This is a genomic window from Myceligenerans pegani (genome assembly GCF_014892515.1).
In the GTDB taxonomy this organism is placed as follows: domain Bacteria; phylum Actinomycetota; class Actinomycetes; order Actinomycetales; family Cellulomonadaceae; genus Myceligenerans; species Myceligenerans pegani.
In genome coordinates, this window is sequence record NZ_JADBGR010000107.1 from 216,759 (window position 1) to 271,270 (window position 54,512).

General features: G+C 72.4%; 58 protein-coding genes (1 of these 58 only partly in view). 22 read left to right on the top strand and 36 right to left on the bottom strand.

Annotated elements, in window-relative coordinates:
* Positions 1–18: 18 nt before the first annotated feature.
* Complete coding sequence (locus tag IIE03_RS21760) at positions 19–465, bottom strand: Hsp20/alpha crystallin family protein (RefSeq protein WP_192864860.1); 447 nt, start codon at positions 463–465, stop codon at positions 19–21.
* Between the two features lie 134 nt (positions 466–599).
* Entirely contained in the window at positions 600–1,538 is a 939-nt protein-coding gene (locus tag IIE03_RS21765) for a GlxA family transcriptional regulator (RefSeq protein ID WP_192864861.1), read from the bottom strand.
* 190 nt (positions 1,539–1,728) lie between these two features.
* On the opposite strand from IIE03_RS21765, the gene IIE03_RS21770 reads away from it, so the two are divergent.
* The 3 genes from IIE03_RS21770 to IIE03_RS21780 are packed head-to-tail and all read left to right on the top strand — an operon-like array spanning position 1,729 to position 3,429.
* Positions 1,729–2,205: a hypothetical protein gene (locus IIE03_RS21770; protein ID WP_192864862.1), complete on the top strand. Its 477-nt coding sequence runs from the start codon at positions 1,729–1,731 to the stop codon at positions 2,203–2,205.
* Positions 2,202–2,486: a hypothetical protein gene (locus IIE03_RS21775; RefSeq protein WP_192864863.1), complete on the top strand. Its 285-nt coding sequence runs from the start codon at positions 2,202–2,204 to the stop codon at positions 2,484–2,486. The genes IIE03_RS21770 and IIE03_RS21775 overlap by 4 nt, the downstream gene beginning before the upstream one ends.
* 40 nt (positions 2,487–2,526) lie before the next feature.
* Positions 2,527–3,429 carry a LysR family transcriptional regulator gene (locus IIE03_RS21780; protein WP_192864864.1) on the top strand — a complete coding sequence of 301 codons (903 nt, stop codon included), beginning with the start codon at positions 2,527–2,529 and terminating at the stop codon, positions 3,427–3,429.
* Positions 3,430–3,513: 84 nt separating this feature from the next.
* Here IIE03_RS21780 and IIE03_RS21785 read toward each other — a convergent pair whose 3' ends face one another.
* The 7 genes from IIE03_RS21785 to IIE03_RS21810 all read right to left on the bottom strand — a co-directional run bounded on the left by IIE03_RS21785 (position 3,514) and on the right by IIE03_RS21810 (position 9,024).
* Complete coding sequence (locus tag IIE03_RS21785; protein ID WP_192864865.1) at positions 3,514–5,715, bottom strand: xanthine dehydrogenase family protein molybdopterin-binding subunit; 2,202 nt, start codon at positions 5,713–5,715, stop codon at positions 3,514–3,516.
* Positions 5,712–6,008 (bottom strand): FAD binding domain-containing protein, encoded by a 297-nt coding sequence (locus IIE03_RS26155; RefSeq protein ID WP_318843134.1) that lies wholly within the window; start codon positions 6,006–6,008, stop codon positions 5,712–5,714. Before IIE03_RS26155 ends, IIE03_RS21785 begins: the two co-directional genes overlap by 4 nt.
* The gene (locus IIE03_RS26160) at positions 5,975–6,691 is read right to left on the bottom strand and encodes an FAD binding domain-containing protein (RefSeq protein ID WP_332841711.1); all 717 of its coding nucleotides are present in this window, start codon (positions 6,689–6,691) and stop codon (positions 5,975–5,977) included. The genes IIE03_RS26155 and IIE03_RS26160 overlap by 34 nt, the downstream gene beginning before the upstream one ends.
* A gap of 5 nt (positions 6,692–6,696) precedes the next feature.
* Complete coding sequence (locus IIE03_RS21795) at positions 6,697–7,149, bottom strand: (2Fe-2S)-binding protein (RefSeq protein WP_408632863.1); 453 nt, start codon at positions 7,147–7,149, stop codon at positions 6,697–6,699.
* A gap of 309 nt (positions 7,150–7,458) precedes the next feature.
* Entirely contained in the window at positions 7,459–8,217 is a 759-nt protein-coding gene (locus IIE03_RS21800) for a TetR/AcrR family transcriptional regulator (protein WP_192864867.1), read from the bottom strand.
* A complete protein-coding gene (locus tag IIE03_RS21805) occupies positions 8,189–8,791 on the bottom strand; it encodes a hypothetical protein (protein WP_192864868.1) in 603 nt (200 codons plus the stop codon). The genes IIE03_RS21800 and IIE03_RS21805 overlap by 29 nt, the downstream gene beginning before the upstream one ends.
* Positions 8,788–9,024, bottom strand: a complete 237-nt coding sequence (locus tag IIE03_RS21810) for a hypothetical protein (protein WP_192864869.1) — start codon at positions 9,022–9,024, stop codon at positions 8,788–8,790. Before IIE03_RS21810 ends, IIE03_RS21805 begins: the two co-directional genes overlap by 4 nt.
* A gap of 179 nt (positions 9,025–9,203) precedes the next feature.
* On the opposite strand from IIE03_RS21810, the gene IIE03_RS21815 reads away from it, so the two are divergent.
* The gene (locus IIE03_RS21815; RefSeq protein ID WP_192864870.1) at positions 9,204–11,105 is read left to right on the top strand and encodes an acyl-CoA dehydrogenase family protein; all 1,902 of its coding nucleotides are present in this window, start codon (positions 9,204–9,206) and stop codon (positions 11,103–11,105) included.
* A gap of 36 nt (positions 11,106–11,141) precedes the next feature.
* The gene (gene pdxR / locus IIE03_RS21820) at positions 11,142–12,551 is read left to right on the top strand and encodes a MocR-like pyridoxine biosynthesis transcription factor PdxR (protein WP_192864871.1); all 1,410 of its coding nucleotides are present in this window, start codon (positions 11,142–11,144) and stop codon (positions 12,549–12,551) included.
* Here the strand turns inward: pdxR and IIE03_RS21825 are convergent.
* Positions 12,496–13,833, bottom strand: a complete 1,338-nt coding sequence (locus IIE03_RS21825; protein ID WP_192864872.1) for an APC family permease — start codon at positions 13,831–13,833, stop codon at positions 12,496–12,498. The two genes, pdxR and IIE03_RS21825, sit on opposite strands and share 56 nt — an antisense overlap.
* A 163-nt stretch (positions 13,834–13,996) precedes the next feature.
* Between IIE03_RS21825 and IIE03_RS21830 the strand changes: the two genes are divergently transcribed.
* Entirely contained in the window at positions 13,997–14,893 is an 897-nt protein-coding gene (locus IIE03_RS21830) for an NADP-dependent oxidoreductase (protein WP_192864873.1), read from the top strand.
* Positions 14,894–14,950: 57 nt separating this feature from the next.
* Complete coding sequence (locus tag IIE03_RS21835) at positions 14,951–15,565, top strand: histidine phosphatase family protein (protein ID WP_192864874.1); 615 nt, start codon at positions 14,951–14,953, stop codon at positions 15,563–15,565.
* An 84-nt stretch (positions 15,566–15,649) separates the two neighbouring features.
* Here the strand turns inward: IIE03_RS21835 and IIE03_RS21840 are convergent, their stop codons facing one another.
* The 3 genes from IIE03_RS21840 to IIE03_RS21850 all read right to left on the bottom strand — a co-directional run bounded on the left by IIE03_RS21840 (position 15,650) and on the right by IIE03_RS21850 (position 17,963).
* Entirely contained in the window at positions 15,650–16,396 is a 747-nt protein-coding gene (locus IIE03_RS21840; protein WP_192864875.1) for a sulfite exporter TauE/SafE family protein, read from the bottom strand.
* Positions 16,397–16,508: 112 nt separating this feature from the next.
* Entirely contained in the window at positions 16,509–17,135 is a 627-nt protein-coding gene (locus IIE03_RS21845; RefSeq protein ID WP_192864876.1) for a hypothetical protein, read from the bottom strand.
* 210 nt (positions 17,136–17,345) lie between these two features.
* Entirely contained in the window at positions 17,346–17,963 is a 618-nt protein-coding gene (locus tag IIE03_RS21850) for a TetR/AcrR family transcriptional regulator (protein ID WP_192864877.1), read from the bottom strand.
* A gap of 26 nt (positions 17,964–17,989) precedes the next feature.
* On the opposite strand from IIE03_RS21850, the gene IIE03_RS26930 reads away from it, so the two are divergent.
* Positions 17,990–18,790 (top strand): CPBP family glutamic-type intramembrane protease, encoded by an 801-nt coding sequence (locus IIE03_RS26930; protein ID WP_192864878.1) that lies wholly within the window; start codon positions 17,990–17,992, stop codon positions 18,788–18,790.
* Positions 18,791–18,849: 59 nt separating this feature from the next.
* Here IIE03_RS26930 and IIE03_RS21860 read toward each other — a convergent pair whose 3' ends face one another.
* Entirely contained in the window at positions 18,850–19,287 is a 438-nt protein-coding gene (locus IIE03_RS21860) for a MarR family winged helix-turn-helix transcriptional regulator (RefSeq protein WP_192864879.1), read from the bottom strand.
* 96 nt (positions 19,288–19,383) lie between these two features.
* On the opposite strand from IIE03_RS21860, the gene IIE03_RS21865 reads away from it, so the two are divergent.
* The gene (locus IIE03_RS21865; RefSeq protein WP_192864880.1) at positions 19,384–20,214 is read left to right on the top strand and encodes an SDR family NAD(P)-dependent oxidoreductase; all 831 of its coding nucleotides are present in this window, start codon (positions 19,384–19,386) and stop codon (positions 20,212–20,214) included.
* Between the two features lie 36 nt (positions 20,215–20,250).
* Here the strand turns inward: IIE03_RS21865 and IIE03_RS21870 are convergent, their stop codons facing one another.
* Positions 20,251–20,691 (bottom strand): MerR family transcriptional regulator, encoded by a 441-nt coding sequence (locus tag IIE03_RS21870; protein ID WP_192864881.1) that lies wholly within the window; start codon positions 20,689–20,691, stop codon positions 20,251–20,253.
* Entirely contained in the window at positions 20,688–21,053 is a 366-nt protein-coding gene (locus IIE03_RS21875) for a hypothetical protein (RefSeq protein WP_225998140.1), read from the bottom strand. The genes IIE03_RS21870 and IIE03_RS21875 overlap by 4 nt, the downstream gene beginning before the upstream one ends.
* A gap of 232 nt (positions 21,054–21,285) precedes the next feature.
* Here IIE03_RS21875 and IIE03_RS21880 point away from each other — a divergent pair, with 232 nt between their 5' ends.
* Both IIE03_RS21880 and IIE03_RS21885 read left to right on the top strand, forming a co-directional pair.
* Positions 21,286–21,645 carry a hypothetical protein gene (locus IIE03_RS21880; protein WP_192864882.1) on the top strand — a complete coding sequence of 120 codons (360 nt, stop codon included), beginning with the start codon at positions 21,286–21,288 and terminating at the stop codon, positions 21,643–21,645.
* Positions 21,646–21,806: 161 nt separating this feature from the next.
* The gene (locus IIE03_RS21885) at positions 21,807–22,154 is read left to right on the top strand and encodes a hypothetical protein (RefSeq protein ID WP_192864883.1); all 348 of its coding nucleotides are present in this window, start codon (positions 21,807–21,809) and stop codon (positions 22,152–22,154) included.
* Positions 22,155–22,247: 93 nt separating this feature from the next.
* Here the strand turns inward: IIE03_RS21885 and IIE03_RS21890 are convergent, their stop codons facing one another.
* The gene (locus tag IIE03_RS21890; RefSeq protein ID WP_192864884.1) at positions 22,248–22,901 is read right to left on the bottom strand and encodes a TetR/AcrR family transcriptional regulator; all 654 of its coding nucleotides are present in this window, start codon (positions 22,899–22,901) and stop codon (positions 22,248–22,250) included.
* An 82-nt stretch (positions 22,902–22,983) separates the two neighbouring features.
* Between IIE03_RS21890 and IIE03_RS21895 the strand changes: the two genes are divergently transcribed.
* Complete coding sequence (locus IIE03_RS21895) at positions 22,984–23,946, top strand: zinc-binding dehydrogenase (protein WP_192864885.1); 963 nt, start codon at positions 22,984–22,986, stop codon at positions 23,944–23,946.
* A 13-nt stretch (positions 23,947–23,959) separates the two neighbouring features.
* Here IIE03_RS21895 and IIE03_RS21900 read toward each other — a convergent pair whose 3' ends face one another.
* The gene (locus IIE03_RS21900; RefSeq protein ID WP_192864886.1) at positions 23,960–24,100 is read right to left on the bottom strand and encodes a hypothetical protein; all 141 of its coding nucleotides are present in this window, start codon (positions 24,098–24,100) and stop codon (positions 23,960–23,962) included.
* 208 nt (positions 24,101–24,308) lie between these two features.
* On the opposite strand from IIE03_RS21900, the gene arfB reads away from it, so the two are divergent.
* Positions 24,309–24,755: an alternative ribosome rescue aminoacyl-tRNA hydrolase ArfB gene (gene arfB, locus IIE03_RS21905; protein ID WP_192864887.1), complete on the top strand. Its 447-nt coding sequence runs from the start codon at positions 24,309–24,311 to the stop codon at positions 24,753–24,755.
* A gap of 240 nt (positions 24,756–24,995) precedes the next feature.
* Complete coding sequence (locus IIE03_RS21910) at positions 24,996–25,832, top strand: MBL fold metallo-hydrolase (protein WP_319643990.1); 837 nt, start codon at positions 24,996–24,998, stop codon at positions 25,830–25,832.
* A 10-nt stretch (positions 25,833–25,842) separates the two neighbouring features.
* On the opposite strand, the gene IIE03_RS21915 is transcribed toward IIE03_RS21910, so the two are convergent.
* Positions 25,843–26,871 (bottom strand): alpha/beta hydrolase family protein, encoded by a 1,029-nt coding sequence (locus IIE03_RS21915; RefSeq protein ID WP_318843118.1) that lies wholly within the window; start codon positions 26,869–26,871, stop codon positions 25,843–25,845.
* Positions 26,872–27,291: 420 nt separating this feature from the next.
* Here IIE03_RS21915 and IIE03_RS21920 point away from each other — a divergent pair, with 420 nt between their 5' ends.
* Positions 27,292–28,044 carry an SMI1/KNR4 family protein gene (locus IIE03_RS21920; protein WP_192864890.1) on the top strand — a complete coding sequence of 251 codons (753 nt, stop codon included), beginning with the start codon at positions 27,292–27,294 and terminating at the stop codon, positions 28,042–28,044.
* A 63-nt stretch (positions 28,045–28,107) separates the two neighbouring features.
* Here the strand turns inward: IIE03_RS21920 and IIE03_RS21925 are convergent, their stop codons facing one another.
* On the bottom strand, positions 28,108–28,878 hold the full coding sequence (locus tag IIE03_RS21925; RefSeq protein WP_192865089.1) for a hypothetical protein: 771 nt from the start codon (positions 28,876–28,878) through the stop codon (positions 28,108–28,110).
* A 448-nt stretch (positions 28,879–29,326) separates the two neighbouring features.
* Between IIE03_RS21925 and IIE03_RS26170 the strand changes: the two genes are divergently transcribed.
* Positions 29,327–30,208 carry an ADP-ribosylglycohydrolase family protein gene (locus IIE03_RS26170; protein ID WP_225998141.1) on the top strand — a complete coding sequence of 294 codons (882 nt, stop codon included), beginning with the start codon at positions 29,327–29,329 and terminating at the stop codon, positions 30,206–30,208.
* A gap of 170 nt (positions 30,209–30,378) precedes the next feature.
* On the opposite strand, the gene IIE03_RS21935 is transcribed toward IIE03_RS26170, so the two are convergent.
* From IIE03_RS21935 to IIE03_RS21960, 6 genes are read right to left on the bottom strand one after another with little or no spacing between them, the layout of a single operon-like run.
* On the bottom strand, positions 30,379–31,683 hold the full coding sequence (locus IIE03_RS21935) for a cellulase-like family protein (RefSeq protein ID WP_192864892.1): 1,305 nt from the start codon (positions 31,681–31,683) through the stop codon (positions 30,379–30,381).
* Between the two features lie 8 nt (positions 31,684–31,691).
* Positions 31,692–32,582, bottom strand: coding sequence for a carbohydrate ABC transporter permease (locus IIE03_RS21940; protein WP_192864893.1), 891 nt, complete (start codon positions 32,580–32,582; stop codon positions 31,692–31,694).
* Positions 32,579–33,481: a carbohydrate ABC transporter permease gene (locus IIE03_RS21945; RefSeq protein ID WP_318843119.1), complete on the bottom strand. Its 903-nt coding sequence runs from the start codon at positions 33,479–33,481 to the stop codon at positions 32,579–32,581. The genes IIE03_RS21940 and IIE03_RS21945 overlap by 4 nt, the downstream gene beginning before the upstream one ends.
* Entirely contained in the window at positions 33,478–34,806 is a 1,329-nt protein-coding gene (locus IIE03_RS21950) for an ABC transporter substrate-binding protein (protein WP_192864894.1), read from the bottom strand. Before IIE03_RS21950 ends, IIE03_RS21945 begins: the two co-directional genes overlap by 4 nt.
* Positions 34,797–37,196 (bottom strand): beta-galactosidase, encoded by a 2,400-nt coding sequence (locus IIE03_RS21955; protein WP_192864895.1) that lies wholly within the window; start codon positions 37,194–37,196, stop codon positions 34,797–34,799. Before IIE03_RS21955 ends, IIE03_RS21950 begins: the two co-directional genes overlap by 10 nt.
* Before the next feature lie 40 nt (positions 37,197–37,236).
* Positions 37,237–40,599 carry a DUF5107 domain-containing protein gene (locus tag IIE03_RS21960; RefSeq protein WP_192864896.1) on the bottom strand — a complete coding sequence of 1,121 codons (3,363 nt, stop codon included), beginning with the start codon at positions 40,597–40,599 and terminating at the stop codon, positions 37,237–37,239.
* A 56-nt stretch (positions 40,600–40,655) separates the two neighbouring features.
* Here IIE03_RS21960 and IIE03_RS21965 point away from each other — a divergent pair, with 56 nt between their 5' ends.
* On the top strand, positions 40,656–41,546 hold the full coding sequence (locus IIE03_RS21965) for a helix-turn-helix domain-containing protein (protein ID WP_192864897.1): 891 nt from the start codon (positions 40,656–40,658) through the stop codon (positions 41,544–41,546).
* Between the two features lie 87 nt (positions 41,547–41,633).
* On the opposite strand, the gene IIE03_RS21970 is transcribed toward IIE03_RS21965, so the two are convergent.
* The 3 genes from IIE03_RS21970 to IIE03_RS21980 all read right to left on the bottom strand — a co-directional run bounded on the left by IIE03_RS21970 (position 41,634) and on the right by IIE03_RS21980 (position 43,873).
* Positions 41,634–41,861, bottom strand: coding sequence for a helix-turn-helix domain-containing protein (locus IIE03_RS21970; RefSeq protein ID WP_192864898.1), 228 nt, complete (start codon positions 41,859–41,861; stop codon positions 41,634–41,636).
* A 102-nt stretch (positions 41,862–41,963) separates the two neighbouring features.
* The gene (locus IIE03_RS21975; protein WP_192864899.1) at positions 41,964–43,235 is read right to left on the bottom strand and encodes a glycosyltransferase; all 1,272 of its coding nucleotides are present in this window, start codon (positions 43,233–43,235) and stop codon (positions 41,964–41,966) included.
* Positions 43,232–43,873, bottom strand: a complete 642-nt coding sequence (locus IIE03_RS21980) for a TetR/AcrR family transcriptional regulator (RefSeq protein WP_192865076.1) — start codon at positions 43,871–43,873, stop codon at positions 43,232–43,234. Before IIE03_RS21980 ends, IIE03_RS21975 begins: the two co-directional genes overlap by 4 nt.
* Before the next feature lie 131 nt (positions 43,874–44,004).
* On the opposite strand from IIE03_RS21980, the gene IIE03_RS21985 reads away from it, so the two are divergent.
* Positions 44,005–44,550: a putative immunity protein gene (locus tag IIE03_RS21985; protein WP_192864900.1), complete on the top strand. Its 546-nt coding sequence runs from the start codon at positions 44,005–44,007 to the stop codon at positions 44,548–44,550.
* Positions 44,551–44,589: 39 nt separating this feature from the next.
* On the opposite strand, the gene IIE03_RS26935 is transcribed toward IIE03_RS21985, so the two are convergent.
* The 3 genes from IIE03_RS26935 to IIE03_RS22000 form a co-directional block, all read right to left on the bottom strand.
* Positions 44,590–46,791 (bottom strand): cytochrome P450, encoded by a 2,202-nt coding sequence (locus IIE03_RS26935; RefSeq protein ID WP_192864901.1) that lies wholly within the window; start codon positions 46,789–46,791, stop codon positions 44,590–44,592.
* 307 nt (positions 46,792–47,098) lie between these two features.
* Positions 47,099–47,497, bottom strand: a complete 399-nt coding sequence (locus IIE03_RS21995; RefSeq protein WP_318843120.1) for an NYN domain-containing protein — start codon at positions 47,495–47,497, stop codon at positions 47,099–47,101.
* 28 nt (positions 47,498–47,525) lie between these two features.
* Positions 47,526–48,104, bottom strand: a complete 579-nt coding sequence (locus tag IIE03_RS22000) for a glyoxalase superfamily protein (RefSeq protein WP_192864902.1) — start codon at positions 48,102–48,104, stop codon at positions 47,526–47,528.
* Positions 48,105–48,301: 197 nt separating this feature from the next.
* Here IIE03_RS22000 and IIE03_RS22005 point away from each other — a divergent pair, with 197 nt between their 5' ends.
* On the top strand, positions 48,302–49,090 hold the full coding sequence (locus tag IIE03_RS22005) for an MBL fold metallo-hydrolase (RefSeq protein ID WP_192864903.1): 789 nt from the start codon (positions 48,302–48,304) through the stop codon (positions 49,088–49,090).
* Here IIE03_RS22005 and IIE03_RS22010 read toward each other — a convergent pair.
* The gene (locus IIE03_RS22010; RefSeq protein WP_192864904.1) at positions 49,065–49,322 is read right to left on the bottom strand and encodes a DUF4345 family protein; all 258 of its coding nucleotides are present in this window, start codon (positions 49,320–49,322) and stop codon (positions 49,065–49,067) included. The two genes, IIE03_RS22005 and IIE03_RS22010, sit on opposite strands and share 26 nt — an antisense overlap.
* Before the next feature lie 77 nt (positions 49,323–49,399).
* Positions 49,400–50,320, bottom strand: a complete 921-nt coding sequence (locus IIE03_RS22015; RefSeq protein WP_192864905.1) for an NADP-dependent oxidoreductase — start codon at positions 50,318–50,320, stop codon at positions 49,400–49,402.
* Positions 50,321–50,426: 106 nt separating this feature from the next.
* Between IIE03_RS22015 and IIE03_RS22020 the strand changes: the two genes are divergently transcribed.
* The 3 genes from IIE03_RS22020 to IIE03_RS22030 all read left to right on the top strand — a co-directional run bounded on the left by IIE03_RS22020 (position 50,427) and on the right by IIE03_RS22030 (position 52,817).
* Positions 50,427–51,362, top strand: a complete 936-nt coding sequence (locus tag IIE03_RS22020) for an AraC family transcriptional regulator (protein WP_192864906.1) — start codon at positions 50,427–50,429, stop codon at positions 51,360–51,362.
* Positions 51,363–51,566: 204 nt separating this feature from the next.
* Entirely contained in the window at positions 51,567–52,022 is a 456-nt protein-coding gene (locus IIE03_RS22025) for an Hsp20/alpha crystallin family protein (protein ID WP_192864907.1), read from the top strand.
* A gap of 192 nt (positions 52,023–52,214) precedes the next feature.
* Positions 52,215–52,817 (top strand): TetR/AcrR family transcriptional regulator, encoded by a 603-nt coding sequence (locus IIE03_RS22030; protein ID WP_192864908.1) that lies wholly within the window; start codon positions 52,215–52,217, stop codon positions 52,815–52,817.
* A 125-nt stretch (positions 52,818–52,942) separates the two neighbouring features.
* Here the strand turns inward: IIE03_RS22030 and IIE03_RS22035 are convergent, their stop codons facing one another.
* Positions 52,943–54,094 carry a Gfo/Idh/MocA family protein gene (locus tag IIE03_RS22035; RefSeq protein WP_192864909.1) on the bottom strand — a complete coding sequence of 384 codons (1,152 nt, stop codon included), beginning with the start codon at positions 54,092–54,094 and terminating at the stop codon, positions 52,943–52,945.
* A protein-coding gene (locus IIE03_RS22040) for a sugar phosphate isomerase/epimerase family protein (RefSeq protein WP_192864910.1) crosses the window boundary here: on the bottom strand, positions 54,091–54,512 show its 3' portion. 316 nt of this gene lie beyond the right edge of the window; 422 of the gene's 738 nt are visible here — the last part of the coding sequence; its start codon lies off the right edge, out of view; the stop codon is at positions 54,091–54,093. The genes IIE03_RS22035 and IIE03_RS22040 overlap by 4 nt, the downstream gene beginning before the upstream one ends.

A 54,512-nucleotide genomic window follows, 5' to 3' on the forward strand; every position in this document is an offset into this window, starting at 1 on the left:
GCGATGCCGCCGCTGCGGTCAGGCCGCCGTGGTGACCTCGATGCGCTGCGGCGTCGTGCCGGTGAAGACGCCGGCGACCGTCACGGTCAGCACTCCGGCGTCGTAGGACGCGCGGACGGCGTCGCCGTCCACGGCCCGCGGCAGGGTGACGACGCGACGGAACTCGCCGAACCGCACCTCGGAGATCCGCCGGCCCTCGGCGTCCTCCGTGCGCTGGTCCTTGCGCTCCCCGCGGACCACGAGCTTGCGGCCCTCGATCTCGACCGCGACGTCCTCGGCCGGGTCGATGCCCGGCAGGTCGAGGCGGGCCACGAGGTCCTCGCCGTCGCGGTAGACGTCGGCGGCGGGGCGTGCGCGATCGGCCGCGCGCTCGACGGTGGTCAGGACCGGGGTGCGCAGATCACGGAGCCAGGCGTCGACGAACGGCGAGCGGACCAGGGACGAGCGGGTCAGGGTGGTGGTCATGCTGTCCTCCTCGGAAGAGATGTACACCCGGTACAACTTGAGTCGACCCGACTCAATTTCCGGGTTCGCCGACGGCGGACGGACCACCGGGTCGGCCGCCCGGTAGCGCTGCCGCCGCACGGGCGGCCGTCTCGTCAGGAATGGAACGTCCTGCGGTACGCGCCCGGCGTCGTCCCGACGACCTGCTGGAACTGGGTGCGGAAGTTGCTCGTCGTCGGGAATCCGGCCTGGCTCGCGACGCGGTCGATCGTGTAGTCGGTGGTCTCCAGGAGCTCCTGGGCGTGACGGATACGGACGCCGGCGACCCACTGCATGGGGCTCTGGCCGGTCGCCTCGGTAAATCTCCTGGTCAGAGTGCGCGGGCTCGTCCTTGCCGCGGCGGCGAGGTCGGCGAGCGTGAGCTCACGGTGCGCGTTGGCCTCGATCCAGGCGAGCACGGGTTCGAGGGCTCCGGCGCGCGCGGTCGGCCGGTTGCGCAGGATGTACTGCCCCTGCCCTCCGGCGCGGTGCAGGGGGGCGACGGCGAGACGGGAGGCGTCTGCGGCGACGGCGGCGCCGTAGTCGGTGTGCACGACGTGCAGGCAGAGGTCGATTCCCGCCGCGGCGCCGGCGGAGGTCAGGACGTCGTGGTCGTCGACGTAGAGCACATCGGGATACACCCGAACCGACGGGTACCGGCGTGCGAGCTCGTCCGCCGCGAGCCAATGGGTCGTGGCGCGCCTGCCGTCGAGCAGGCCCGCCTCGGCCAGGGTGAACGCTCCGACGCAGATCGACGCGATGCGCGTTCCGCGTCCGGCCGCGACGCGCAGGGCCTCGACGGCCGCGGGAGGGGACGGGCGGAGGGAATCGTTGCGCCCGGGCACGACGACGAGGTCGGCGCGGTCGACGGCGTCCAGCCCGTGATCGACCGCCAGGCGGACCGGTCCGGCGTCGACCACGTCGTCAGGGCCCGCGACGAGCACCTGGTACCCGGGCCGCCCGTCGGGCAGGCGGACACGCCCGAACGTCTCGATCGGCGTGGCCAGATCGAAGGCGATCAGATCCGGCAGAGCCAGCACCACGACCGTTTTCATGCCCGCATCCTAGGCCTCCGGCAGGGATGGCGAGATCCAGGCAAATCTTGTCCTGTCAGCCACTGGCGCGTCACCTCGCACCACACCAGGATCGACGACGACTCCGACAGAAAGCAGGCGCCGTGCCCCAGCCACACCCTCGGTCCGTCCCCGATGTCCCCGTCCCCCTCGCCGCCGGGCCCGTCCAGCCATGAGCGCGTTCCTTCTCTCGGTCCACGTCCTGGCCGCCATTCTCACCATCGGCCCTGTCGCGGTCGCCGCGAGCATGTTCCCGCGCTTCGCCCGCCAGGCGCTCGTGGCCCCGGACGACCCGCGCCGCACCGCCGTCGTGCGCATCCTGCACCGCATCACCCGGGTCTACTCCGTGATCGCGGTCCTCGTCCCCGTCTTCGGACTCGCCACCGGTGCGAGCATCGGGGTGCTCGGCGACGCCTGGCTGATCGTGTCCATGGTGCTCACCGCGGCGGCCGCCGTCGTGCTGGTCGCCGCCGTCCTCCCCGGCCAGCGGGGTGTCGTGCGGGCGCTCGCCGACGACGCCGGCGCCGCCGGACCGGCGCGGACGGTGCGCCGGCTCGGCATGCAGGTGGGCGTCTTCAACCTCCTCTGGGCGATCGTCGTCGTCCTGATGATCTACCGGCCGGGGTCGACGACGGGGGTCGGCCTGTGAGCCCCCGCCGCCTGCTGCACCTGATCGGCTCGGTCGAGCTGGCGACCCTCGCGCTGATGCTCGGGAACATCGCGACCGTGCACGCCCCCGCGATCTCCCGCGTCCTGGGACCGGTCCACGGACTCGCCTACACCGTCACCGTGCTCGCCGCGGTCCTCGTCATGCGGGGGCGGCACCGGGTCTGGCTGCTCGCTCTCGTCCCGGGGATCGGCGGGTTGCTCGCGGGCCGCGCCGCCTCGCCCGCCCCCTTCGCGGGCGACACCGACGACCTCTACGTCTGACGGGCCACGGCCGCGGCCGCCTCGTCGATACCCTGGTGGCGTGAGCGACCTGGAGACGCGCGAGCTGCGGTACTTCATCGCCGTGGCCGAGGAACTCAGCTTCCGGCGCGCGGCGGCCCGGGTCGGCATCGCTCAGCCGCCGCTGTCCCGGGCCATCCGCGCGCTGGAGCACCGGCTGGGCGTGCAGCTCCTCGTGCGCACGACGCGTACGGTGCGGCTGACGTCCGCGGGCGAGGCCCTGCTCGACGACGCCCGGGCCGCGCTCGACCTGATCGACGCGGCTGCCCGACGTGCCCGGCACGCCGGGGCCACCCGCCCGACCCTGCGCGTGGCGCTCAAGGCGGACTTCGACGGCGGTCTCCTGACGCCGATCCTCGAGGCCTACCGCCGTCAGGAGGACCATCTGCCGGCCGACCTCGTGCTCGGGTCGCGCGGGCAGCAGGCGCCCGCTCTGCGGGAGGGACGCGCCGACGTCGCGCTCCTCCCCTCCCCCTACGACCTGGACGGGCTCGACCACGAGCCCCTGGCGTCCGAACCACGGCTGGTCGCCCTTCCGGCGTCGGACCCACTGGCCGCCAGAGCCTCGTTGTGCCTCACCGACCTGGAGGGCAGGTCGCTCCCCGACGGGTCCCCCGCCGCGGACGGAGGCCTGCCCCGGACGCCCGAGGATGCCCCGCACCTCGATCTCTCGCAGGTCTTCAACCTCATCCAGTTCGGAGAGGTGGTGCTGTTCGTGCCGGTCTCGCTCGCCCAGCGGCATCAGCGTCCGGACATCGCCTACCGGCCGGTCGACGATCTGAGCCCGTTCGAGCTCGCCGTGGCCTGGCCTCAGACGTCCCGGTCCCGCGCGGTCGCGGCCTTCGTCCGGGCCGCCACGGAGGTGGCCGCCGGCCACAGCCCGCAGGGAGCCGAGCCGGCGGCGGTCCCCGCCGAAGCCGGGTAGCAGCGCCCTGGGGCGTGGGGTGAAGCGAGATCCGGGCTCCGGTGGAGAGAGCGGCCGCGGTGGATCTCGTGTTCACCGTCGTCCTCACAACAGGTGCTCGGGTGCGATGGGGAGCTCCCGGACGCGGCGTCCGGTCGCGTTGAAGACGGCGTTCGCGATCGCCGGCGCGACGCCGACCTGGACGACCTCGCCGAGGCCCTTGACCCGGATCGGGTTGGCCTCGGCGTCGGATCCGTCCAGGTAGATCGCCCGGATCTCAGGCACGTCAGCGCTGACGGGGACGAGGTAGTCGACGAGGCCGGCGTTGACGATCCGGCCGTCGCGGGTGTCGGTGACGGTGCGTTCCAGCAGCGCCTGGCCGATCCCGCCGGTCATCCCACCGAACGCCTGGCTCTCGGCGAGCATCGGGTTGACGATGCGCCCGGCGTCGAACACCCCGACGAGACGCCGCACGCGCACCATGCCCAGGCGGGAGTCGACCCCGACCTCGGCGAAGATCGCGCTGTACGCGTACATCGAGAACGCGCTCTCCTCCGGGGGCTCGTATCCCCCGGTCACCTCGAGATGCGTCCGGCCGTTGCGGGTGAGGAGCTGCTGGTAGGTCTCGCCGCGGCGCGGATCGTCCCGCGGATGCATCCAGCCACGCCGGACGACGACGGCCGCGGGGTCCTCCCCGTACAGAGGCGACCGCTCGTCGCCGGTCGCCAGCTCGACCGCCGTGCGGCGCAGGTCACCGCAGGCCGACTGGACCGCCGAGCCCACGCTCGCCATGGTCCATGCCAGAGCCTGCACGGGTGCGGGCGGCATCGCCGAGTCGCCGAGCCGGAACTCGACGGCCCACGGGGCCAGTCCCAGCGCGTCGGCGGCGACCTGCGCCATGGACGTCGTCGTGCCCGGCCCGATGTCGCTGGTCGCGGACCGGACGACGGCGGTGCCGCCGGCGTCGAGCCGGACGTGTGCCTGAGCGGGGGCGCGTTCGGTCGGGTAGGCGCCCGCGGCCATGCCCAGGCCGACCAGCCAGTCGCCGTCGCGCGTCCCGTCCGGGCGGCGGCGGTGCCAGCCGATCTCCCGTGCCCCGGCCGCGTAGCACTCGCGGAGCCGCCGGGTGGAGAACGGCTGCCCGGTCGACGGGTCGTCGGCCGGCTCGTTGCGCATCCGCAGCTCGAGCGGGTCCAGGCCCAGCTCGTGCGCGAGCTCGTCCAGCGACATCTCGAGCGCGTTCGCCGCCGTCGACCATCCGGGCCCGCGCATCCAGGTGGGGGTGTTGACGTTCAGGCGCGCGAGCCGGACCTCCTGGCGCACGGCCGGCACGTCGTAGAGCATCCGCGCGAGGGCCAGGTCGTCCTCGTGGCGCTCGTAGGTCGACGTCTCGCCGACGATGTCGTGGACCAGGGCGGTCACCCGCCCGTCACGGTCGCTGCCCATGCCGACCCGGTAGTCGTACGCCGGCCGGAACCCGACGCCGAAGAACAGCTGCCGACGGGTCAGGACGAGCTTGACGGGCCGACCCACCTCGCGCGCCGCGAGCGCCGCCGCCACCGAGTGGACCCAGGTGCGGCCGCCGTTGCCGAACGCTCCCCCGACGAACCGCGAGTAGCACCGCACGGCGCCCTGAGGGATGCCGAACGCCGCCGCGAGCTCGTTGCGCGGGTCGGTCACCCACTGCGTCTTCTCCCACACGGTGAGCCGGTCGCCGTCCCAGCGGGCCACGATCGCGTGGGGCTCCATGGCGTTGTGGTGGTTGCGTGCCATGCGGTAGGTCGCGTCGAGCCGCACGGGGGCGGCGGCGAGGGCGTCCCTGACGTCGCCGCGGGAGTACTCGACGGGCTCGTCGACGGGGGCGGTGGCGAGGTCGAGGGCGGGCGGTTCGGCGTCGTAGGTGACCTCGACGAGGCGTGCGGCGTGCTGTGCCGCCTCGAGCGTGGTCGCGACCACGACGGCGACGGGCTGGCCGAAGAATCGCACGCGGTCGTCCTGGAAGGCGCGCAGGCGTTCCCCGGGCGGGTTGATCGAGTCGGGGAAGGGGTTGTCGCGGTAGGTGAGCCGCGGCGCGTTCCGGTGGTGGATCACGGTCAGGACGTCGGGTACAGCCAGGGCGGCGCGGGTGTCGATGGCGGTGATGCGTCCGCGCCCGACGGTCGCGTCGACGAGGACGGCGTGGGTGAGGTCGTGCACGCCGTCGTCGGGTCCGTGGTCGGCCGCGTAGCGGGCCTGGCCGGTGACCTTCAGGCGCCCGTCGGCGCGCGGCCGCGGCGCGCCGACGGCGGACGGGTACTGCGAGCTCATGGAGTGCCTCCCACGACTCGGAGCTGGCGTTCGACGGTGCGCCGGAGCAGGTCGACCTTGAAACCGTTGCGCGCCAGCGGCCGTGCGCCCTCGGCGGCGGCCTCGGCCGCGTGGGCCCACAGCGGCTCGGCGGCGCGCCGTCCGCGCAGGCGCTCCTCGACCGCGGTGAGCCGCCACGGCACGGTGCCGACGCCGCCCGCGGCGATCCGGGCGTCGGTGACGACTCCGCCTCGCACGTGCAGGGCGACGGCGGCGGAGGTCAGCGCGAACTCGAAGCTCTGCCGGTCGCGCACCTTGAGGTATCCGGAACGCAGGGGCCTGCGAGGTGCGGGGACGACGACGGCGGCGATGAGCTCGCCGGGCCGGAGGTCGTGTTCCCGGTGCGGGTCCTCACCCGGCGGGAGCAGGAAGTCGGCGACGGGGACGACGCGCCGTCCGTCCGGACCGACGAGGTGCACCAGCGCGTCGAGGGCAAAAGCGCCACCGCGAGGTCGGACGGGTGGGTGGCGACGCACCTGTCGGACGCCCCCAGGATCGCGTGGGTCCGGTTCTCACCGCCGATGGCGGCGCAGCCGGATCCGGGATCGCGCCGGTTGCACGGCGCGGAGACGTCCCGGAAGTAGGCGCAGCGCGGGCGCTGCATGAGGTTGCCTCCGATGGTGGCCATGTTGCGCAGCTGCGCCGACGCGCTGCTCTCGAGCGCCTGGGACACCACCGGGTACGCCGTGGTGACGAACGGGCTGGAGGCGACGTCGGCCATCCGGGCCAGCGCGCCGATGCGCAGGCCGCCTCCGCGTACCGGGCGCACGCCGCGCATCCCGAGCCCGCTGAGGTCCACCAGTTCCCCGGGGTGTTCGACGCCCTCGCGCATGAGGTCCACGAGAGTGGTCCCGCCGGCGACGTAGCGACCGCCGCGCCGCCCGGCTCCGATGGCCTCGGCGAGGGTGCCCGGCCGCGTGTAGGTGAAGGGTCGCACGGCCGTCACCTCCCCCGGGCGGCCTGGCCGATCGCCCGCACGATGTTGACGTAGCAGCCGCAGCGACAGATGTTTCCGCTCATCCACTCGCGGATCTCGTCCGGGGACCGGGCATGGCCCTCATGGATGCAGGCGACGCCCGACATGATCTGCCCGGGTGTGCAGAACCCGCACTGGAGCGCGTCCTGCTCCACGAACGCCCTCTGCAGGGGATGGAGGCCTCCGTGCCGCGCGAGCCCTTCGATCGTGGTGACCTCCGCTCCCTCGAGCCGGACCGCCAGTGTCAGGCAGGCGTTGACCCGACGGCCGTCGACGTGGACCGTGCAGGCGCCGCAGGCGCCGGCGTCGCACCCCTTCTTGGTGCCCGTGAGGTCGAGTCGTTCGCGCAGCAGGTCGAGCAGCGAGGTCCGGTTGTCGACGACCAGGGAGGTGCGCCGTCCGTTCAGCGTGAACGTCACCCGGCCGGTGGTGCCGTCGCCACGTGCCGCCGCCGGTCCGGGAGGTCGTGCGGGCTCCTCGCCGGAGGCCGTCGGCCCGGGTGCGCCGGCGACGACGACCGTCCCTGTCGTGCTCGCGGCGGCGATGAAGGTTCGTCTGGTCAGCCTGCTGCGGGGTGGTCTCGTCTCCATGCACACAGCTTTCGCGGGCCACGCGCGCCCGGTCCAATACCGATTCCCGGCGATTGATACCTTGCGGGTCTCACGCCCGTCGGCGCGGCTGCCGGGCCCGGCTACGGGCTGCCGGAGCGCGGCCCTCCGACGGCGCGCTCACGCTCCGGGCTCCCGGGCGATCCCGGTCAGCAACGCCTGCAGCTCGTCGCGGAGGCGGGACGGGGAGTCGTCACGGGTGAAGGTGAGCATGCCGTCGATGCGCAGGACCGCGAGGCCGTGGGCCAGCGCCCAGGTGGTGCGCACCGCCGTCTCGAGCGGAACGCGCAGCTCCACCTGCCCGACGACGTCCCCGAGCGCGGCGAGCGCGGCCGGGCCGGCCTCGGGCTGGGGGTCGCGCAGGTGCGCGCTGAACATGAGACGGAACAGGTGAGGGTGCGCGAGCGCGAAGCCGACGTAGCTCGCCCCGGCGGCCACGAGCCGCTCCCGCGCCGCGTGGTCCGGCGCCGCATGGTCCGGCGCCGCGTGGTCCGGCGCCGCGTGGTCCGGCGCCGCGTGGTCCGGCGCCAGGTCGTGTGCGGCCTCGTCGTCAGCCGCGCCGTCGTCCGCCCCGTCCCCGTCCGTCGCTCCCCCGTCCGTCGCGCCGCGCCGCGTCACGCCGCCGTCCGCCGGGGGGACCTTCCCCCCGACCTCGCGCGCCAGCACGTCGCGCAGCTCCGCGAAGCCCTGCGCCGCGACCGCCCCGAGCAGCGCCTCCTTGTTCGCGAAGTGCCGGTAGGGCGCGGCGACGCTCACGCCGCACTCCCGTGCGATCCGCGCGACGGTGACGGCCCCGGGCCCGTCCCGTTCCACCATCCGCCGCGTCACCTCGACGAGCTGGCGGGGCAGGTCACCGTGGTGGTAGTGCTTGTCCGCCATCCGCCGCCTTCCTGACGCGCCCGGCCCGCCCCGCGAGCGCGACCACCGTCAGCGTAGAGCCCGCCACCGCGGCGAGCACGGACCCGGCGAGTTTGCACCACGACGCCACCACGTGCGCGGTGGCCCACCAGTCGGGGAAGCCGGTGGGGTCGGTGAGCATGGCGAGGGAGAAGCCGTTCTCGACGACGTCGAAGGCGGGCCCGACGGCCGCGAACGGCGCCAGCCGGACCAGCAGGCGCGCGACCGGCGGATCCAGCACGCGCAGGAGTCCGCCGATCAGGCGGTACAGCGACACGAGCGCGCCCGCGAGACACGCGGGCCACAGGAGGTCGACGAGCTCGGCCCGGACGAACTGCAGATACGTGCCCTGCGCCAGGAGCTGCTCGTACCACCCGCGCACGACGGCGGGGTCGGCCTCGAGATTGGCCTGCGCGAGCGGGACGGGGTGGTGCGCGAGGCGGAAGGTCGCCTGCAGCCAGATCTGCACGCCGGCTGCGGCGAGCGCCGTCACGACGAACCACGCGAGGAGGACGGCGTTGCCCGGCAGCGGCCGCGAGGGGACGCCCGCCGTCATTCCGCCGCCGCCCCGGTGCGAGGGCGCCGCGCGAGCGACGACACGAGCCGCCGCAGCCGCGCCTGCTGCCACAGGGTGACCCCGGTGACGACGAGGAGCGGCACGACGACGGCGCCGAGCGCGCCGCGCAACGGGTCGATCCACGTCGCCGGCGCGTAGACGACCGCGCCCACGCACAGTCCGAGGGCGACGTGGATCGCACGGATCGCGGTCCGGGTGGCCCGAGGAGTCATGACCGCAATGCTAATGCTATTAACATTGACTCGGCAAGTCCCCCTCCGACCCGGCGATGCGGCCGGAGGTGGCCAGCGGTCCGGCGCCCGCCTACGATGTTGGGACGTCCGCCGGCGCCAGGTCGCCCGCACCGCGGCGAGCAGCGACCCCCGTCCGCCGGCCCGCCGGGAGGTCCGTCATGAGCGTCGACGCCAGGCAACAGTCCCCGACACCGGGTGAGCGCAAGGCCCGCGAGGTCGCCGAGGAGGCCCGGGAGCGCGAGTGGGCGCGCCCGAGCTTCGCCAAGGGCCTTTACCTCGGCTCCTTCGATCTCGAGCTGATCCATCCGTACCCCGTGCCCGACCCGGAGCTCGCGGCGCGGGGCACCGAGTTCCTGGACGCGCTCACCGAGCTGTGCGGGACGATCGACGGCGCACGGATCGAACGCGAGGACCGCGTGCCCGACGACACGGTCGCGGCTCTGCGCGAGATCGGCGCCTTCGGCATGAAGATCCCCCGCGAGTACGGCGGCCTCGGGTTGTCGCTCGTGGCCTACGGGCGGGCGCTGATGCTGGTCAGCACGGTCCACCCGAGCCTGGGCGCGCTGCTGTCGGCGCACCAGTCGATCGGCGTGCCGGAGCCGGTGCGCATGTTCGGCACGCCGGAGCAGAAGCAGGAGTACCTGCCGCGGTGCGCCGCGGGCGCGATCTCGGCCTTCCTGCTGACGGAGCCCGACGTCGGCTCCGACCCGGCCCGGATGAGCTCGACCGCCACGCCGACCGAGGACGGTTCCGCGTACCTCCTGGACGGCGTCAAGCTCTGGACGACGAACGGGCCGATCGCCGAGGTCCTGGTCGTCATGGCGGCCGTGCCCCCGCACGACGGCGTCCGGGGCGGCATCAGCGCGTTCGTGGTGGAGGCCGACTCCCCCGGGATCACCGTCGAGCACCGCAACCGCTTCATGGGACTGCGCGGGATGGAGAACGGGGTCACCCGGTTCCGGCGGGTGCGGGTGCCGGCCGCGAACCGGCTCGGGCGCGAGGGACAGGGCCTGAGGATCGCGCTCACCACGCTCAACACCGGTCGCCTGTCCATCCCCGCGATCTGCGCGGGGGCCGGCAAGTGGTCGCTGAGCATCGCCCGCCAGTGGTCGACGGAGCGGGTCCAGTGGGGCCGGCCCATCGGCGAGCACGAGGCGGTCGGCGCGAAGCTCGCGTTCATCGCAGCGACGGCGTTCGCCCTCGAGTCCGTGTTCGAGCTGTCCGCGGGGCTCGCCGACGCCGGGCAGCGGGACGTCCGGATCGAGGCCGCGCTGGCGAAGTTGTGGTCGAGCGAGATGGGCTACCGGGTCGCCGACGAGCTGATCCAGATCCGCGGGGGTCGCGGCTTCGAGACGGCGGAGTCCCTCGCCGCCCGTGGTGAGCGTGCCGTACCCGCCGAGCAGCTGCTGCGGGACATGCGGATCAACCGGATCTTCGAGGGGTCGTCGGAGATCATGCGACTGCTGATCGCGCGCGAGGCGGTGGACGTCCACCTGGACGCGGCCGGCGAGCTCGCCTCCCGTGACGCCGACCTGCTGGCCAAGGCCCACGCGGCGGTCGGCGCGAGCGGGTTCTACGCGCGGTGGCTGCCGACGCTCGTGGCCGGCCAGGGGATGCGGCCCGGCGCGTACGGCGAGTTCGGGCGGCTCGCCCGGCACCTGCGCTTCGTGGAACGCTCCTCCCGCGCCCTGGCCCGGCGGACCTTCTCCGCGATGGCCCGCTGGCAGGTGCGCCTCGATCGCAAGCAGGTGCTGCTGGGCCACATCGTCGACATCGGCGCCGAGCTGTTCGCCATGTCCGCCGCCTGCACGCGGGCGGAGGCGATGCGCCGCGAGGACGCGGACGCGGGGGGCGACGCCGTCCGGCTCGCGGACGCCTTCTGCGAGCAGGCGCGCCTGCGGGTGGCCGCGAGCTTCCGCGCGCTGACGTCCTCGACCACCCGGTCCGACACCCGTCTGGCCCGGGCCGTGATGGACGGCCGGGTGCGCTGGCTGGAGGACGGCATCGTCGACCAGTCGGAAGGCACGGGCCCGTGGATCGCCTCGACCACCGATGACTAGGCAGGCCTGCCGCACGCGATGAGTCATGATCGGGGCGTGGACCTCGCCGTCGATCTCAGCAGCCGGACCGGGCGCACCGACGCCATCTACCGCGCCCTGCACGCCGCCCTGACGACCGGGCGCGTGCCGGCCGGCGAGCGGCTGCCGTCCTCCCGCGAGCTCGCGCGAGACCTCGGAGTCTCCCGCGCGAGCGTGGCCACCGCGTACGAGCGGCTCGTCGCCGAGGGCTTTCTGGAGACCCGGACAGGAGCCGGCACCTTCGCCGCCGCCGCTGCCCGCGACGCGCCGCCGCCCCGCCGCGGACCCGGTGCCCTGCGCCCGCGGGCGGGCTGGCGCTGGGCCCCGCACCCCACGAGCGGCGACCAGCCCGCCGCGACCCACGACTTCCACGTCGGCATCCCCGACGCCGCGCTCTTCCCCTTCGACACCTGGCGGCGGCTCCTGGCCGCCGAGTCGCGCGTCGGCGGTCCCGCGGCGGGCACCTACGCCGGGCCGGCGGGCCTGCCGCGGTTCCGCGCGGCCGTCGCCCGGTACGTGGCCGGCTCCCGCGGGGTCCACGCCGGGGCCGACGACGTCATCGCCACCACCGGAACCCAGCAGGCGATCGACCTCGTGGCGCGCGTGCTGCTGGAGCCGGGCGACGTCGTCGCCATGGAGGACCCGGGATACCGCGAGGCCCGGGAGCTCTTCGCCCTGCACGGCGCGCGCGTCGTGCCCGTGCCCGTCGACGCGGAGGGCCTGGTCGTGTCCGACATCCCCGTCGACGCCCGCCTGATCTACACCACCCCGTCGCACCAGTTCCCCGTCGGGATGCCGCTGTCCCTCCCCCGGCGCCGCGCCCTCCTCGCGCACGCCGCGCGGCACGGCGCGGCCGTGCTCGAGGACGACTACGACAGCGAGTTCCGCCGCGCCCGCCGGCCGCTCGAGTCGCTGCAGGCGCTGGACCGGGACGGGCGGGTGATCTACGTCGGCACGTTCTCGAAGTCGCTCCTGCCGGGCCTACGCGCCGGGTATCTGGTGGCGCCGGCGTCCCTCCGCGACGCCCTGCTGGCCGCGCGGCAGCTCACCGACGGCCACGGCGCCGTGCACGTGCAGGCCGCGCTCGCGCGGTTCATCGACGACGGCCTGCTCGCCCGGCACGTCCGCAAGGCGTCCGCCCACTACACCGAGCGGCACGAGATCCTGCTGGACGCCCTCGCGGGGCTGCCCGTCGAGCCGGTGCCGTCGGCCGCAGGGCTGCACGTGGCGGCCTACCTGGGTCCGGACGCGTCGCTGGACTCGTCGAGGCTCGTGGCCCGTGCCCGACGGCGGTCGGTGGCCCTGGAGTCCCTCGGCGCCTACGCGGTGGGTCCGCACCGCGACGGGATCGCGCTCGGATTCGGCGGCGCGGTCACGAGCTCGATCCGGCCGGGCATCCGGGTCCTGGAGACCCTGCTGAGCCCATGACGCCCGACGGTTCCGCCACGAGGACCGGTTGTTCCCGCATCGGCGGCGTCGTCCGCGCCCGGCGGCGCCTCCAGGTCGTCCAGGCGAGGCCGCCCAGGGCGACCAGGACCGGGCCGGTCGCGTGCGCCCCGGTCATGACGAGCAGCCCCAGCGCGGCCAGGAGCGACACGGCCGCGCTCCACCAGCCCAGGCCCCACCGGGGCAGGAGGCGCAGCGCCGCGGCGGCGCCCACCACGTAGAGCAGCGAGAACGTGGCGGTCGCGAGGGGGACGACCGTGTCGGTGGACACGCGCAGGCCGGCGAGCACCGCCGTCGTCCCCAGAGCGATCGCGGTGACGAGGGCCAGGGAGCGGCGCGGCGTGCGACCCGGTGCGGTCGCGAGCCACGCCGGGAGGCCGCCGTCCCGGGCGAGGGCCGCGCCCATGCGGCTGCCGCCCGCGAAGTAGACGTTGATCGCGCCGACGGTCAGCAGCACGGCCACCACCGTGGTCACCGGCCGCGCGGCCTCCCCGAACCCGAGCACGAGCAGGTCCGACAGGGGCGCGGGGCCCGGAGCCGGGCCGAGCACCGCCACGGTGGCGTACGCGACCCCCAGGTACAGGACGCCGACCGTGGCCACCGCGATCGCCGTCGCACGCGGGATGTCGCGGGAGGGCCGGCGGTACTCGGCGGACAGCGACCCCAGGATCTCCCACCCGGCGAACGCCCACACCAGCAGCGCCGCGGCCGGGCCGACGGCGGCCCAGCCGTGCGGCGCGAACGGCGTGAGGTTGCCGGGCTCGGCGTGCGGCAGCGCGACGACGACGGCCACGGCGAGCAGCAGGGCCACCGACCCCGCGATCGCGAGCTGCGCCGTGCCGGACACGCGCAGACCGAACCAGTTCATCACGGCGCACAGCGCGATGATCGCGACCGTGGTGGCGAGCGCGGTCCCGGCGCCGCCGCCGGTCGCGTCGGCGACGTAGGCGCCGGCGAAGCCCGCGGCGGCCGGGGCGCCCACCCCGATCGTCCCGTAGAACGCCCAGCCCACCATCGTGGACGCCCGCTCCCCGAACGCGAGCCGGGCGTACGTGGCGACGCCGCCGCCGTCGGGATGGCGGGCGCCGAGCGCGGCGAACGTCGTCGCGAGCGGGATCGACAGCACGACCAGCGACGCCCAGGCGACGAGTGACGCCGGGCCGGCCACGCCCGCCGCGAGCGCCGGGAGCGAGATGACGCCGGTGCCGAGCATGGCACCGATGGTGAGCGCCGCCCCCTGGGGCACGCTGAGACGTGTCTGCATGGATGTGACGGTAGGCGGCCGGTGGACCGCCGAACGGGCCGATCGCGCCCGGGCCGTTCGGGCCACTCGGACCCGCCCCGCCTGATCCGGCGCCGCCTGAGAGACTGCAGGCGCGGGCGACGGCCCGCGCCGTGCCAGGCCCCGTTCCTGAAGGAGAGAGCGCATGCGAGCAGTGGTATTCGAGCGGTTCGGCGGCCCGGAGGTGCTGCACCTCGGTGAGGTCCCCGAGCCGGACGCGGGTCCCGGCCAGGTCCGCGTGCGGGTGGAGGCCGTGGGCGTCAACCCGTTCGACGGGAAGGTGCGGTCCGGCGCCATGGAGAGCATGTTCCGCACGGAGTTGCCGGGCGTGCCGGGGGCGGAGGTGGCGGGCGTCGTCGACCAGGTGGGGCCCGGTGTCACCGGCGTCGGCCTGGGCGACCGGGTGGCCGGCCACGCCGGCCGCGGCGCGGCCGAGTACGCGGTGCTGCGATCCTGGGCGGCCGTGCCGGACGGCATGGACGCGACCCAGGCGGCGGCGCTGCCTGTCGTGACCGAGACCGCCCGGCGGGCCCTGCGCATCCTGGACCCGAAGCCCGGCGAGACGCTGCTGGTGCACGGCGCCAGCGGTGGTGTGGGCGGGCTCGCGACCCAGCTCGCGGCCGCCGCGGGCGTGACGGTGATCGGGACGGCCTCGCCGTCGAACCACGATCGGGTGGCCTCCTTCGGGGCGACGCCCACCTCGTACGGGCCGGGGCTGGTCGAACGGGTCCGTGCGGTGACGCCCACGGTCGACGCCGTGCTCGACGCCGCGGGGCGTGGCGCGCTGCCGGACAGCATCGAGCTGCGCGGCGGCACGGACCGCGTGCTGACGCTCGCGGACCCGGCCGCGGCCGAGCTGGGCGTCCGGTTCACCGACGGCGGCAAGCCCTCCGCGGCCGACCTCGCCGAGCTGCTCGGCCTCGTCGCCCGCGGCGAGGTGTCGGTCCCGGTCGCGAAGGTGCTCCCGTTCGCTCAGGCGGCCGAGGCGCAGTCCCTGGTCGACGGCGGCCACGCGGGCGGGAAGGTCGTGCTGGTCCCCTGACGGGCGGTCAGGGCGGCTCTCGGCACGGAACTCGTGCCGATCCGCCACACTGGCGGCATGCAGACCAGGTCAGCAGAGCTCGTCGTCCTCCGCCACGGCGAGACCGAGTGGAGCCGCACCGGCCGGCACACCGGACGAACCGATGTACCGCTCACCACCCGCGGCGAGGAACAGGGCAGGGCGCTGGCACCCGCGCTGGCACGCCGTCGGACCAGCTCCCACACCCTCGTCAGCCCGGCGGCCAGGGCGCGGCGGACCGCGCAGCTCGCCGGTCTCGACGCCGCCGAGGTCGACGCCCGGCTCTGGGAGTGGGACTACGGCGGCTACGAGGGCCGCACCACGGAGGAGATCCAGCGGGAGCACCCGGGCTGGTACCTGTGGTCCGACGGCGTGATCCCCGGTGACCGGGACCATCCCGGAGAATCGATCGAGCAGGTCGGTGCCCGCGTGGACACGCTCCTCGCGGACCTTCGGGAGCGGCTCGAGGACGGCGACGTCGCCGTCGTCGCGCACGGGCACGTCCTGCGTGTCCTCACCGCGCGCTGGCTGGGGCTCGAACCGGCGGCGGGCCGGCTGTTCCGGCTGGGCACCGGGACGCTGTCGGTACTGGGCACCGAGCACGGCCGGCCGGTGATCACCGCGTGGAACACGCCGGCCGGGAGCGGGCCCTGAGCGGCGCGTGGCCCGGACCATGCGGTGGTTCGCGCGCCACGAGGTTCTTCCGTTGTGCGGCGGGAAGCGGAAACAACCGCATGCTCAGGGCAGGGCCAGGGAGGCGACCGAGACGACCGCGGCCAGGGTGAGGAGGCCGAGCACGATGTGCTCGTACCTCGTGTGGCCGAACCGGTGGAACGCGCGGGTGCCGAGGTACTGGCCGGCGAGCGCGGCGACGACGAGCACGGGCCAGTACTGGTAGGTCTCCCACACGCCCGCGACCAGGAGCGACACGACGCTCAGGGGCAGCCGGACCAGCGACAGGGCGACGAGGGTGTCGCGCATGGTGTGCGGCCTGAGGCCGCGGTGCACGAGGTAGTAGACCACCGGCGGCCCGGCAAGCGACGTGGAGGTGCCCAGCGCCCCGGACAGCACTCCCGTGGGGACGGCCCACCGCGTGCTGATGACGACCGGGCGTTCGCGCGTCCGCAGCCGGAGCAGGACCGCCGCGACGACGACACCGGCCACGAAGACCTGCAGCCCGGCGGAGGGCAGTGCGGCGAGCAGCCAGGCGCCGGCGAGCATCCCCGGGGCCGACCAGCCGGCGAGCGTCACGGCCTCGCGCACATCGGGGCGGGGCACGCTGCGGCGCATCGCGAGGATCGCGATGTCGCAGGCGGTCCCGGTGATCAGGATCGTCGAGACGGCCTGCGGCCCGCCGATCGTCGCGGTCAGGAGCGGCGCGCTGAACAGCGCGAACCCGAACCCCGACAGCGACTGGACGACGCCGGAGACCAGGATGAGCGCGAACAACATCACGAGAAGAAAGATGCCGTCGGGCTCAGCCACGACGATCAAGTCTCCCCGGACGCGCCGGACCGGTCAATCCGCGACGTCGGCCGGTCTCACCCGTGCGCTGCGGCAGGCCGCGCCGCAAGGACCGGCGTCCCTGGGGGCCTCGTCACGGTAGACCGCTCTTGAGCTCGTCGAGCGCCCGTTCCAGGTCAGCCACGTAGTCCGCGCGAAATCGCAGCGTGTACTCCGGAACGAGCAGGACCTCGGTGTCGCCCTCGCCGAACACCAGATGATCGACGGCCCTCGTGCGACCGTTGGACATCACGGTCTCGACAGCTTCGACACGGAAGCCCTCGTACGGCCTCGTCGACAGCGGCTGCTTCGACTGGGGATGCCACACCTCTACCGCCTGGGGTGTTACCGACACGGCGAAGTGCCCTGGGACGCCCGGTCGATTCATCGTGTACCGGACCGCTCCGGCCCCGACGACGCCCGGCACGACCACGGCATCCGGCCGCCGAGCCCGCACCATCGCCACGAGATCATCAAGGCGACTCCGCCTGGCGAGCATCATGAGCAGGGCGATCACGACGACCAGAAGCACGGCTCCGGCCACCACCGCGGCCAGGACGAGGACGCCGGTGGGCCAGAAGTCGGCGGCGTCGCCGGATGCGACGCCTCGAACCATGAAGGCGATGCCCGCCATGATCGCGACGGCGGCAACGCCCCATCGCGCCCACGCACCGCCCGGCTGCTGCTCCGGCGAACGACCAGGGTTCGGTTGATCGGTCATGGACGAATCATGCCTTCCCCGGCGCGGGACCCCTCCCGCCGGCCGGGAGACGCCGGCCGAGGACCTCCCAGCCCGGCCGGGCGGTCGCCGATAGCCTGCCTCTCAGTGTCCACTGCCGACGAGCCGACGACGCGCCGCGTCGATCTGATCACGCTCCGCGAAGCCCTTGTTCGTACCGGGCGTGACCGAATCGGTGGAAGGACGCCCCACCTACTGGTCGCGCCCGAGCAGGGCATGGACGACGAGGTTCAGGGCGTCCGCGGCCGGTGACTCGCCGAGCATCGCGGCGGTGCGCGGGTAGGCGGTGAGGTCGGTCGCTTCGAGCTCCGCCCGGAAGCGCGGCGTCGGCGTCTCCGACGCGGAGAGGATGGCCGCCCCGTGCACCCATTCGGTGAGGAAGGCGGTGGCCGACCAGCCGCGTTCCTCGCTCAGCCCGGCGTCGTCGAAGAATCCGAGGAGTGCCTCGTTGAGCGCGAGGGAGTGGGGGCCGACGACGCGCTGGGAGGCGAGGATCTCCACCCGCGCCGGCGCCGCCCGGAACCGTTCGAGGACGCCGCGGAGGAACCGCTCGAGCGACGCCGCGTCCGGAGCGTCGCGGAGCGGAGCGAGATCGATCGTGCCGAGGAACCTGTCGCCGATGCGGTTCCGCAGCGCCTCCATGTCGGGGACGTAGGTGTAGATCGCGTTCGGCGTCACGTCCGCCTCGGCGGCGATCCGGCGCAGGGTGAGCGCGGTGAGCCCGCCCCGGTCCAGTACGCGCTCGGCCGCCGTGACGATCCGCTCCGCGGACACGTCCCCGCGCGGCCCCCGTCGCCGTTGCCCTGTCATCCGTGCCAATGCTAGCGTCCCCAATTGTGCAGCGAACAAATATCTCGGCGCAGCGCGCCACGCTCTGGTTCATCGTGGCCGTGCTCACCACCGTCACCGTCGTCTGCGGGGCCTTCCTCGCCCTCGACACGGAGATCCCGGAGTGGTTCCCGACCGTGGGGCGATGGATCCCGGCGATCGTCGCGCTGGTCGTGATCCGCGCCGCGCGGCTGCCCGAGGGGCTCGCGTACTGGTGGAAGCTGCGCCCGGGCGGCTGGAAGCGACTCCTGGCCGGCGCCGCGGTGAGCGTGCTGGTGCTCTTCGCGGTCTACCTCGTGGCGGCGCTGGGGGCGCAGCTCCTCGGGGTCGCGAGCCTGATCGATGCCGCCGATCTCGCGTCCGTCGCGCTCATGGTGCCCGTGTTCGCCGTGGTGTTCGCGGTGAGCACGTTCGGGGAGGAGGTCGCCTGGCGCGGATTCCTCCAGCAGGCGTGGTCCGGCCAGGGCTTCTGGCGCAGCTCGACCCTGATCGCGCTCGTCTGGGTGGCCTTCCACGTCCCGCTCCACGGAGCCATGGCCGTCCAGGGCACGCTGCCGTGGTCGACGGCGGTCTCCGCGACGCTCGCGCTGCTCCCCCTCGGCATCCTGCTGAGCGCCTTCGTGGTGCGCTGGGGAAGCGTCTGGCCGGCCGTGTTCGCGCACGCGGCACCGCTCACGACACTCAACCTGCTCGCCGACCCCGGCGAGCTCGGCCTCGGCGACCAGCTCGCCGTCGTCGCGATCGGCAGCGCCCTCATGCTCGCGGCGGCACACCTGCTGAGCACGCGACGACGCGCGCAGCTCCGGTAGTTGCGGCCGGGACGGCGTCGCCGCACCAGCCGGACTCACCCGCGACGCGGGCCGATCCGCTACCCGGCCGTTTCGCCGTCCCCCGCGGAGAGCACCTTCGCCATCAGGCGGGACAGCTCCCGCAGTTCGCCGGCACCCAGCGTGGCGAACGGGGTGCGCTCCAGAGTTCCAGCGATGATCTCGGCGCGCACCTGCCTCCCCTGCGCGGTCAACGTGAGGACACGTGACCGGCGATCATGCGGGTCGGTCAGCCGCTCGACCAGCCCACGGTCGACGAGCTGGTTGGTGACGAAGCTGAGGTTCGGCGCATTGCAGTGAAGGCGTTCGCTCATCACCTTCATGGACGGCGGCGTCTCCTCGGGGTCCATGACCCACAGCACCTGCGCCGTCGCGAGGGTGAGCCCGTGCTGCGCGACCAGCTCGGTCACCCTGTCGCCCGTCCGCATGAAGAGCTCGTGGTTCGCCCGGACGACGGCTTCGAGGTCGGTCTGGCTCACTCGCCGATCCTACGACGCGCATCACTTCGAGACTCGAAGGTGCTAGAGTCCCCTCCATTACTTCGAGTCTCGAACTATATTGATGGAGGCGGTCGCATGTACACGTACCGAGGCACCACCACGCTCGTCACCGGAGCCTCCCGGGGCCTTGGCGCCGCCTATGCGGCGGAGCTCGCCCGGCGCGGCTCGGACCTCGTGCTGGTCGCGCGGTCAGGGTCCGCCCTCGACGAGGTCGCGGCCCGGCTCCGCACCGCGCACGACGTCGCGGTGACCACCATCGCGGCGGATCTGGCCGACCGCGATCAGGTCACCGACGTCGTCCGCACCCTCGACGACTCCCCCTCGACGATCGATCTGCTTCTCAACAACGCGGGCGCGGGGGCCGTCGGCCCGTTCCTCGACCGGGCGCTCGAACCGAACCAGGTGTCGGTCGATCTCAACATCTCGGCGCTCATGACCCTGACCCACGCGCTGGGCCGCACGATGGCGTCCCGGGGCTCCGGCGGGATCATCAACATCGCCTCGTCGGCGGCCTTCCAGCCGATGCCCTATCAGGCCAGCTATGCCGGCACCAAGGCGTTCGTGCTGTCATTCACGGAAGCCCTGGCCGAAGAGCTGCGCGGTCAGGGCGTCCGGGTCATGGCGGCGCACCCCGGGGCGACAGGCACCACGTTCTTCGACGGCGCCACCCGTGCCGACGGCACCCCCTACACCATGGACCCGAGGATCACCGACTCCGCCGACACCGTCGCCCGCAGGACGCTGGACGACTTCGCCCGGGGCCGGAGCGCGTCGTACCCGGGCAGGCGGCTCAACCAGATCGCCTCCTGGCTTCCCCGGTACCTTCCTCGCACCACCACCGCGCGGCTTACCGGCAAGCTCAACCGCACCCTGGGATTCGACTCGATCCGTGTCCACGCCGCGTGACCGCTCGCTGCTGTCGCACCATTCGGGCGCGAGCTGTCACGAGCTGGTCGCGGCGGGTAGCTGGCCGATCGTGACGAAGGGGATCGGGCAGTCGTCGGACTCGGCGCACCGGGCGAGGTCCTCGCAGCCGGCGTCGCGCGCGGCCAGGAGGCTGGACCGGATGGTCTGGAGGTCGGCGATCTTCTGCTCGACCTCGGTGAGCTTCGCCTCGGTCCGCGCCTGCAGGCCGCCGCGGACGCGGCCGTGGTGACGGTGGGCCGCCTCGAGGAGCTCGGCTATCTCGTCGAGGGTGAACCCGAGGTTCTGAGCAGCCTTGATCATCCGCAGTGTGGTCACCGTCGTCTCGGGATAGAGCCGGTGACCGCCGGGGCTCCGGTCCGGCTCGTCGATGATCCCGCGGCGCTCGTAGTAGCGCAGCGTCTCGACGTTGACGCCTGCCGCCTCGGCGACCCGGCCCGCCCGGAGCATGCCGGTCATGTGCCCGCTCCGACCTGCGACTCCGCCCGCGCGGTCAGCGCCGCCAGCACCTCCCGGTGCGCCGGGCCGGTTGCGACGCCGAGCGTGACCGCGCCGTCGCCGATGGCGAGGTCGAAGGTGAGGAACGAGCAGCAGCCGGCCTCCCTCACCGCGAGCGTCGCGGCCCGTGCGGCGGTCTCCGGATCGGGCCGCAGGTCGATCCGTGTCCGGGTCGCCGACTCGCGGATCACGGCGAGCACGTCCAGGGCGAAGAGGTCGTCGAACTCGGCGCGACGCAGGGGCCGCTCGACCGTCGGGAGGGTGCAGGCGCCGGGGACCCAGCCGTCGTCGGCCATCGGGATCGGTATCGGGTTCGCGGTCATGTCATCGACGGTAAACCCGGACCTGGGTACGGAATGCAAGCCCTCGGTCGGCCCGATCGTCCCGGCACCTCCGCCCGGGGCGCGGCACCCACGCGATAGTCGTCGCCGCGGGTATCGGGGTTCGGCGGCCGCCGCCGCGCTCCGGGACCCCTCCCGGAGTCCCGCGGCCATCATCGGTTCAACCGCGCCCCGCCCAGGAAGCGCTGACGTCCGTCGAGGAAGGTCCCCCGCCATGGTCTTCATGCCCGGTCGCCGCATCGGCGACACGCTGAGCGCGTCGGTCCGGTCGCTCCGGCGCCCCGCGATCGTCGTCGGAGTCCTCGGGTCGGTCATGACCCTCAGCGGTTGCTCGGAGCCCGTCCCCGAGAGGGTCTACGTCGAGTCGTTCACCGACGCGCACGGCCGGGCCTGCACGTTCGTGTACACCACCGAACCCGGAAGCGACGCCGATCCAGGTGCCGACACCGACATCTCCCAGATCGATTGCGAGTACCCGCCCGAAGGGCGTGAGCCGGGCCGATCCGGCAGCGTCGAGATCAACGTCGGGATCCCCGCGGGCCCGGGCCCGTCGTCGTCTCCGTCCGCACCATGAGGTCGTGAAGACCTCCGTCGCGTCGCGGACCGGCCCGCGACGGCAAGGCCGCGTGGCGGCCGGACACAAGAGATCGTGGAGGCCGTCCCGTGCGGTGATCTCACGATCGCCCGGGGACGCGGACCGTCGGCCTTCGCCGTCCACGTCGAGGAGCTGGGGCAATGCGATCGATCGCCTGCGGGATCTTGGTCATGGTGGCAGCGGCCGCGTGCGTGGGCTGCGGGAGCGGTGCACCGCGTCCTGATCCGCCGGACCGAGCGATCCTCCCGACGCTGGTCATCCCCCCGGTCACCTGCGAGACCGCGTTCGACGGATTCCGGGCCGACGACGAATGGCTACGTGACCAGGCAGAGTTCGACAGCCTCGCGGCCTGCGAGACGCGGGCCCGATGGATCGAGACGGGCGCCTCGGCCCTCGCCGAGCAGGAGCACTCGCTCATCGCCCGGCTCATCGGCCTGTGCGGCGAACCGCGGCACGCCGAGACCCCCGTATGCCGCGACGAGCCGTAGGCCCGAGTCATCGCCGCGCCGGGCGGATACAGCTGTCCGGTCCGGCGAGAACGTGGGTACGGCCTCCCCGGGCAACGACCCGCACGCCGGTCCCTAGCGGCTACCGGCGAGCCGTCCGCCGTCGAGCCGCATCAGATGCGCGGCGACGGCCGCTCCCCGTGGCAGCGGGCGGTTGGTGTCCGAGGCGCGGAACGCCTCGATGGCCAGGGCCGCGAACCGGCGCGCCACCGCGACGCCACGCGCCGACCGCGAGGCCGCGAGCCCGCGCCCGGCCAGCAGCACGATCACGAGGTCGTCGAGCACGAAGTCCGCGCGCAGCCGGCCGGCGTCCTGCGCGCGCCGGGCCAGCCTCGCGAGCATGGACAGCATGGCGGCACGATGCTCGGTGAACGAGTCGCTTCCCGGGTTCTCCGCCATGAAGGCGTCGACGAAGCCCTGGTTGCCGACATTGAGCACGCTGATCCGCTCGACGACCGAGCAGAACCCCCGCCAGGGGTCGGGATCGGCGCAGCCCTCCTCGACGATGCCCCGGCACGCGCGCAACTCGTCGGCGAACACCGCGTCGAGGAGCATCTGGCGTGCCGGGAACCGGCGGTAGAGCGTCGCGGGCCCCACCCCCGCCCGGCGGGCGACCTCCCGCATGGTGACGTCCAGGCCGCGTTCGGCGAACAGTTCGCGCCCGGCCTCGAGGATCCGGTCGCGGTTGCCCCGCGCGTCGGAGCGCAAGTGGGGCAATGGCTCGGCCATGTCTCTCACTTCCTGTAAGTGGACGCGGGCGTCCGCTAACGTCGGCGACGGTAGCACCGACCGCAGCACCCAGGAGAGACAGATGCGAGCAGTGACGATCGAACGGTTCGGCGACCCGAGCGGCCTGGCGGTGACCGAACTGCCGGCCCCCGTTCCCGGCCCCGGCCAGGTGGTGGTCGAGACCGAGGCGATCGGAGTGGGCGGGGTCGACGCCGTCATCCGGCGCGGCACCCTCGGCGGGTTCGGGTTCACGACCGGCACGATCCCCGGAAGCGAGGTCGCCGGCACGGTGACCGCCGCCGGTGTCGGGGTCGACGCGTCCTGGGTGGGACGGCGGGTGTGGATGTTCACGGGCACGAGCGGCGGCTACGTCGAGCAGGCGATCGCCCGGGTCGACGACGTCGTCGCGCTCCCCGGCGAGCTGTCGTCGATCGACGCGGTGACCCTCGGTAGCTCGGCCGTGGTCGCGCACTTCGCGCTCGCCCACGCGCACTTCGCGGCCGGCGAATCGGTGCTCGTGCGTGGCGCCGCAGGAAGCATCGGTATCGCGACGGTCGAACTCGCGGCGCGCGGCGGCGCGAGCGCGGTCGCGGTGACGACGTCGTCGGCCGAACGCGGCCAGCGGCTCCGCGAGCTCGGCGCGACCCACGTGCTCGACCGGTCGGGCGGCGGGGACGCGAGCACCCCCGCGGCCTATGACGTGATCATCGACGTCGTCGCCGGGCCCGACACGCCCGCGTTCGTCGACCGCCTCGCGGCGAACGGGCGGCTGGTGCTGGTCGGGGTGGTCGCCGGGATGCCGCCGGCGAACTTCGGCGCCCGACTGCTCGGCGCGTTCCAGCAGTCCCGGTCGGTCGCGACGTTCAGTCTCGACACCGTGCCCGCCGGGCCGCGGAATGGCGCCAGGACCGACATCTTCGCGGCAGCGGCCCGCGGCGAGCTGCACGCCGTTGTGCACGATGTCCTCTCCCTGGACGACGCCGCCGACGCGCACCGCCAGATGGACGACGGCACGGTCTTCGGCCGGATCGTGCTGGTGCCGTGACTCCCGCGGCCGGTCACCACAGGCCGCGCCTGCGGCGCTTGCTGCTCCCCCACAACCCCTTGCCGAGGTTCTTGCTGCGCCCCTTCGTCGTGCTCCCCCACAGGCCGCGCTTCCAGCTGTTCGCGCGCGACTTCCTACCCCACAGACCAGCCATCGACGACCTCCTCGCGTACGGACGGGCCTCCAGGCTACGTACGCCCCCCGACCAGGCGAATCACACTCGACCCGGTTGACATCGCGGTCGGACGCCGCGCTCGCCATCGACAGGGACACGCCACGCTCCCGGGCAGCCGGATCGACGACAGGGCGAGACGGAAAGTTATGACGATGACGAACGACGCCGATCGCGGGACGATGGGAACATGCCGTCTCCCGTTCGCCCCGGTCTCGTCGTCAGCCATGCGCTGACGATCCCGCGAGCCGAACTCCGGGAACGGTTCTCGCGCTCCTCCGGGCCGGGCGGCCAGGGTGTGAACACGACGGACTCGCGCGTCGAGCTGACCTGGGACGTCGCCGGGTCCGTCGTCCTGAGCGACGCGCAACGCGAGCGCCTCGTGGCGCGCCTCGCCGACCGCCTGGTCGACGGGGTCCTCACCGTCGTCGCCTCCGAACACCGGGAGCAACGGCGCAACCGCGACGCCGCCGCCCGACGCCTGATGGCCCTCGTGGCCGACGCCCTGGCCCCTCCCCCGCGCACCCGCCGCCCCACGCGCGCCACCCGCGCGTCGCACGAACGACGCCTGACCGCCAAGAAGCAGCGATCCACGACCAAGCGCCTGCGCTCGTCCAGACCCGGGCGGGAGGACTAACGGTTCCCGACCCGCTCCTCATCCAGTTCACCGCACCACCAGGACAACGACGAAGGGTCAGCCGGTCCGTCAACGCCGTCAGCGACGGAATCGCGGCCGGTCGCCACGCCATCCCGCTCCCGAGGAGTGCGGTTCAGCCGCCCTGGCAGAAGCCCGTTCCACCCGTGTAGCACTGCTCGCGTTCTCGAACTGCTTGGGGTGCTACGGTCGCGGACAAGCGGTCGCACGTCACGAGCGGGGGTGGCCACCGTGCTGAGACACGTCGCGGACGGTGTGCTGGTGCACCAGAGCGAGCTGCTCGAGAACAACACCGTCGTCGTGCACGGCAGGGACGGCGTGCTGCTCGTGGACGCCGGGATCACCGGCGACGAGATGTCCTGCCTGGCGAGCGACCTGGCCGAGCTCGGCCGGCCCGTGGTGGCCGGCTTCTCGACGCATCCCGACTGGGACCACGTGCTCTGGCATGCCGACCTCGGCGAGGCGCCCCGGTTCGGGACGGCCCGCTGTGCGGCCTTCATGCGAGAGCTGCGGTCGGACCCGGACTGGAAGGCCGGCGTCGCCGAGGGGCTACCGCCGGAGATCGCCGGCGAGGTGCCGCTGGACGCGTTCGGCCTCATCACCGGCCTGCCCGCCGAGACCGCGCAGATCCCCTGGGACGGCCCCCAGATACGGATCATCGAACATCCGGCGCACGCCCCGGGCCACGCGGCGCTGCTGATCGAGGCACGCGGGGTGCTCGTCGCGGGCGACATGCTCTCCGACGTCCTGATCCCCATGTTCGACGACACCGCCGACCCGATCGGGAACTACCTGGCCGGGCTGCGGATGCTCGAGGCCGTGGCGGAGGACGTCGACGTCGTCGTCCCCGGCCACGGGTCCGTCGGCGGAGCCGATCAGGTCCGGGCGCGGATCGACCAGGATCTCTCGTACGTGCTCGCCCTGCGTGAGGGCCGCGTTCCCGGCGACCCGCGGCTCGGCCCGACGGCCAAGCCCGGCTGGGAGTGGGTGAGCGACGTGCACGAAGGGCAGCTCCGGCGTCTCGCCCGGATCAGCGGAGGCGGCGGGACGCCTGGTTGAGGGGGCCGGATCACCTGTGCTCGACCCGGCCCACGGCATCGGCCCCTGTCGTCAACGCGTCCTGTGCTGCCTGCCAGGACGAGTCCTGGGGGTCGAACGCGGTGTGGAGGTAGGCCGAGGCCAGTCGCCCGACCGCTGCCACCCGCGCGGGGTTCTCGTCCGTGGTCAGGGCTGCGTCGTATCCGCAGATCCCGCCGAGCTGATGCTCGGCACCGTACAGGGTGAGCAGGGACTTGGGACCCGGGGAGAGGAAGTACGGGTCCATGCGCCACCGCGGGCCCAGGTCCGTGAACGTGGCAGAGTCATCCCGGTCACCTGCGACGACGAGCGCGGGTGCCCTCATCGTAGAGAAGTCGGGGGCCACGAGAGCGGGGTAGCGCTCGGCGACACCCGCGTGGAGCGCATCACCGCCTCGGCCCGGCGCGGCCAGCAGCACGCCCACCGTGATCCGGCGGTCGGCCAGGCTGACCGACCGGTTTCCCTGGGAGGGATCGTCGAATCGCATACCCAGCAGCAGGCTCGCGGTGTGACCACCCAACGAGTGCCCCATGACGGCGATGTTGTCCCGGTCCAGGCGCCTGCCGAGCCGCGGCACGGCCTTCTCGATCACATCCAGCCGATCGATGATGCGGCTCATGTCCTCGGCTCGTGATCGCACGTACAGGGGCGCGTCGACGTCGTCGGCGTCACGGAGGCCGAGCGCTGTCGCGTCCAGGTGGGTGGGTTGGATCACGACGAACCCGTGCGCCGCCAGATGGTCCACGAGCGGGGCGTACCCGACGAGAGAGTTCAGGAAGTTGACCTGACCGTGGCCGTGCGAGAAGAGGATGACCGGCAGCCTCCGCCCGGTCACGGGCGCGGTGACCCGGACCTCCAGGGGCACGGGCCGGCCGGGCGCGGGCAGAACGATCGGGCTGACCGTGATGCTTCGAGCCGGACCCCCGACGTGACCGGCGCCCGCCGTATCGCCACGTTCCGCTGCCTCGGCCAGGCCTCCCCCGGCGCCCAGCACGCTCGCCGCGGCGCCTGCCGCGACCACACCGATCCCGGCCGACAGGGCCCCACGCCGGGATATTCCGGCGCGCGGTCCGACTGAGTCCGCTGGTCGATTCGAATCACTCATGGCAGATCCCTTCGACAGGTTCCCTGCTGAGCTCTACGGCCCACAGCAGGCGAGGCGGACAGGAAGGTGCCGCCCTCGACGCTCACCACTCTGGGGCCACGGGCGAGGCTTCTGAATAGTTGATCGTGCCGTTTTCTTGCTCGGCAGTCCCACAGCCGGCCTCCGATCCCACGTCGGGCCAAGCTGCCGGACGCCAGGATCTCCGCCATGGCCTTCGACGGCGAGCGTGTCGCGGTCGCGGCCCGGGGAGCTGGACGGCCTGCCCGCGCATCCATGGCTCACGCTCCTGCGCGCGAGAATCGAACACGCGAGGGGTTGAGTTCGTAACCGGGGTCAGTGCTCGCCGCCGTCCGTCACGACGACTCCCCGCGACCGGGGCCATACTTCGATGCCGACCCGGAGGGAGGTGAGATGGCGAACTGGCACGGAGTGCGCGAGCGAGTCTCACGGCTGCGCCGACGCGACAGGCGTCTGACAACCTTCGGCGCCGGCGCTCATCGATTCGTTCTGGCACCGCCGCTGACCACGGCGCAGGTGCGAGAAGCGGAAGCACAGCTCTGCGTCGCTCTCCCGGAGGAATATCGTTCGTTCCTGATCGAGGTGGGTGCGGGTGGCGCTGGTCCCGGCTATGGCATGGAGGTGCTGCGCAGGGAGCGGGGTGTATGGCACTGGGGCCACGGCGACGTGATCCTGGACCAGATCCGCAGGCCCGCGCAGACCGCCGAACAGATCGAGGACGCCTGGGATGAAGTTCCCGAGGCCGCACCGCAACGAGCTGAATTCCCCGACGATGCCGGCTTCGCCGCTGCGAGAGAGGCGCTGCGGGACCTGGAGGAGGAGGTCTTCTCACGCCGGTTCATCGGCTGCATCCCCCTCGGGCACCAGGGCTGCGGCTGGGAGGAATGGCTCGTGGTCTCCGGACCCCAGCGGGGACACATTCGCGTGATGGGCGACGACGTCCTTCCGGTCTCGGACAGCTTTCGCGACCACTACCTCACGTGGCTGCGGCACGCCGAGACCGGCGTCGGAATCGTCGACGGCGGGCGAACACGGCGCCGCACCTCGCGCCTTCGGGGGCTGCGCTCCTGACGGCCCCGGTGACCGATGACGGACCCTGACGGCACGCCAGCACCGTTCGTCGTGCCAAGGGCCTCAGCCTTCTGCTGGAACCAGGTGGTCGGTCGAGGGTTCAATGGTCAGACCAAGGCTGGCGAAGGTGTCGTGGACCAACTGCCGTGCAAAGCCGTACCCGTTGTCGAACGTCTTCCGGCGGAGAGTGCCTTCGTCGACGATTGTGGTCACGCTGGTGTGAGGGCCGCGTTCGATCGTGGTCTCGCTCGCGGTCTTCTCGATGATCAGCATGATTTCGAGCGTCTCGATGTGAGCGGCCGACTTGACCGCCAGCCTGAGTACCGGGTCTTTCGCCAGGTCGTCGCAGGCCTTCGCCATGCCCCGGATGCCGGGCCGTTTGACGAGCCGTATGTACGGATCGACGAGCCTGATCTCCAGGACGTCTCGCGGGTAGTCCTCGGGGCTGTCGTCGAGCTCGCCCTCGAGCCAATCGAGGAGTGGATGGATGGCCTCAAGGTCTTCGGAGGCGCGCACCCAGGTACCGGCCGGCCGGTCCAGGACCGCTGCCACCCTCTCGCGGCCGGCCAGGATCACGGCGCAGAACGCGGCCAACCGCGAGTCGCCGGCCAGGGGGAACAACGGTACCGGGCCCATGTGGAACCGGTAGGGCGTGAGCAGGTCCAACAGTTCTGAGATGTGCGACGCGTAGGAGTGCGCCAGGCCTTCAGGGCTGTCCCGCAGCTTGGTGAGCAGCAGCTCGATGCCTGCGTCGGACGCAGAGATCTCAGGTTTCTCGACGAGGTCCCAGAACCCCTGTGGAGCGGGAGGAGTCCTGTTCACCTGCACACCCATCCCTTGCGTCCTGGTCGACATTCTCGAGTCGTCAGAGCATACGCGCGATCACAGTCGCCCCGGCACTCCGCGCGGCCCACTCGCCTCGGAGGCCGTCACCAGCACGTTCTCCAACGTCAGCTCGTGGTCCGGACGGCGCCGGCGTGGTGGTAGCCCCGCTCGATCCGACCAAGCGCTACAGCTCGGCTACCGGCACCCCGTCGAGGTCTTGTTGGGCTCTCCCGCTGGACATGAGCTTGGCCCGACCAGCGAAGGCGATCTGCCTCCCGAACCGAGCAATCAACCTATCGGCCCGACCACGTGGAACGCCGGACGAAGGCGCCGGCACCACACCTCGGGCTGGGTGAGCTCGCGTGCGTCTGAGACGATTCGGGGCGTGTCACGGCCGCGCTCCCCTTCTCTCCACCTCGAGCAACGCTCCAGGCTGTGTCTGGACAGCCTCGACGGCTTGTCCGTCGGTGACGCGCTCGGCGCGCAGTACTTCGTGCCGGACAACGATCCGGCGCAGCTGCTGCGGGACGGCGTGGTGCCCGACGGCGAGTGGCAGTGGACCGACGACACCGACATGGCCTGCACCGTCGTGGCGCAGCTACTCGAACGCGGCGACATCGATCAAGACCGCCTCGCCCTCGACTTCGCGCACAGAGCCGACCCGTACCGCGGCTACGGCGCGGGCGCCGTACAGGTGCTGCGCCAGATCCGTGACGGCGTCCCGTGGCGGCAGGCAACCGTCGCCGCGTTCCCGACAGGCTCGTACGGCAACGGCGCCGCCATGCGGATCGCACCACTGGGCGCCTACTTCGCCGGCGACCTCGACCGTGCCGCCGAGCAGGCGATCCGGGCCTCGGAGGTCACCCACGCCCACCCCGAGGGCATCGCCGGAGCCGTCGTGATCGCAGTGGCGGCGTCATTCCTCGCCCGGTGCCGCATGACCGGGACGATGCCGGCCTCTGGCGAAGTAATCGATGCCGTCGTCCCGTACCTGGTGCCCGGTGCGACGTCGAAGGGGGCGGCCGTCGCGCTCGCCCTCCAGGACGCGTCCGTGGAGGAAGCAGCCTGGCAGCTGGGCAACGGGTCGCGGGTCTCCGCGCAGGACACGGTCCCGTTCTGCCTGTGGGCCGCCGCCACCCGGCTGACCGACTACCCCGCCGCGATCGCGGCCTGTATCGAGGCCGGCGGCGACGTCGACACCACCGCGGCCATCGTCGGCGGCATCGTGGCTGCCTACACCGGCCTCGGCGAGCGCGACGCCATCGCCGGGGTACCCGAGGCGTGGCTGTCACATCGTGAACCCCTACCCGACTGGATGCCGTCCGGCCCGGCTCGCTGACGGCGGCCACCAGCCCGTCGCAGTAGCCGCTGTGCCCCGACGACAGCAGGGCCCGGTGGTCGGCGGAAGTGCGCCGGCGCGCGACTGCCGACGCCGGTCCAGCGCTTGTTCCACGAGGCGACGGGCGTGACGGCTTGCCGCGATCCGGAGGGCGTCGTGCCGGCGTCACATCACGCCCCGCCAAGGAGCATGCGGTTGCATCCGCGCTGGAGCTCCACGTCGTCCCACATCGCATGGTGCGGGGCGGCGTTCGAGCAGACGAGCGATCCCCACGCATCGACCTCGACGGAGAACCGGACCGCGTCGCGACAGATCTGCGCCCCGACCGGGCCTTCCTCGAACCGACAGTCGCGTGGCGTGTAACCGACCCAGCCCTCGCCGAACACGAGCGGGATCTCCAGACGTGCGGCGGTATCGGCTGCGACACCTATCCATTCCCTGAGGCGCAGGGCCATCGCGACGCGATGAGCGCCGTAGCGGTCGTAGAGCCAGCGGTCGACCAGCTGTGGGTCGCACCAGTCGTGGACGTAGATCTCCGCCTCTCCCACGATCGAGGCGTGCCGCTTCCAGTCCTCGTCAGCCGGCGGAGCCCACTCGGCCAGTCGCGGCGCCCCCGGACGCAGCAGCTCCGCATCCGCGCGCGCCTGCGGAAAGTCCGCGGGGTCGCCGCGGAGTACGAATTCCTGGACGAGGTCGTCGAGCACGCCGTAGACGTAAGGGTGCACGACGAGCACCTGCGCGTTGCACGGAACACCGCGCATGGCCGTGACCGGCACCGCCGCGTAGTTCACGCCGCACAAGACGTCGGGGTGGCGGGCGCGGAACGTGTCGATCCCCGCCTCGAGTCGCCCGCGCAGCTCGACCACAGGATCTTCCTGGCCGGGCAGCCCGTGTGTGAGATGGCCCGCCTGGACCTCGTTGTGCAGTTCGACGAAGGCGACGGTATGGGCAAGCCCGTGCTCGGCCAGCAGGTCGACCAGATCGGCCATGGCACGGCCGAGCTCCACGAGCCGTTTGTCCGGGTCGACCGCCTGGAGAGCGTCGTACCACGCCCGGTCGGCCGCGAACGCCGGGCTCTGCTGGTACTCCCAGGACGAGACGATCACGACCACCCCGTGCCGGTCAGCAGTTCGGAAGAAGTCCAGCAGGTGTGCGCGGGCATCGATCGTCGTCGGCGATTCGACGTCGTACCATCGGACCCGGCCGGCGTACCCCCCGCCGATCGGCTGCAGCCGCAAGGCGCTGGTGTCCAGGCCGGAGCGGAACAGCAGGAACGGCATGGCGCAGATCCGCACGGTGTTGTAGCCGAGCTCGACGGCGCGGGCGAAGGCGGTGTCGAGGTTCTCGAACGGCTCGCCGGGACCGGTGCGGACATACCACGAGAAGTCCCACAGCGTGATGGTGAGCCGCCGGGGCAGATGCGCCGGAACGGGGGCCGGGTTGTTGGTCCGGGCCTTCGTAGCGGTGGTGACCATCGACGCTCTCATCCCTTGACCGCCCCTGCCGTCAGGCCGTTCACGAGTTGCTTGCGCAGGACGAAGAACACGATCAGGGCGGGCACCGCGGCAAGCACCGAGCCGGCCATGACGAGGTCGTACTGGCGCCCCTCGGCGCCGAACAGCGCCTGCAGCCCGAGCGGCACCGTGTAGAACTCCGGCTCGGCCACGATCACCAGCGGCCACAGGAGATTGTTGTACGAGTTGAGGAAGCTCCACACGGCCAGCGCTCCGACGGCGGGACGCAGCAGGGGGAACACCACGGTGAGGAATGCACGGAACTCGGAGCACCCGTCGATACGTGCCGCGTCGAGGATCTCGTCCGGCACGGACTGCTCGGTGTACTGGCGCATCATGAAGATGCCGAACGCGGGCGCCACCCAGGGGACGACGAGCGCGAAGAACGGGTTGGCGAGCCCGAGCTTGGCGACCAGGATGAACAGCGGGACCACGATCACCGCGAACGGGATGGCCATCGACGAGAACATCACGTCGAAGAGCAGGTTCTTGCCACGGAACTCGTACTTGGCGAACCCGAACCCGGCCAGCGAGCAGAAAAAGACGGTAGCGGCCGTGCTGACGACCGCGATCACTGTGCTCATGAGCATCCACGACCAGAACGGCTGAGTGGCGAGCAAGGTCGTGTAGTTACCGAGCGTCGCGGAGTCGGGCCACAGCGCGGGCGGGAACGCGAAGATGTCGCTGCGATCCTTGAAGGACGACGACAGCGCCCACAGCAGCGGGACCACGTAGACAAGTGCGAGGGCGACGAGCGCCGCGTAGAGCGCTACCCGTGCAGGGCGAGGGGCCCGCCGGCGCCGTACCGGTGCGACGGCCGCGGCCGGTGACGCCTCGACGGTGATCAGTGTGGTGCTCATCGGGTCCTCCCGACGCCGAACGCGCGGGTGCCGATGCGGCCCAGCACGAAGACGATGACGAACATGACGACGCCGGCCGCGGCGGCATAGCCGAGCTCCTGGCGTTGGAAGCCTGCCCTGTAGACGAACATCGAGACCGACAGGGTGGCCTCCCCGGGCCCGCCCTGCGTGAGGAGGAAGGGCTCTTCGAAGATCTGCGCCGTGTTGACCAGCATGGTCACGGCGACGAAGGCCGTGACGGGTCGCAGCTGGGGCAGCGTGACGGAGAAGAAGCGGCGTACGACGCCCGCACCGTCCAGCTCGGCCGCTTCGTGCAGTTCCCTCGGAATGGCCTGCAGGCCCGCGAGGAAGAAGATCGTGAGGTAGCCGGTCCACCGCCACAGGACGAGCACGACCACCACGACGCGAGCCCACATCGGGTCCGTGAGCCACGAGACTCCGCCGAACCCGAAGAGAGCTTCGAGAACTGCGTTCAGGAGCCCGTACTGCCCGTCGAAGATCAGACCGAAGATCAGGGCGATGATGATCGGGGCCAGCACGACAGGCATGAAGTAGACCAGCCGGAAGAAGTCGCGCAGCTTCAGGCCCCGCGCATCGAGTCCGACCGCGATCAACAACGACACGGGCAGCACGACGGCGATCGCGAAGAGGGTGTAGAAAGCGGTGTTCCCCAGCGCCGCACCGAAGCTCGCGTCCCCGAGCAGCCTGGAGTAGTTGGCCAGACCGATGAAGTCGGGCTCGCCGAGCCCCGCCCAGTCCGTCAGGCTCAGGTAGATGCCTGCCCCGACAGGGACGAGCATGAAGGTGGCAAAGAGTAGAAAGAAGGGCGAGATGAACGCGTAGGGAGCCCAGCGGTGCTGGTCCGAACGCAGCTTCGTCGCTGCCACGGCGGTCGTCACTGCTGTACCTGCCTCTCGTACATTCGCACACCGGTAGCAAGGGCTTCCTCGGCGCCGATCTGGCCGTTGATCGCACGCAGGATCGGCCCGCCGAGGCTGTCCCGCAGCACCGATGCCCCCGCGGCCTGGTAGAAGATCGGCATGTCCTGCGCTGCTGCCGCGTAGATCTCGAAGACCCGCTGGCCTCCGAGGTAGTCGTCGCTGATCTGCTGAAAGCTCGGTGACTGGTACAGGTCGACGAGCGTCGGCAGGTACGCGCCGGCGTGATAGCGGGCGAGCTGGCCCTCTTCACTCAGGTAGGCCCGCTGCAGCAGGTCGGTCGCGGCGTCGGTCAGCGGCTGGTCCTTGAGCACCGCGAACGCCGTCCCGCCCAGGGTCGACCCGATGTGGCCGCCGCCGGCGAACTTGGGAATGGTGCGCGCCCGCCAGCGCCCCGACTGGTCCGGAACGTTCGCCTGCAGCCCGTAGACCTCGTACCAGTTGGGCATCACGGTCGCGATCAGCTGGCTCTCCTTCAGCGCTGCCGCCGCTGCGCCGCCGTACGGGTCGGACAGCGCGAGGAACGCGCCGGAGCGTACGCCTGCGGCCATGAGCTCCAGCACCTCGACGGACTCGTCCGACACGACCGTGAGGTTGCCGTCGGCGTCGTACAGGCTGCCGCCGCGCTGCAGGAGCATCTGGACGAATCCATTGACGATGGAGCCGTTGTCGCCGTTGGCGACCATCCCGACGGCCTGTCCGGTGTCCGCCGCGATGCCCGCGCCGATCTCGAGCAGTTCTTCCCAGGTGCCGACGTCGTCCGGGATGCCGAGCTGTTCGAACAGGTCCGCGCGGTAGAACATCACGGAGACCGAGTTGTCCGACTCAAGGGCGTAGACCTTCCCGTCGACGGAGTACGGCTGGGTCTTGAGGAGCCGATCACCCAGCGGCTCGGTCAGGGAGGTGAGGTCGACGAACAGGTTCTCGGCGATGTCGGCCCGCATGACCCGGGGGAACTGGTCGATCACCAGGCCGGCAAGCTGCGGGAGCGGGCGCTGTGCCACGGCTTGGGTGATGAGCCGCGACACGATGTCCGCCGGGGCGATGGAGGTCACGTCGATGCCGAAGCTCCACGCGCTCCCCCCGACCAGTGCGGCGTCGGTTGCAGCGCTGGTGAAGAACGTCGCGTACCCGGGGTCGTGCGTCCACAGATCGAGGAGCGCGTCGCCGGACGACACCGGGGTGCCGCTGCCCGGCGTCGTGCAGGCGGCCAAGGCTCCCCCGCCGACGATCCCGAACCCTGCAAGACCGAGCACCTTGAGCAGGTCGCGCCTGTTCAGCTCCATCGCCGGCTCGCCTCCTCGGCAACGAGAACTACCTTGGCGACGCGCACGATCTCGACCGAGGGCACCGTGATGCCCTCGGGGACATCGCGCACCGACGGGTCCACCCAGACTCCGGTGTCGTCGCACCAGGGCAGCAGCTCGAGCGTCACCCCGTCCCGAGCGGCCTGCTCGCGCCACGGTGTCAGGTCCAGGTCCCAGGTCCGTCCGTGCCAGAAGTGGTCGCTGACCACCTCGCGGCCGATCAGCGCCCGGCCGATGTCGCCCGTCCAGGTGATCCGCATGAGGGCGCGGTCGACGCCGGCCACGAGCTCGCCCGGCACGTCGAGCTCGACCCGCGCCGCGCCGGAGAAGTCCCGCGGCGCGCTGAGGCGGCCCATCGGGCCGCCCCGCGCGGGCTCAGGTGGTGCGGCAGCATGTGGTTGGAGTCCGCTCGCCAGCAGGCGCCGTCCTGCGTTGGTCCTGACCGTCCACGTCCTCCAGGGCGCCGCCACCGCGCTAGCCACGAGGACCTCGGCGTCCTCGGACGTCAGCGACACCGGCGCAGGAAGGAGCGAAACGGTGACCGACTCGGTGTCCGGGTGGGCGACCAGGCCGCCGTCGACCCCGTACACGGGTGCGTCGGCCAGGACGAGCCGGTCTCGTCCGGCGATCTCCAGGCGATAGAGGTGGTTGGCTGTCTCCTCGTCGACGACCAGGACACGCACGCCCGGCAGCTCGACGAATGCGCCCGGTCCTGGGACGCCCACGAGGTCGACGACGGTGTGCCCGCCGTCGTGTCGCGCTGCCCCCACGCCGCGCACATCGACGTCACCTTCGAGGACCAGCTCGACCGGAACACCCTCCGTGGCGCTCAGGACGACGATCTCACCGGCGTCGTCGGCGACCCTGGTGACGAGCTGTGCCGTCGCGCTTCGCAGCACCAGCTCGTCGGTCAGCGGGTAGCGCAGCGGCCAGGCCACGGACACGCCCGCCGGTACGTCCGTCGGACGGGACGGGACGGTCACGACGGCGTCGTCCAGCTCGACGGTGACCTGTAGCCCGGGTTGCGGGTCGAGCGGGCGACGGGCCGGCTGGTAGGTCGTGAGGAAGAGATAGCCACGGTGTCCGTCGGAGCGGACCGACCAGCGCAGCTCGGACGGGTCCTCGCCGCCTCCGCCCACCGTGGTGCGCATGGCAGCCAGCTGTGAGCCATCGGTCGCGAGCCAGAGGTGCTGTCGGCGCAGGAGGTGGTGGTGTCGGCGCACCTGCCCGTGCTCGCCGACCGGCGCGTAGAAGTCGTAGCTGACGGTGGGGACGTCGTTGGGGTACCCGGTGGCGTGCGACTCCTGCTCTGTGCCGTGGGCACCACGTCGTTGCGTTCCACCGGCGTACATGTAGTACCCCTGCCAGATGGAGCCGCTGCCGATCTTCGCCAGCGCGAGAGCGCCGACCTCCTCGGAGGTGACGAGGGGCCGACGGTGATAGGCCACGTGCATGCCGCTCCCGAGCTCGCAGGTGGCGAACGGCAGGGCTGCGTCGTCCTTGAGCCACACCGCCGAAGGGTCCAGCACGATGCCGTCCAGGGCCTCACGCAGGTCGGCACCGACAGTCAGGTCGTCACGGACCTCGCTGTAGCGGAAGTGGAAGGCCGCGAAATCTGGCCACTCCGTGGCCGAGTCCTCCCAGAATCCGTCCGTGTAGGCGCTGTACACCGGCAGCAGGGACCCGGGCACCTGGGCACCTCCCCAGCCCGTCGCCGTCCAGATCGGCACCCGCAGACCGAGGTCCTCGGCGATGGTGCGCAACGTCGCGAGGTGCTGTGGCTGGTCGTAGAGCTCGTTGTCCATCTGGGCGCCGACGACCGGTCCCCCTTCGGCATGCGTGAGCCCGGCCAGCTGGCCGATGATCTGCCCGTAGAACCGGCGCACCAGCTCGAGGTAGTCGGCGTCGTTCGTGCGCGTGGCCACGCCACGCTCGACGAGCCAGTCCGGGAAGCCGCCGTAGCGGGCCTCGCCGTGTGCCCACGGCCCCATGCGGACGATCACGTCCAGGCCGTGCCGTGCAGCAAGCTCGATGAACGCCCGGAGGTCGAGGCCGTCATGCCACCGGAACCGGCCCGGCTCCGGCTCGTGCGCCTGCCACAGGACGTAGGTGGCTACGGTGTCCAGACCACCGGCCCGGGCGTGCCCGAGTACCTCGGACCACCGGTCGCGCGGTAGCCGGGAGTAGTGGATCTCGCCGGTGATCGGGAACCACGGCTTGCCGGCCCGTTCGATCCACCCGCTGGTGATCTCGATCCGGTCGGAGGTGCCCTCAGGGTCGCCGAGCGGCAGATGACCTCGCCGGGGCGGGTGTGGCGCCTCGGCACGCAGCCGCTGAGCGGCGGGTGCCGGGTGAACGTCGATGTTCATGTCTCTCCTTCGAGGGGTGCGATGCGGCAGGTCGGCGGCGTTACGCCGCTGGGACCAGAAGGGTGCGCGCTGATGTGTTCAACGCGTCCTTGTCGAGGACCTGACGAGCGAGAGCCGCGGCTCCTTCCTGGTCGCCGTCGAGCGCGGCGAGCTGGGCGCGCAGCACCATGAGCCGGGTGTCGTGCGCGTCCTGCACGTCTTGCGTGAACAGCAGCAGAGTCGGGAGCGACGTCGCGAAGTAGTCGATCGTCGCCACGTGCTCGCTCCGCTCGGTGACGTACCGTGCGAAGTCGTCCCGGAGCCGGCGCGCGTCGTCGCTCCTGCCGAGCCGGCGAAGCGCGGTGACCGAGGCCGCGGTGCGCTCGGAAAAGGTCTGGACCTCCATGCCCTGGAAGTCGCCCTGCTGGTCTGCGGCGGTCGCCCAGGCGTCGTCCGCCTCGTCGGGTCGCCCGGCCGCGTGCAGTGCGTCACCGAGCAGGAGGTGAAGGTCTGCCGTGTTCGCCAGTGGATGACGTGCTTCGCCCAGCGACGTGACGGGCGACAGCGCGGCGGACGCGTACTCCAGTGCACGCTCGGCGGCTCCCTCGGCCAGCGCGCGGCGGCCGAGAGCGAGGTGGGCTTCGTCCCAGGCACCGAGCACGCGGCCCTCGCCGCCTTCCCACGGCTGGAACGAGCGTCCCGTCAGGATGCCGAGGGCGTCCGCCGGCCGGCCCAGTGCGGTGAGCAGCTCGGCGAGCTGCACCGAGAGATCGTCGCGGGATGCCACGAGGTCGGGCCGCTCCAGGAGCGTGGCTGCGCGTTCGGCGGGTGCAGTGCCTCGTCGCCCTTCGAGCTGGTCGGACTCGTAGAGCAGACGAGCGTCATCCGGTGCGACGGCGCGAGCCTGTGCGTAGTACTCCGCGGCCCGGTCGGCGTCATCCAGCACGTTGTAGGCAGCCATGCCCAGGTTGCGCAGCACCACGGAGTCGTTCGTGTCGCGGGAGGCGGAGGCCTCCCAGGCGGCGATGGCCTCCTTGTGCCGCCCTGCCGCGTACAGCCAGTGCCCGGCGAGTCCTGCCACGAGGGGGTTGTCAGGCCACGCCTCGCGCAGCCGTTCGAGCATGTCGTTGTCGCTCGCCGCGGGGAAGCACCACGTCCTGAGGACCTGGGCCGCCCGCTCGAGAGCGGACTCGGCGGCCTTTCGATCACCGCGACGAAGTTCGAGGTCAGCGCGGTGCAGCAGCGCGAGCGGGGCCACGTTGCGCTGTCCGGGCACCATCGGCAGCTCGGTGGCGCGTTCAAGGAGCTCGATCGCGTGCTCCGTCTCCCCCACCGAGGCGTGTTCCAGGGCGATGTCGAGCGTGATCGTGGGGTCGCTCAGGGGTTCCGCGTCCTGGCCGAGGAGGGTGGCGAGGTCACGCGCCCAGGCGTCGAGCGGGTCCTCGGTGAGGGTGCCGCGCACGAGGTCGCGCGCCGCATCTCGGTTCCCGGACCTCAGCGCCGCGACCGCAGCGAGGTTGCGGGCCTGCACATGAGAGGGGGCGCGGCGCAGCAGTGCCGCGAGATCCTCGGCAGCCGCCGCGTTGCGCCCGGCGGTGAGATCGAGGCGAGCGGTCGCGACGGCGGCGGCCTCCGACCAGGTCCGGTCCCACAGTGCCGTCGCGAACGCTTCCCGTGCCTCGGCATGGCGGCCTTGTCGGGCAAGGACGAGGCCCAGGCGGTAGTGGGCCTCGGCATCACGCGGATTGAGGTTCCGCCGGGTGACGCGAGCGGTCGCGGTGCACAGCAGCCGCTCTGCGTCCCCGAGACGCCCGTCGTGCATTCGCCGTGCCGCCAGCGCAGTGGCGCACCGCGCGTCGTGCGGGTCACGCCGGAGCGCTTCGAGCCAGTAAGGCTCGGGTGAACGCGTCGCGTGCCGATACTGCTCGAGGTGCAGCCCCGTGACGTAGAGCTCGTCGACGGACTCGATCTCGTCCGGCGCGAGCGGTTCGGTCGCCGGATCGGGCAAGGCACCCTCGGACGAGACCACCCGGCGTGGATGCCACGTCACCAGGGTGACTCCCTCGTGCTCGACAACCAGCTCACAAGCAGTGGGCTCGATGCCCGGTGCTCCGGACAGATCTCGGACGAGAGGAGCACCCGGTGCGAGGTCGGCCCGTTCGTCGAGCAGCACCTGGCCCGCTGCGCGCAGCACGACCCGGGCCCCAGGTCGTGGTGACGTGACCGCGACACCTACCCGCACCAGCTCGCCGGCACTCACGTCCAGGCGCACTGCTGCATCACGTGTGGCCTGGTGGACCGGGCCGATGTCCTGAATCGGGTACCAGTACTGGGAGAAGGACTTCGTCTCGCCCGGCCGCAGGAACGCGAAGTCGGGCTGGTTGTCGGTGTAGACGCCGGCCATGAGCTCGACGTAAGGACCGTTCGTGTCCGTCAGATGGGCATCCCATGCCCAGCCGAACGGAGCGTTGCCCCAGGTCCACATCTTCTTGCCCGGCGCGATGCGGTGATCGGCCCAGTGCACGAACCCCGCCGCTGCGCCGTGGTCGTAGCCCCCGAAGAAGTCGTCCTGCGTACCGAGGCACATGTACGACGTGGGCACGGGGATGTTCCGGTACCAGTCGAGCCGGTCACCGTCCGGACGCTCCGCGGTGCGCTGCGCCGAGTAGTCGAAGCCGTAGTACCGGTCCGATGCCGCGGGGAAGGTCGTCACGGCCCGCTTGGCATGATCCGCGACGAACGTCACGTCGGTCGGAAAGAACGACTGGTAGTCGTCGTTCACGGCGGCGGCGACGTTCGCCCACCACAGGAAGGTCTGCACGTCGTCGGTGCGATTGACGAGGTGACCGCGGGCCTCGACGAGCGCGCTGTGCGGTGCGAGGCGGATCCCGTGCATGCCCCGCATACGCCGGAACGGGTCATGGTCGGAGCACCAGACCGTCACCGAGCCGTCAGGCGCCTCCTCGATCCGTGTCTCCGTCGGCAGGTAGGTCGCCGGCCGGTGGTGCTGTGGCCAGTTGAACTCCACGCCACCTGAGATCCACGGGCCCAGGAGCCCGACGAGGGCCGGCTTGATGACGTCGTTGCGGTAGAAGAAGTCGTAGCCACACGTGCGGTCGAGACCGACATGGATGCGCCCACCCAGCTCAGGCAGGATCATCAGGCGCACATAGTCGTTCTCCATATGGATCGCGTCCCACGACCGCGGCTTCTTCTCCTGCGCCACGCGGTCGATGAACGGCATCGGGTACACCGCTCCCGAGGACCCCTGGTAGACACGCTGGTCGAGGTAGGCGGGGTAGCGGTCCGGTTCGCCGACGTCATAGGTGTCGATCGAGACGGGCTCTCGCCACACGCGCACAGGGCGGGCGGCGATCTCGTCCGGGACGGGCGGAAGGACGATCCGCGACTCTGCAGAGGGCATGTGTCGAACCTAGGTCGGCTTGACCGTCGCTGACGATGGAAGTTTCCATGGCCTCCATGGACGAAACGACGGTCATCGAAGAGCTGGTGCTCCGGGACGGATTCGCGGGCCAGCGCATGTTCGTCGTCCCGCGGCCCACGGTCCACGCGGCACTCGAACGGCCCGTGACCAGCCGTCTCCTGGTCACCGACGCCGGATTGTTCCCCCACGCGGCGCACCACGGACGACTGCGAGAGGGCGGCACGAGTCAGCACATCCTGATGCTCTGCACCGGCGGCGCGGGCTGGTGCCGGACACCCGATGGACGGTTCGCCGTGCAACGCGGCGACGCGGTCCTCCTGCCCGCCGACGTCCCTCACGAGTACGCGGCATCCGAGGACGACCCGTGGACGTTGTGGTGGCTGCACTTCATGGGCCTGGACTCCGCGGAGCTGGTGCACGCGGCACATCAGGCCGCCGGCGGTCCGCTCTCCCACCTGCGCGACCCGACACCCGTCGCCGGCCTCATCTCACAGGTCATCGACGCCCTCGACTTCGGCACCGCCGGAGGTCTTGTCCGAGCCACCGGCGCTGCGTGGAACGCACTGACACACCTGATCGCGACAGGTCGCCGCACCCCGGGTTTCGCCCTGAGCCCTGTCGAGCAGGCCATCGAACACCTCCGTGCCACGACCCCGCAACGCACCTCGGTCGAAGCACTGGCCGCAATGGTCGGACTCAGCCCTTCCCAGCTCAACGCCGTCTTCCGGCAGCAGGTCGGCGTACCACCGTTGCGCTACCAGAGTGACCTACGCATGGCTCGAGCACGCGAACTCCTGGACAGCACGGAGCTCACGGTCGCGGCCATCGCGTCCCGGTGCGGCTATGACGACCCGCTCTATTTCTCCCGCCAGTTCACCCGGACCCATGGTCTGGCACCCACGAGCTACCGGGCGAGGCTCAAGTGAGTTCACGACCCGTAGTACCTATCGACATGACGGCGCCCACCCGCCTCCCGCCCCGTTTCAGGCTTCCCGGTCCCAGGCTTCCCGGTCTCAGGCGTCGCGCGTCGGCTCGTCGTCGGGCTCGTGGCGGATCAGGTCGCCGGGCTGGCAGTCCAGCGCCGTGCACAGTGCGTCCAGGGTCGTAAACCGGACGGCCTTGGCACGCCCGTTCTTCAGGACCGCGAGGTTGGCCGGCGTGATCCCCACCCGCTCGGCGAGCTCACCCACCGACATCTTGCGCCGCGCGAGCATGACGTCGATGTCGATGACGATCGCCATCGGACCTCCGCTCGATCGGTGATGCGCCGTAGCCGTGCCCGCTCGGGACAGTGAAGTATCCGGCCGTGGACCAGTGCCCGGGCGAGCCCGGCGCTGACCGGGTCAGCTGCGCGCCACCGTCCGCTCGATCACCGCGACGGCGTTCGCGACGCCGTTCTCCGCGCCGATCGTCGCGCCGAGTTCGGCGGCCCGGGCACGCATCGCCGGATCGGTGGCGGCCTGCCGGAGCGCGCCGGCGAGACGCTCGGCGGTGAGCCGGCGCTGCGGCACCGGCCCGGGCGCCACGCCCACGGCATGCATGCGGCGCCCCCAGTACGGCTGGTCAGCGATGAACGGACACACGACCTGCGGCCGGCCGGAGGCGAGTGCCGCCGCGGTCGTGCCCCCGCCCCCGTGATGGACGACGGCGGCCGTCCGGGGAAAAAGCCAGTCGTGCGGCGCCTGGTCGAGGACGAGCACCCGATCGGCGTCGGCTCCGGCGTCGATGCCGCCCCATCCGGTGATGAGCACGACCCGGACGCCGGCCCGCCGGGCGGCTTCGACGACCGTCCGGCCGACACGCGCGGGCTGGGTCCCCGCCATGCTGCCGAAGCCAACGTACACGGGAGGCTCGCCGGCATCGAGGAACGCCCGGAGCCGCTCCGGCGGCGTCCAGTCCTCGGCGGCGGGCAGAAACCAGTAGCCGGTGGTGTGGACGCTGTCCTGGTACCGCGCACCGGCGGGCAGGGCGTGCGTGCTGAAGGCTTGCAGCACCGTGGCCGGACCGCCGTCCGGCCTGCGGAGGGCGTCGTTCTGGTGCGGCCGCCGGGGCAGCTCGAGGGTATCGCGCCGCCACTCCGTTCCGGCTCCGACCAGAGCGCGCAGGACCACGCGGTTCAGCCCGTAGCTGGCCCGGTTGAGCGCCCTCGGGATCGGGAACGGGACGAACGGGCTCGGGACCGAGTCTGTCGGCACCCAGCCCGGCTGGAGACCGACCGCGACCGACGGGACGCCGAGCTTCTCCGCCAGGAACTGTCCCGGGGAGTTCACCGGATGGACCACGACGTCGACGTCGTCGGCCGGGATCGCGGCGATCTCGTCGAACACCGTGCGCAGCTCGGTCTTCGCCTGCCGCATCAGCTTGATCGCGGTCAGCTTGCCGCGGATGCCGCGGTAGTTGTTCTCGATCGCCGCGCGGACCTCGGGGTCGTCCATGCCCTCGTTCATCGCGTCCGACAGAGGCACGTACGGGACGTGATACGGCTCCGCCAACGACGCCGAGCCGGCCGGGCCCGCCAGCACGGCCCCGTGCCCGGCTCGTCGCAGGGCATGGGCCAGGGCGACGTACGGCTGGACGTCGCCGCGGGTGCCGTGGGTGAAGATCAGTGCCTTCATCGTGCGCCTCGCTCCTTCTCGACGGCGTCCCACGCGTGCAGCATGCGCTCGTCGGTGAACACGCCATGGGTGAACATGTCGATCGCGACCCGGGACATCCAGAGCGCCGAGCCGGTCGCATGCAGGTCGTCCACACCCAAAGCGCGCGTCAGGTGGGCGCCGAACGCCAGCGGCGCCAGCAGCCAGGAGACGTAGATCGCGGCCCGGGCGTGCGGGTTCTCGCTCGGCCGGACCCAGCCCTCGCGCTCGCCGCCGGCGAGCCAGGCCGCGGTGTGCTCCACGATCTCGTCGAACAGTGCGTTGGCCGCCGGGGAGCCGTCGAGAAACGCGCGCGCCAGATAGCGCCGCACCGGCGCGGCCGCCTCGAGCATGCCCGCGAGGCCACTTGCGTTGCCGGCAGCGGCATCCTCGACGAGGTGGTCCGGACCACGGACCATCGACATCACGTACCGGTCGCACTCCCGCCGCACGCCCTCCATCGATCCGAAGTGATGGACCACAAGCGCGGGGGACACTCCGGCGTCGGACGCGATCGCCCGCACGGTCACCCGGTTGACGCCGTCCCGGCCGAATCGGTCGAGCGCCGCGTCCAGGATCCGACGTCGGGCACTCGACTCCGGAGGGCTCGACTCGGGCATACTGGTCACGCCGAACAGACTAAACAAATGTTCAGTCCGCCGCAAGGCTTCGCGCCCGGGATCACGCGGGGCCTCGGTCCCATCCTTGGCCGACCGGCTGCGGCGGTGCGCAGGTGTGCGAGAGTGACGCCATGGCATCCCCTCAAGCGCTCAGTGAGGCTGATCGCAGGCTCGTGGCCCTGTGGGCCGCGGACTGCGCGGAGCGCGTTCTCCCCCTGTTCGAGGCCGAGGCGCCGACCGATGATCGCGCGCGCGACGGCATCGCCCGGGCACGGGCGTTCGGTCGTGGTGAGCTCAGCGCGGCCGGGGAGATCCGTCGCCGCTTCGTCGCGGGTCGGGCGGCGCAGTCGGTCACGAGCCCCGCCGCGGTGGCGGCCGCTCGTTCCGCCGGCCAGGCGTCCGGCGTCGCGCACATGGGCGCCCACGCCCTGGGCGCGGCGGCGTATGCGGCGAAGGCCGCCGGACTGGCCGCGCTCGACCGGACGGACGCCCGCGACGCCGAGGTCCGCTGGCAGCTCGAGCACATGACAGCGGAGGTCCGGGCCGCACTCGGACGCCTCCCTGCCCTCGGGGAGGATTCCTCCGGCCCCCTGGGATCGGGACTGCTTGCTTCCGGCGTGCTCGCCACGACGATCCGCGAGCTCCAGGCCGAGTTGTCTCCGTTGTCCTCACCCTGACCCAGACGGCGGGCAGCCCGCTCGCGGAGCAGCGGGACGCTACCTCGCGTCGTCGGTGGCGACCCGACGGCGTAGGGCGCGGGCCTGGGGTGCTTCCCACGCGTCGGCCCCTGCGGCACGCGCCGGATCGGGCCCGTCCTGCGGGAGCCGCGCCATCGTCTGCTTGGTGATGCGGACGGCCTGCCGGTCGCGCCGGGTGATGCGGCGCGCCAGCCGTCTGGCCTCGACCCACACGTCCTCCGCCGGCACGACGTGGTGCACCAGGCCGTCGGCCAGCGCCTGCTCGGTGCCGACGGCGTCGCCGAGCAGCAGCATGACGCGGGTCCGGCTGGCTCCGATCTCGGCGATCACGCGGTCCAGCATCTCGCTCGCGCCCACCGGTATGCCCAGGATCGTCTCGGGCGCGCGGAGTCGTGTGCCGGTTGCGGCGACCCGGAGGTCGCTCGCCGTCGCGAGCCCGAGGCCGGCACCGACGACGGAGCCGTGCAACGCCGCGACCGTCACCGGCAGACAGGTGCGCCAGGCGTGCAGCACGTGGTCGGTGAGCGCGACGAGATCCCGGTAGCCGTTGGGGTCGTCGGCGGCAAGCCGGCCGAGCTCGTCCAGGTCCGCGCCCACGCAGAAGTGGCTTCCTTCGGCGCGCAGCACGACGGCGCCGACGTCGTCGGGCAAAGAATCCAGCACGTCGGCCAGGGCCGTCAGCGTCGCGCGGTCGAGCCGGTTGTCGCCGTCCGGCCGTGTCAGGGTCACCAGGAGCACCGCGTCGTCGCGCTCGACGACGACCGGCCCGAAGGCACCGGCCGGCGATGCCTCCGACGCCGTGCCTGCGGTCTCCGTCGTCGCGTCCGACGCCGTCGGCTGGTCCGTGGCCCTCGTCGGCTCCCCCGCCGTCCGCTCCTCCGTCGGACGCTCTCCCGTCGGACGCTCCGCCGTCGTCCGTTCCGCCGTGGGACGGGAGCGCCGGCGCACCGGCACCGACCGTGTACCGCGGAAGGCGAGGGACTCGTCGTAGCCCACGGGCCCGGCGAGCTCGAGGTCGAGGCGTCGCAGCAACTCGGGGAACAGCGTGGTCGCCTCCAGCCGGGCCAGCGGCGCACCGAGGCAGTAGTGCATGCCCACGCCGAACGCGAGGTTCCGGCGCGGCGGGCGCGACAGGTCGAGGTCGTGCGGCGCGTGGTAGACGGCGGGGTCGTGGTTGGCCGCGGCGATCACCACGTGCACGACCTGCCCGGCCGCCACCGGGACGCCGCCGGGCAGCTCGGTGTCCTCGGTCGCGTACCTGGTCAGGAGCTGCGCGGGCGTCACGAGACGCACCAGCTCTTCCACGGCGCCGTCCACGGACTCGGGATGCTCCAGCAGCCAGGCGGCCTGATCGGGTCGGCGCAGGAGCTGGACCAGGCCCTCCGAGAGCAGGGACGTCGTGGTCTCGAGGCCCGCCTCGATCATGACGTTGAGCTGCGATCCGGCTGCCGCGCGCACCGCCGGGTCGGTCTCCGTGTCGAGCCAGCGCACCAGCGGGGATCCCTCCGGGAGACGAGACCGCGGTTCGGTCACGAGCTGTTCCCAGTACGCGTTCCACAGCCTCCCGGCTCGGTCGGCCTGCGCCAGCCGTTCCCGGCCCGGCGCCAGGTCGTGCACGTTCGAGAGCGCGCGGCTCATGTCGCACAGCAGCGCGATGTCCTCGTGCGGCAGCCCGAGCACGATGCAGAGCACCGCCATGGGCAGCCGGTCGCCGACCAGGGCACCGAAGTCCGCCTCGCCGTCGGCCCGCAGCGCCGCCTCGAACCGGTCGACGTACTCGTGGACGGTCCGGACGATCTGCGGCGTCAACCCGGCGATCGTCTGCGGCGAGACGAACGCGCCGAGACTGCGGCGCAGCGCGGCGTGCCCGGGCGGGTTGGTGCCGAGCGCGGAGTCGTGCAGGAACTTCAGGCCCGGGTGGCGCACCCACGTCGGCTGACGCTCGGTGCGCCAGGCGGCGTCCACGGTGCGCCAGCCGGGTCCCCGCAGCACCTCGTGGCTCACACTGTCCGACGTGACCAGCCAGGCGCCCCATGGCGTGCGTACCGCAGGGCCCATGGCCCGCAGTTCGTCGTAGATCACGTGCGGATCGGCGCGCCCCTCGGGCGTGGACAGGCGGCGGACCAGTTCGCGTACGCGGCGCTGGGTCTCGCGAGAGTCGTGGTCAGACGGGGCTGCGGCATCGTTGGCGGTCCGGGATCTGCCGGTGCGGTCGAACACGAGGACGCTCCTCTTCAGTCAAGACAAGGTCATGTCTTCCAACGAACAGCGCTGAACATAATGTTCATACCGGACAGCATATTCCATCGTTGCAGGTCACAGTGTGATATTTGCGTAAACGATGGCCATGGGACCGCCCGGCACACATGGCCCTACATCGCCGCCGCGACAGCCTCGGCAACCGCCTGGCCCAGCTCTACCTCGATACCGGGACCCTCGTCATCGTCGACGGCCGCCCCGAACGCGATCGGCCGGCGCACCCACGTCAGCGAGGCCACGAGCCCCGGGGGGCCGGGCCGTCACTCTCCTACGCGCCTGACGAATCACCCTCCGAAAGGTCGGTGCGGAAGGAGCCGGAGCCGGTGACGGATGCACCGAGGGCGCGGACTCGGTCGGCGAGTTCGCGGTCCGAGGTGATGACGCGCACCGTCGTCGGGTCGTCGGTCTCGGAAACGAGGTCCACGATCCGGTGGTCGGCGGCGTTTCGCGCGCCGGGCGCCCAGACGACGCGCACATGGTCGACGACGCCGAGGTCGCGCGGGTCGCCGTCGAGCACGAGCACGACGTCGTCGTCCACGTGCGGTGCCCAGCGATCGACCTGGGCGGCGAGGCGCCGCATGGCCCCGGTGCGGTCCCGCCACCAGCCGTCCGGCCGGGAGCCGATGACGTTCATCCCGTCGATCAGTATCGTGCCGATCGCTTCCACCGCCCCTCTCCGAGGACGTCTTCGCCGGTCATTCGCCCGACCGCTGTGCGAACCGCAGCACGTTCTGGGCGGGGTCCACCACTTCCATGGTCGGGCCACCGGGGGCGTCGTCGTCGATGCCCGGGCGCATCCGCGGATATCCGGTGGCCAGCAGTTCGCGCCGGTAGGCGCGCACGTCGGCGACCGGGACCCACACGACCGACCCCGGCGTACCGTCTCCGTGGTGCTCGGACAGGTCCAGTCGCACCCCGTCCCGCTCGACGCGCAGGTAGAGCGGGAGCTCTGGCTCGAAGCGGTGCTCGAACACGACCGAGAAGCCGAGAAAGCCGAGGTAGAACTCGCGCGTCCGCTCGACGTCGAACATGCGCAGCACCGGCACGGGAGCGCCGAGTCCTGCCGCCGATCCATGTCCTGCCGACGACGCCGGCGGCATCGGCGGGCTCGGCGTGGGGGCGAATGCCGCCGCGGCCGTGTTCCAGTCCGCGCAGCCCACCTGATGGGCGACCAGTTCCAGGGCCCTTCCGTGAGCAAGATCCAGGCCCGCTTCGGCGAGCTCGGCGCGAAGCACGCGCGCGGCATGCTTGAGGTCAGCAGTCGTGATCGACATGGCGTCCACCCGTCCTGGTGCCGAGATCCCCGGTGCCCGCGTTGCCGGTGCCGGCACCGTGGATGCGTGGCTGCGGTGACGACCGTAAGACGACGTGTTCACCATGCCGGGAACGGCGCGGGCGGCGGGTCACGTCGGACCCGCCCCAGCGTAGCGCGTGCCACGGCCGCCCGCGCCGTCTGCTTGGATCGGTGGGCATGGGACGGTGGATCGAGGTCGCCGACGGCGTGCTGGTGCGGCGGTACGAGGAGCTGGACCTGTCGGTCGGGATCGTGGTGGGCGGCGATGCGTGCCTGGTCGTCGACACGGGCGGGGACGCCGGGCAGGGCGCGGAGCTCGCCGCCGCCGTACGCGAGGTGACGCCGCTGCCGTGGCAGGTGGTGCTGACCCACGCCCACTTCGACCACAGCTTCGGCACCGAGGCGTTCGCCCCCTGCGCGGTGTGGGCGCACCGCCGCTGCCACACCGCCCTCGTGACCACCGGCGAGCGCCAGCGCGAGGCGTGGGCGCGGCACTACCGCGACCGCGGTGAGGCGGAGGTGGGCGACCGCATCGCGGCCGTGCGCCCGGTCCTGCCCGACCATCTGGTCGACGGTCGCGCGGAGCTGGAGCTGGGTGGCCGCCGCGTGGCCCTGCGGCACCTCGGGCCCGCGCACACCGATCACGACCTGGTGGTGCACGTCCCGGACGCGGGTGCGGTGTTCGCGGGCGACCTCGTGGAGCACGGCGCGCCGCCGCAGTTCGACGACGCCTTCCCGCAGGGCTGGCCGGTCGCGCTGGACGGCGTCCTCGCCCTCGACGCGCCGGTCGTCCTGCCCGGCCACGGCGACCCGGTGGACCTCGACTTCGTCCGCGGGCAGCGCTCCGAGCTGGCATCGGTCGCCGAGCTGTGCCGGGCGGTCGCCGCCGGAACGCTCACCGCGGAACAAGCCGTGGCGCGCTCGCCCTACCCGGAAGAGTTCACGCTGGCCGCGCTGGCACGCTGACGTGGAGCTGCGCACCGCGGCGACGTCGCTCGGGGCGGCGCACGCTCCACCAGACGAGCAGTCCCGCGGCAAGCCAGAACGCGTTGGCGAACCGGTACCGGCTGTCGACGGTCGCATTGGCCGCCGCATCGCCGGGAAAAGCGGCCGGCCCTGCGGTGATCCCCAGGAGCCCGCTCAGTACCGCCGCTCCCCCGAGCACCGCGATGACCACGACCACCATCGGACGACTCACGGAGCGCAGTCCGACAGACACGGCTTCTTCGGTGACTCCCTCCGGTGCCCGGCGACTCCTGGTCGTGGCCGCGAGCCCTACGGGATGAGCACGATCTTGCCCCGGGTGTGCCTCTGCATCAGGTGGCGGTAGGCGGAGCGGACCTCGGCCAGCGGGTAGCGGGCGGCGATCGGGACGTCGAGGTCGCCCGCCGCGACCAGCTTGACGAGCCCGGCCAGGACGCCGGCGTTCGCGGAGCCTTCCATGCCCTCGCTCCGGACGCCGGTGCGGGCCGCGCCCGCGAAGTCGATGATCGTGTTGATCCGGTCCTTGGCGACGCCGAGCTCCAGGGCCAGGTCGACGTACCCGTCGCCGAAGGCGTCCACGAACGCGGTGACGCCGTCGGGAGCGGCGGCGCGGATCCGGTCGAGCACGCCGTCACCGTAGGTGACCGGGACGACGCCGTGCTCGCGCAACCAGGCGTGGTTGGACTCACTGGCCAGTCCGATCACCGCGGCGCCGGCATGGCGGAGCAGTTGCACGGTGATCGATCCGACTCCACCCGCCGCACCCGCGACGACGATCGTGTCGCCCGGGCCGGCTCCGACCGCGCGCACGCCGGCGTGCGCGGTGGTGCCGGCGACGAACAACGCGCCGCCGACCTCCCACGGCACGGCCGGGTCCCGCGACACGAGATTGCCCGCCGGCACGACGACGAGTTCGGCGTGGCTGGCACGGCTGTCCACCCAGCCGATCACCTCGTCGCCGACCGACCATGTGGGCACCGCGGCGCCGACCTGCTCGACCACGCCCGCGAGGTCGCTCCCCTCACCGGACGGAAAGGTCGCGGGCCAGCGTTCGTGGAAGGCTCCGATCCGGATCCCGTTCTCGCCGGGGTTGATCCCGGCCGCTCGGACCCGCACCAGCACCTCGTCGGCCGCGGGTTCCGGCCGGGGCACCTCGCGGACCTCCAACACCTCGATGTCGCCGTACTCGTCGAATCGCACTGCCTGGGGCATGTCGCCCCTCCCTTCCGAGATTCCTGATCGCGTGACCCATGAAACCCGCGGTGGCAGCCACGATCCATACTGGATTCGCGCAAAGAAATATGCGATCGTCTCAGGCGTGGACGTCCTGACCGATCTGCTGCAGCGCTCACGCGCACGCGGTGCCGCGTTCTCGCACTCGACGGCGCGGGGGGAGTGGGGCGTCCGATTTCCCGCCGCGGCGCGGCTGGCGATCCACGGCATCCTCGCCGGCGAGGCGTTCGCCTGGACCGACGACGGCGACCCGTCCGCCGGCCGTTCCCGCCACGTGCTGGCCGGCGACGTCGTCCTGATCCGCGGTCCGGCCGAGCAGTTCATGGGCCATGCGCCGGGTGCCGGCTCGGTCCCGTTCGCCGGTCACCCCTCGTCCGGCCCACCCGGTGGCGCACGACGAATGACGTTCGGCTCCGGGACCGGCTCGGCCACGACGTTCTTCTGCGGGGCGTACACCTTCGAGGGTGACCTGTGCTCGGGACTGCTCGCCGGGCTGCCGGTCCTGACCGTGGTGCGCCCGCGTGCCGGGTCGGGCCTGCGCGCGACCCTGGACGTGTTCGCGAACGAGCTGCTCCACGACACGCCGGGACAGCAGGCGCTGCTGGACAGCCTGCTCGACGTGATCCTGGTCCAGGTGCTGCGCGAACAGCTCGCCGCGGACGTGCAGGCCGCGCCCGCCTGGTACCGCGCGATGAGTGACCCGGCGGTCGGCGCCGCGCTCCGCGCCGTGCACGCGGACCCGGCGCGTCCCTGGACGGTCGCTCGCCTGGCCGCGGAGGCGTCGCTGTCCCGCGCGACCTTCGCGCGCCGGTTCACAGGGCTGCTCGGCATGAGCCCGCTCGCCTACGTCACCGACTGGCGGATGGCCCTGGCGTGCGAACAGCTCCGCGCCGGCGACGCCGGCCTGGCCGCCGTCGCACGCTCCCTCGGGTACGCCTCGGAGTTCTCCTTCGCCGCCGCCTTCAAACGTCATCACGGCATGCCACCCGGTCGCTGGCGGGCCACCGCGACGTCGGCATGACCGGGCACGACCGACGCCGGTCGCCGGCAGGCGGCGCGCACCGGCACGTCCGGTGGGCGCGCCGCGGCACGACCCCACCGACACTGGCACTCTCGGGTCGAGAGTGCTAAAACTGGAGATGTAGCCAGACGGCGGCAAGGGCCGCCGTCGAGCGCCGCGGCCCTGGAAGGGCCAGGGTCGTCACGTCATGGGAGGTGATGCGCGATGGCTACGTACTGGGACCCGTTCCAGGAGATGGACCGGCTGTTCAGCACGTTCGCCGGCAACGCCCGGCAGTCGGGCGGCATGCCGATGGACCTGTTCCGCACGGGCGACCACTACGTCCTGTCCATGGACCTGCCCGGCGTCGACCCGGGCACCATCGACGTCTCGGTCGAGGACCGGACGCTCACCATCCGTGCCGAGCGCACGCAGCGTTCGGGCGGCGACGCGCACTGGCTCGTCCGGGAGCGGCCCACGGGCACGTTCGCCCGGCAGCTCGCGATGGGTCGCGGGCTCGCGCTGGACAACATCTCCGCCTCGTACGCCGACGGCGTGCTGTCGCTGACCATCCCCGTCAGCGAGGACGCCAAGCCGCGCAGGATCGAAGTGGCGCACACCGCCGACCCGAACGCGATCCGCCGGGGCTCGTCCGAGGGCCACCAGGTCATCGAGAGCTGACCGGGTCTCCCGGCGCCGGGCCTCCCGGCTGCCTGCGTGCCGAGCGCCGCGGCGCTCTGGGCGGCCGCCCGACGGCGACCACGCCTTCTGTCCGGTAGTTGCGTTCCCACCGGCCAGAAGGGCGTGCGTGGTCCACCCGGGCGGACCGCCGCGCCGGGGCGCACGGGACGCCGTCGTCCGTACGATGACGGCATGGCGAACGGCGATGCGGGCACCCGCGAACGGTCGTACCGGAAGGGACCGGAGCGGCGCGCCCAGATCCTCCTGCGCGCCATGGAGCTGTTCGCCGAGCGCGGCGCGGGGGCGTCGCTGCGCGCGATCGGCGAGGCGATCGGCGTCTCGCACGCCGCGCTGCGCTACTACTTCGCCAACCGCGACGAACTCCTCGTCGAGGTCTACCGGGCGCACGAGGCCAGGGCGTGCAAGCGCCCGGGGCGCGACGAGCGGTCCGCGGTCGAGCTGATGGAGGAGAGCGCGGAGGGGAACCGCTCGATCCCCGGACTCGTGGAGCTGTACGCGACGCTGACGACGGACGCCCTGCGGGGGCAGCAGCACCCGGCCGCCCGCGAGTTCGTCCAGGAGCGGTTCCGGCGGGTGCGCGCCGACCTCGTGGCGAGGATCGAGGCCGGCCAGCGGTCCGGCGCGATCGCCGCCGACATCGACCCGGAGGACGCCGCCGCGCTGGTCGCCGCCGCCTCGGACGGCCTGCAGCTGCAGTGGCTGCTCGACCCGGACGCCGTCGACGTCCGCCGCTCGCTGGAACTGCTGGAGCGCCTCCTGCCCGGCGGGCGCTGACCGCCCGCCGGGCGCGACCGGCCCGCCGTGGCGATGCCCGCCGTCGCAAGCGCCGCCGCGGCAAGGCCCGCCCCCAGGCACGACCCCGCCACGGCGGCCGGCGTCGTCCACCCCGTTGCCGGCGGCTACCCCACCGTCGCCTCGGCCGGGTCCCAGCCCTCCGGCAGCGGCTCGACCGGGCCGACGGCGGAGGCGATCTCCACGGGCCGGCCCGCGTGCGCCGCCTCCTGGATCGAGAGCATGATGTCCAGCACGTGCGCCGCGACCGCGCCGGAGGCCCGCTCGGTACCGCCGTCGCGGATCGAGCGCACCAGGTCGACCACCCCGGCGCCGCGCCCGTACTCCGGGCCCGCGGCGGGGATCGTCGTCGGCCCGTCGACGCCGTGGCGCCACAGGACCGAGTCGCCGTCGAACCCGTTCGGGTCGGGGAGCACGATCGTGCCCTCGGTGCCGTTGATCTCGACGAGCCCGTAGCGCGGCAGCGCGTGCTGGAACGAGAACGTGGACTGCGCCGAGGCTCCGCCGTCGAACTCGATGATCGCGGCGTGGTGGGTCGGCACCAGCACCGCGAACGTCTCGCCGGCCCGGGGGCCGCTCCCGACCGTGCGGGAGGTGCGGGACGTGGAGGCCACGGCCTGGGCACGGGCGGCGGACCCGAAGACGTGCACCAGCGTCGTCAGGTAGTAGGGACCCATGTCGAGCACCGGGCCGCCGCCGGGCGCGAAGAAGAAGTCGGGGTTCGGGTGCCACACGTCGGGCCCGGGCACATGGAACATGGTGGTCGCCGTCAGCGGCTGCCCGATGTCGCCGCGCGCGATCGCCCGGAGCGCGGTCTGGATGCCGTTGCCCAGCACCGTGTCCGGCGCGCACGCGACGCGCAGGCCGGCCGCCTCGGCGTCGGCCAGCAGCGTGGCCGCCGCGTCCCGGTCGAGGGCGAGGGGCTTCTCGCTCCACACGTGCTTCCCCGCGGCCAGGACGCGGCGGGAGACGTCGGTGTGGACGGCGGGGACGGTGAGGTTCAGGACCACCTCGATGTCGTCCCGGGCCAGCAGCTCGTCCACCCCTCCTGACGCGCCCACCCCGTACGCCGTCGCCTGGGCGGCGGCGCGCGCCTCGTCGAGGTCCGCGACGAACCGGACCTCGACGTCCGGGAAGCGGGTCAGGTTCCCCAGGTACTGGTCCGAGATGTTGCCCGCGCCGATGATGCCGACGCCCGCGACGCCGGACCGGCGCTCCGCCGTCGTCCCCGCCGTCGCGGCCCGGCCCGTGCCGGTCATCGGTCGTTCTCCGTCAGCCAGGCCAGCGACCGGGCGATGCCCGCGAAGACGTCCCCGGCGTAGGCGTCGAACTCGATGACGCGGGTGGCCTCCGGAGCGGCCGCGAGGGCTCCGGCGACGTCCACCTCGCCCGAGCCGGCCGGCACCTGCGCGCCCACGTCGCCGTCGAGCGTGCCGTCCTTGACGTGGAGGAGCCGCACCCGGTCGCCGAGCGCGGTCAGCAGCGCCGGCACGTCGGCTCCCCCGACGGCCGCCCAGTAGGCGTCGACCTCCAGCACCACCTGCGGCTCCAGATGCCCGGCGAACACCTCCAGCGCGTGCCGGCCGTCGATGCGGCTGCTCAGCTCCCAGTGGTGGTTGTGGTAGCCGAACTCCAGGCCGCGTTCGCCGGCTTGCCGCGCCAGCAGGTTCACGCGCT

Excerpts from the sequence above, each read along its gene's own strand:
- IIE03_RS21760 (WP_192864860.1), bottom strand. The coding sequence starts at position 465 with ATGACCACCACCCTGACCCGCTCGTCCCTGGTCCGCTCGCCGTTCGTC.
- IIE03_RS21765 (WP_192864861.1), bottom strand. The coding sequence starts at position 1,538 with ATGAAAACGGTCGTGGTGCTGGCTCTGCCGGATCTGATCGCCTTCGAT.
- IIE03_RS21770 (WP_192864862.1), top strand. The coding sequence starts at position 1,729 with ATGAGCGCGTTCCTTCTCTCGGTCCACGTCCTGGCCGCCATTCTCACC.
- IIE03_RS21785 (WP_192864865.1), bottom strand. The coding sequence starts at position 5,715 with ATGAGCTCGCAGTACCCGTCCGCCGTCGGCGCGCCGCGGCCGCGCGCC.
- IIE03_RS21800 (WP_192864867.1), bottom strand. The coding sequence starts at position 8,217 with ATGGCGGACAAGCACTACCACCACGGTGACCTGCCCCGCCAGCTCGTC.
- IIE03_RS21805 (WP_192864868.1), bottom strand. The coding sequence starts at position 8,791 with ATGACGGCGGGCGTCCCCTCGCGGCCGCTGCCGGGCAACGCCGTCCTC.
- IIE03_RS21810 (WP_192864869.1), bottom strand. The coding sequence starts at position 9,024 with ATGACTCCTCGGGCCACCCGGACCGCGATCCGTGCGATCCACGTCGCC.
- IIE03_RS21815 (WP_192864870.1), top strand. The coding sequence starts at position 9,204 with ATGAGCGTCGACGCCAGGCAACAGTCCCCGACACCGGGTGAGCGCAAG.
- IIE03_RS21825 (WP_192864872.1), bottom strand. The coding sequence starts at position 13,833 with ATGCAGACACGTCTCAGCGTGCCCCAGGGGGCGGCGCTCACCATCGGT.
- IIE03_RS21830 (WP_192864873.1), top strand. The coding sequence starts at position 13,997 with ATGCGAGCAGTGGTATTCGAGCGGTTCGGCGGCCCGGAGGTGCTGCAC.
- IIE03_RS21835 (WP_192864874.1), top strand. The coding sequence starts at position 14,951 with ATGCAGACCAGGTCAGCAGAGCTCGTCGTCCTCCGCCACGGCGAGACC.
- IIE03_RS21845 (WP_192864876.1), bottom strand. The coding sequence starts at position 17,135 with ATGACCGATCAACCGAACCCTGGTCGTTCGCCGGAGCAGCAGCCGGGC.
- IIE03_RS21850 (WP_192864877.1), bottom strand. The coding sequence starts at position 17,963 with ATGACAGGGCAACGGCGACGGGGGCCGCGCGGGGACGTGTCCGCGGAG.
- IIE03_RS21865 (WP_192864880.1), top strand. The coding sequence starts at position 19,384 with ATGTACACGTACCGAGGCACCACCACGCTCGTCACCGGAGCCTCCCGG.
- IIE03_RS21870 (WP_192864881.1), bottom strand. The coding sequence starts at position 20,691 with ATGACCGGCATGCTCCGGGCGGGCCGGGTCGCCGAGGCGGCAGGCGTC.
- IIE03_RS21875 (WP_225998140.1), bottom strand. The coding sequence starts at position 21,053 with ATGACCGCGAACCCGATACCGATCCCGATGGCCGACGACGGCTGGGTC.
- IIE03_RS21880 (WP_192864882.1), top strand. The coding sequence starts at position 21,286 with ATGGTCTTCATGCCCGGTCGCCGCATCGGCGACACGCTGAGCGCGTCG.
- IIE03_RS21885 (WP_192864883.1), top strand. The coding sequence starts at position 21,807 with ATGCGATCGATCGCCTGCGGGATCTTGGTCATGGTGGCAGCGGCCGCG.
- IIE03_RS21890 (WP_192864884.1), bottom strand. The coding sequence starts at position 22,901 with ATGGCCGAGCCATTGCCCCACTTGCGCTCCGACGCGCGGGGCAACCGC.
- IIE03_RS21895 (WP_192864885.1), top strand. The coding sequence starts at position 22,984 with ATGCGAGCAGTGACGATCGAACGGTTCGGCGACCCGAGCGGCCTGGCG.
- IIE03_RS21900 (WP_192864886.1), bottom strand. The coding sequence starts at position 24,100 with ATGGCTGGTCTGTGGGGTAGGAAGTCGCGCGCGAACAGCTGGAAGCGC.
- arfB (WP_192864887.1), top strand. The coding sequence starts at position 24,309 with ATGCCGTCTCCCGTTCGCCCCGGTCTCGTCGTCAGCCATGCGCTGACG.
- IIE03_RS21925 (WP_192865089.1), bottom strand. The coding sequence starts at position 28,878 with ATGGGTGTGCAGGTGAACAGGACTCCTCCCGCTCCACAGGGGTTCTGG.
- IIE03_RS21935 (WP_192864892.1), bottom strand. The coding sequence starts at position 31,683 with ATGGTCACCACCGCTACGAAGGCCCGGACCAACAACCCGGCCCCCGTT.
- IIE03_RS21940 (WP_192864893.1), bottom strand. The coding sequence starts at position 32,582 with ATGAGCACCACACTGATCACCGTCGAGGCGTCACCGGCCGCGGCCGTC.
- IIE03_RS21950 (WP_192864894.1), bottom strand. The coding sequence starts at position 34,806 with ATGGAGCTGAACAGGCGCGACCTGCTCAAGGTGCTCGGTCTTGCAGGG.
- IIE03_RS21955 (WP_192864895.1), bottom strand. The coding sequence starts at position 37,196 with ATGAACATCGACGTTCACCCGGCACCCGCCGCTCAGCGGCTGCGTGCC.
- IIE03_RS21960 (WP_192864896.1), bottom strand. The coding sequence starts at position 40,599 with ATGCCCTCTGCAGAGTCGCGGATCGTCCTTCCGCCCGTCCCGGACGAG.
- IIE03_RS21965 (WP_192864897.1), top strand. The coding sequence starts at position 40,656 with ATGGACGAAACGACGGTCATCGAAGAGCTGGTGCTCCGGGACGGATTC.
- IIE03_RS21970 (WP_192864898.1), bottom strand. The coding sequence starts at position 41,861 with ATGGCGATCGTCATCGACATCGACGTCATGCTCGCGCGGCGCAAGATG.
- IIE03_RS21975 (WP_192864899.1), bottom strand. The coding sequence starts at position 43,235 with ATGAAGGCACTGATCTTCACCCACGGCACCCGCGGCGACGTCCAGCCG.
- IIE03_RS21980 (WP_192865076.1), bottom strand. The coding sequence starts at position 43,873 with ATGCCCGAGTCGAGCCCTCCGGAGTCGAGTGCCCGACGTCGGATCCTG.
- IIE03_RS21985 (WP_192864900.1), top strand. The coding sequence starts at position 44,005 with ATGGCATCCCCTCAAGCGCTCAGTGAGGCTGATCGCAGGCTCGTGGCC.
- IIE03_RS22000 (WP_192864902.1), bottom strand. The coding sequence starts at position 48,104 with ATGTCGATCACGACTGCTGACCTCAAGCATGCCGCGCGCGTGCTTCGC.
- IIE03_RS22005 (WP_192864903.1), top strand. The coding sequence starts at position 48,302 with ATGGGACGGTGGATCGAGGTCGCCGACGGCGTGCTGGTGCGGCGGTAC.
- IIE03_RS22015 (WP_192864905.1), bottom strand. The coding sequence starts at position 50,320 with ATGCCCCAGGCAGTGCGATTCGACGAGTACGGCGACATCGAGGTGTTG.
- IIE03_RS22025 (WP_192864907.1), top strand. The coding sequence starts at position 51,567 with ATGGCTACGTACTGGGACCCGTTCCAGGAGATGGACCGGCTGTTCAGC.
- IIE03_RS22030 (WP_192864908.1), top strand. The coding sequence starts at position 52,215 with ATGGCGAACGGCGATGCGGGCACCCGCGAACGGTCGTACCGGAAGGGA.
- IIE03_RS22035 (WP_192864909.1), bottom strand. The coding sequence starts at position 54,094 with ATGACCGGCACGGGCCGGGCCGCGACGGCGGGGACGACGGCGGAGCGC.